General features: G+C 46.0%; 33 protein-coding genes and 3 tRNA genes. 23 read left to right on the top strand and 13 right to left on the bottom strand.

What is annotated here, in order from left to right:
- Positions 1 to 164, bottom strand: a 164-nt coding sequence (locus ENI34_02820) for an FAD-binding protein (GenBank protein HEC78057.1), incomplete at its 3' end; no start/stop codon positions are given.
- A 174-nt stretch (positions 165 to 338) separates the two neighbouring features.
- Here ENI34_02820 and ENI34_02815 point away from each other — a divergent pair.
- The 3 genes from ENI34_02815 to ENI34_02805 all read left to right on the top strand — a co-directional run bounded on the left by ENI34_02815 (position 339) and on the right by ENI34_02805 (position 10,136).
- A complete protein-coding gene (locus ENI34_02815; GenBank protein HEC78056.1) occupies positions 339 to 3,443 on the top strand; it encodes a tetratricopeptide repeat protein in 3,105 nt (1,034 codons plus the stop codon).
- A complete protein-coding gene (locus ENI34_02810; protein ID HEC78055.1) occupies positions 3,416 to 6,730 on the top strand; it encodes a tetratricopeptide repeat protein in 3,315 nt (1,104 codons plus the stop codon). Before ENI34_02815 ends, ENI34_02810 begins: the two co-directional genes overlap by 28 nt.
- A gap of 94 nt (positions 6,731 to 6,824) precedes the next feature.
- Complete coding sequence (locus ENI34_02805; GenBank protein HEC78054.1) at positions 6,825 to 10,136, top strand: tetratricopeptide repeat protein; 3,312 nt, start codon at positions 6,825 to 6,827, stop codon at positions 10,134 to 10,136.
- Position 10,137: 1 nt separating this feature from the next.
- Here ENI34_02805 and ENI34_02800 read toward each other — a convergent pair whose 3' ends face one another.
- Together ENI34_02800 and ENI34_02795 are read right to left on the bottom strand one after the other, a co-directional pair.
- Positions 10,138 to 10,473 (bottom strand): metallopeptidase family protein, encoded by a 336-nt coding sequence (locus ENI34_02800; protein HEC78053.1) that lies wholly within the window; start codon positions 10,471 to 10,473, stop codon positions 10,138 to 10,140.
- Positions 10,470 to 11,561, bottom strand: coding sequence for a hypothetical protein (locus tag ENI34_02795; GenBank protein ID HEC78052.1), 1,092 nt, complete (start codon positions 11,559 to 11,561; stop codon positions 10,470 to 10,472). Before ENI34_02795 ends, ENI34_02800 begins: the two co-directional genes overlap by 4 nt.
- Positions 11,562 to 11,629: 68 nt before the next feature.
- Between ENI34_02795 and ENI34_02790 the strand changes: the two genes are divergently transcribed.
- A complete protein-coding gene (locus tag ENI34_02790) occupies positions 11,630 to 12,019 on the top strand; it encodes a hypothetical protein (protein HEC78051.1) in 390 nt (129 codons plus the stop codon).
- Positions 12,020 to 12,031: 12 nt separating this feature from the next.
- Positions 12,032 to 12,433, top strand: coding sequence for an Rrf2 family transcriptional regulator (locus ENI34_02785; GenBank protein ID HEC78050.1), 402 nt, complete (start codon positions 12,032 to 12,034; stop codon positions 12,431 to 12,433).
- 175 nt (positions 12,434 to 12,608) lie between these two features.
- Here ENI34_02785 and ENI34_02780 read toward each other — a convergent pair whose 3' ends face one another.
- Positions 12,609 to 13,676 carry an AIR synthase gene (locus ENI34_02780; protein HEC78049.1) on the bottom strand — a complete coding sequence of 356 codons (1,068 nt, stop codon included), beginning with the start codon at positions 13,674 to 13,676 and terminating at the stop codon, positions 12,609 to 12,611.
- 452 nt (positions 13,677 to 14,128) lie between these two features.
- Between ENI34_02780 and ENI34_02775 the strand changes: the two genes are divergently transcribed.
- The 15 genes from ENI34_02775 (at position 14,129) to selB (ending at position 29,596) form a co-directional block, all read left to right on the top strand.
- Positions 14,129 to 14,428, top strand: coding sequence for a ferredoxin:thioredoxin reductase (locus ENI34_02775; protein HEC78048.1), 300 nt, complete (start codon positions 14,129 to 14,131; stop codon positions 14,426 to 14,428).
- Between the two features lie 13 nt (positions 14,429 to 14,441).
- Positions 14,442 to 15,560, top strand: a complete 1,119-nt coding sequence (locus ENI34_02770) for an ABC transporter substrate-binding protein (protein ID HEC78047.1) — start codon at positions 14,442 to 14,444, stop codon at positions 15,558 to 15,560.
- The gene (locus ENI34_02765) at positions 15,556 to 16,383 is read left to right on the top strand and encodes an ABC transporter permease (GenBank protein ID HEC78046.1); all 828 of its coding nucleotides are present in this window, start codon (positions 15,556 to 15,558) and stop codon (positions 16,381 to 16,383) included. Before ENI34_02770 ends, ENI34_02765 begins: the two co-directional genes overlap by 5 nt.
- Entirely contained in the window at positions 16,383 to 17,159 is a 777-nt protein-coding gene (locus ENI34_02760; protein ID HEC78045.1) for an ABC transporter ATP-binding protein, read from the top strand. Before ENI34_02765 ends, ENI34_02760 begins: the two co-directional genes overlap by 1 nt.
- Before the next feature lie 96 nt (positions 17,160 to 17,255).
- Entirely contained in the window at positions 17,256 to 18,095 is an 840-nt protein-coding gene (locus ENI34_02755; protein ID HEC78044.1) for a hypothetical protein, read from the top strand.
- Positions 18,096 to 18,213: 118 nt separating this feature from the next.
- Entirely contained in the window at positions 18,214 to 19,008 is a 795-nt protein-coding gene (locus ENI34_02750) for a methyltransferase domain-containing protein (GenBank protein ID HEC78043.1), read from the top strand.
- A 142-nt stretch (positions 19,009 to 19,150) separates the two neighbouring features.
- Positions 19,151 to 19,783, top strand: coding sequence for a cobalamin-binding protein (locus ENI34_02745; protein ID HEC78042.1), 633 nt, complete (start codon positions 19,151 to 19,153; stop codon positions 19,781 to 19,783).
- On the top strand, positions 19,764 to 20,693 hold the full coding sequence (locus ENI34_02740; protein HEC78041.1) for a hypothetical protein: 930 nt from the start codon (positions 19,764 to 19,766) through the stop codon (positions 20,691 to 20,693). The genes ENI34_02745 and ENI34_02740 overlap by 20 nt, the downstream gene beginning before the upstream one ends.
- Positions 20,674 to 22,095 (top strand): DUF4445 domain-containing protein, encoded by a 1,422-nt coding sequence (locus ENI34_02735; GenBank protein HEC78040.1) that lies wholly within the window; start codon positions 20,674 to 20,676, stop codon positions 22,093 to 22,095. The genes ENI34_02740 and ENI34_02735 overlap by 20 nt, the downstream gene beginning before the upstream one ends.
- Positions 21,984 to 23,060, top strand: coding sequence for a 2-hydroxyacyl-CoA dehydratase (locus ENI34_02730; protein ID HEC78039.1), 1,077 nt, complete (start codon positions 21,984 to 21,986; stop codon positions 23,058 to 23,060). Before ENI34_02735 ends, ENI34_02730 begins: the two co-directional genes overlap by 112 nt.
- Positions 23,057 to 24,460, top strand: a complete 1,404-nt coding sequence (locus ENI34_02725; GenBank protein HEC78038.1) for a 2-hydroxyacyl-CoA dehydratase — start codon at positions 23,057 to 23,059, stop codon at positions 24,458 to 24,460. The genes ENI34_02730 and ENI34_02725 overlap by 4 nt, the downstream gene beginning before the upstream one ends.
- The gene (locus tag ENI34_02720; GenBank protein HEC78037.1) at positions 24,457 to 25,488 is read left to right on the top strand and encodes a hypothetical protein; all 1,032 of its coding nucleotides are present in this window, start codon (positions 24,457 to 24,459) and stop codon (positions 25,486 to 25,488) included. Before ENI34_02725 ends, ENI34_02720 begins: the two co-directional genes overlap by 4 nt.
- Positions 25,473 to 26,195, top strand: a complete 723-nt coding sequence (locus ENI34_02715) for a 2-hydroxyglutaryl-CoA dehydratase (protein HEC78036.1) — start codon at positions 25,473 to 25,475, stop codon at positions 26,193 to 26,195. Before ENI34_02720 ends, ENI34_02715 begins: the two co-directional genes overlap by 16 nt.
- Before the next feature lie 47 nt (positions 26,196 to 26,242).
- Entirely contained in the window at positions 26,243 to 27,640 is a 1,398-nt protein-coding gene (locus ENI34_02710) for an L-seryl-tRNA(Sec) selenium transferase (GenBank protein HEC78035.1), read from the top strand.
- 42 nt (positions 27,641 to 27,682) lie between these two features.
- Positions 27,683 to 29,596, top strand: a complete 1,914-nt coding sequence (gene selB / locus ENI34_02705; protein ID HEC78034.1) for a selenocysteine-specific translation elongation factor — start codon at positions 27,683 to 27,685, stop codon at positions 29,594 to 29,596.
- Between the two features lie 24 nt (positions 29,597 to 29,620).
- Here the strand turns inward: selB and ENI34_02700 are convergent.
- Positions 29,621 to 29,714 (bottom strand) — tRNA-Sec (locus ENI34_02700).
- Between the two features lie 123 nt (positions 29,715 to 29,837).
- Here ENI34_02700 and ENI34_02695 point away from each other — a divergent pair.
- From ENI34_02695 to ENI34_02685, 3 genes are all read left to right on the top strand, one after another.
- Complete coding sequence (locus tag ENI34_02695; GenBank protein HEC78033.1) at positions 29,838 to 31,682, top strand: hypothetical protein; 1,845 nt, start codon at positions 29,838 to 29,840, stop codon at positions 31,680 to 31,682.
- A 72-nt stretch (positions 31,683 to 31,754) separates the two neighbouring features.
- Positions 31,755 to 33,620: a T9SS type A sorting domain-containing protein gene (locus ENI34_02690; GenBank protein HEC78032.1), complete on the top strand. Its 1,866-nt coding sequence runs from the start codon at positions 31,755 to 31,757 to the stop codon at positions 33,618 to 33,620.
- A gap of 413 nt (positions 33,621 to 34,033) precedes the next feature.
- Positions 34,034 to 36,100 (top strand): S9 family peptidase, encoded by a 2,067-nt coding sequence (locus tag ENI34_02685; protein ID HEC78031.1) that lies wholly within the window; start codon positions 34,034 to 34,036, stop codon positions 36,098 to 36,100.
- Positions 36,101 to 36,196: 96 nt separating this feature from the next.
- Here ENI34_02685 and ENI34_02680 read toward each other — a convergent pair whose 3' ends face one another.
- The 8 genes from ENI34_02680 to murA form a co-directional block, all read right to left on the bottom strand.
- Positions 36,197 to 36,565 carry a signal peptidase I gene (locus ENI34_02680; GenBank protein ID HEC78030.1) on the bottom strand — a complete coding sequence of 123 codons (369 nt, stop codon included), beginning with the start codon at positions 36,563 to 36,565 and terminating at the stop codon, positions 36,197 to 36,199.
- Between the two features lie 124 nt (positions 36,566 to 36,689).
- Positions 36,690 to 36,761 (bottom strand) — tRNA-Cys (locus ENI34_02675).
- A 55-nt stretch (positions 36,762 to 36,816) separates the two neighbouring features.
- A tRNA-Gly gene (locus ENI34_02670) sits at positions 36,817 to 36,888 on the bottom strand.
- Positions 36,889 to 36,989: 101 nt separating this feature from the next.
- Positions 36,990 to 37,973: a site-specific tyrosine recombinase XerD gene (gene xerD / locus ENI34_02665; GenBank protein HEC78029.1), complete on the bottom strand. Its 984-nt coding sequence runs from the start codon at positions 37,971 to 37,973 to the stop codon at positions 36,990 to 36,992.
- Positions 37,877 to 39,097 carry an aminopeptidase P family protein gene (locus tag ENI34_02660; GenBank protein ID HEC78028.1) on the bottom strand — a complete coding sequence of 407 codons (1,221 nt, stop codon included), beginning with the start codon at positions 39,095 to 39,097 and terminating at the stop codon, positions 37,877 to 37,879. Before ENI34_02660 ends, xerD begins: the two co-directional genes overlap by 97 nt.
- A gap of 46 nt (positions 39,098 to 39,143) precedes the next feature.
- On the bottom strand, positions 39,144 to 39,749 hold the full coding sequence (locus ENI34_02655; protein ID HEC78027.1) for a hypothetical protein: 606 nt from the start codon (positions 39,747 to 39,749) through the stop codon (positions 39,144 to 39,146).
- Complete coding sequence (locus ENI34_02650; GenBank protein HEC78026.1) at positions 39,727 to 40,785, bottom strand: flavodoxin-dependent (E)-4-hydroxy-3-methylbut-2-enyl-diphosphate synthase; 1,059 nt, start codon at positions 40,783 to 40,785, stop codon at positions 39,727 to 39,729. The genes ENI34_02655 and ENI34_02650 overlap by 23 nt, the downstream gene beginning before the upstream one ends.
- On the bottom strand, positions 40,782 to 41,754 hold a 973-nt coding region (gene murA, locus ENI34_02645), incomplete at its 5' end, for a UDP-N-acetylglucosamine 1-carboxyvinyltransferase (GenBank protein ID HEC78025.1). The genes ENI34_02650 and murA, both read right to left, overlap by 4 nt.

Below are 41,754 nucleotides of genomic sequence, written 5' to 3'. Positions count from 1 at the left end.
GGAAACCCCGGATAATTCTCCACACATCGAGCGTTATTGAGCAGACCACCCGGCTTTTCTCCTTCAAAGAGCAAAGGGGTTATGCCTGAACGCTTTAACTGGACCGCCGCGGCAATACCTGCGGGCCCGGCACCGATGATCGCGACTTTTTTCTTCCTGTACACAGTGCCATTATATCTGAGATGGGAAAAGAGTCAAGGCGGAGGGGAAAGGGAGAATGGGAGAAACGGAGAATGGGGGAAAGGGGGAAACGGAGAAACGGAGAAAGGGAGAAAGGGGGAAATGGAAATAGGGAAGCAAAGATTGACTAATATTCTTTTTTTGTTATAATTATAGTTGTGAGAGAGAATCGCCTTGCAACAATCCTCTACGCTGATCTTACAGGATTCACAAAACTGACAGCCACGCTCGGCCCGGAAAAAATCACCGAACTCGTCAATGAATGTTTCAAGATCATCGATAAAATCATCCATGTCCACGACGGAACAATACTACGCCATGAAGGCGACCGCGTTATGGCTGTCTTTGGTTTCCCGAAATCACAAGGATATGATGCATATTCGGCGATCCTCAGTGCATTGAGAATCAAAGAAGCGGTGAGAGGACTTTCCTATCCCATTGAAGTTCATATCGGCGTCGCCAGCGGTGAAATAATCTGTGATGAAGACAAGATATACGGATATGTCACGGAAGCGGCTTCTTATCTGGAAGAGACGGCGCCGGCAGGAGAGATTTATATCGACCTGAATTGTTATGAGTTGACCAAAACATTCTTTGATTTCGAAAGGCTCTCAAAGAATGAAAAGGTCTTTTTCCGGGTGCTCGCCGAGAAAAAACAGCAGGCATTATACACCAATAAATTTTTCAACAGAAAAGAAGAGATCGAATCGCTCAGCAATTATATCCTTAAGAAAAAGAAGGTGATCATCGTAACGGGAAACCAGGGGATCGGCAAGACCAGATTCATCCACGAGACATTCAACCGATTGAACAGAGAAGAAAAAAAGTTCAACCTTTTTCAAACCTCTTTTTTGACCGCCCGTTCCCTGCAGTTTTACGAATCAATCTTAAAAATCATCATGGAATTGAAACCGGATTTTGGAATCAAAGAAAAGATAGCGCTGGTAACCGAGGAATCATACAAAACCAATCTCTTTAATCAGTTCTGTGAAATTATATTCGCCGCAGGTAAAATAAAACCGCTTGTCCTACTCTTTCAGTATTTTGAACGCATCGATAAGAACTCTTTCGACTTCATCAAATTTTTAATAAACAATATCAATGAATATGATGTCTACACGATATTTGAAATGCATAATCTGCACAATAAACTGGTCGATGAATTAAAATCAGCGACAGGTGTCACACCGATGGTGCTCGAACTGACACCCCTTGATAAAGAGACCCAGTTCAAAATCGTCAAAGACCTCTGTGACGATGTCAAACTTGAAAAGGAACTGCTGGACGAGATCTGCCGCCACGCCGGCGGCAATCCTCTGTTCACGACAGAGATATGCCGCTATGTAAAGAACCAGCAGGACAGCGTGAAACTGCGGGAGAGGATAAAAATCCCCTATCGGGTCAAAGAAGTCTTCAACCACCTCATCGACCACATTCCAGTAGGCATCTTCAATACCCTGTCGCTCGGTGCGGTCTACGGCTATACCATTGAAAAAGAATTCCTGAAGACCGCCGCTCCCAATTATGAAGAGACCGTGGATTACGGGGTGAGAAACGACCTGTTGAATTCGAATGACGGTGAACTCTCTTTTAAAAATCCGTTTCTCAGAGAAGAGATCTGCAGCCGGCTGCCCAAGAGCGTGCGAAAGACGCTGCATCGCAAAATCGCTTCGATACTGCGTGAGAGGTTTTCCACCTATGACAACGACAAAAAACTGGCTTATCATTTCAAGGAAAGCGGCGACTACGAATTAGCCCTCCATTATGTCTTGAAGTGGGCGCGCCGACTGAAAGACATACACGCCAATGAGATGGCGCTCGAGGCGTACAATGAAGCCCTGCAGCTCTGCCGACAGACCAATATCAAAGCCGAATATCGTATTCTCAAAGAGCAGGTGGACCTTCTTGACCTACTCGGGATGTGCGAAGAAGAACGCAGCGCCATTGAACGGCTTGAAAGTTTAATGGCGAAAGATGCAAACGACACGGAAAAACTCGAACTCGCTCTTTTAAAAGGTCGGTACTTGATGAAAACCTCACAATACAAAAAAGCGATAAAGCTTTATGAAGAGCTCCGTAAGAAGAGCGATGATATACGCGTCATCCAGAATCTCGGTGTTGCATACTACAACCAATCCAATTTCAAGGCGGCGCTGAATTCCCTGCAGCAAGCCCTTAAATCGGCTCAAAAGAGCAAGGACATCAGAAAAGAAGCAGAGATAAGGGGGAATTTCAGTCTGGTCTATACAAAGATGGGTGAAAAGGAAAAATCACTGGAATACTGCAACCAGGCGTTGAAACTTTATGATAAACTCGGTGACACGGTCGCCAGGGCACGCATCATCGCTAATATGGGAAGCGCTTATTACTATCTCAATCGATTCAACGACTCACTCGCCGCTTATCAGGAAGCGCTCAAGGTCGCCGAGGACATCGGTGATATAATGTTCCAGGCAAAGGTGCTTACGAACATCGGCAGTCTCTATCAACTTCTCGGTGATTATGACAAATCGATCAAGAACTGCGAGAAGGCGCTTAAAATCGTAAAGAGTGTAATGAACAAAAAATGGGAATCGATAATCCTGAACAACATCGGCAATAACTTCGCCACTGTCGGTAAGTTTGAACAAGCCCTCTCCTTTTTTGAACAGGCGCTCGAAATCAGCAAAGAGGTCGGTGACAAGACCGGTATTGTAATCCGATACGGCAATATCGGCGACAGCTACGCCCATCTCGGAAAACCGCAGAAGGCGCTGGAATACATCCAAAAATCCCATGGCCTGAGTATAGAACTCAATATCATAGACTGGATATCTTTTTACAAAAACGAACTCGCCAACGCAATGGTACTCAACAACCGTCTGGAAGAAGCACTCCAGCTCGCCAAGGACGCCGTCGCCATCGCGCGCAAAGCCAAGAATATAAGTTATGAAATCAACGCCTTATCAACCCAGGCATTTATCTATTTCAAAACGGGTGAATTGAAAAAAGCATTCAAACTGTCGCGCAACGCGGTGAACGCCCTGGAAAAGAAGAAAATAATCGAAGGTGTCGTCAGCATCATCTATTACAACCATTATAAAATATTAAAATCCCTTAATAAAGATAAAGAGGCATATCTGTATCTTGAAAAGGCGTATAACGATATAAAGGAAAGAGGAGATCGAATAAGCAATGAAAATTTGCGTAAGAGCTTTTTCATGAATAGAAAAGAAAATAGAGAGATAAAAGAAGAATGGGAAGCATTGAGAAATCAGAGATAAAACCTTCGGTCATCCAGTTCGTGGAGATAAGAGGGATAAACAGAGAAGGCGAAGAGCTGGAGCCTGAAGAGTACGCCAATCGGATAAAGGAGATAACATCACTCTATGACGAAACAGTCCGGTTGTATGAGGGCCATATCGACAAACACGAGGGAAAGATATTTATGGCGACCTTCGGGGTGCCTGTATCACATGAAGAGGACCCGGAAAGGGCGATAAAATCAGCCCTTCTTTTTAAAAAAAGGATTGCAGAATACAATGAAAAAAACGACACCGCCCTGACCATAAAAGCGGGGATAAACGTCGGTAAGGTTTATGCGGGAAGCGTCGGTTCAGAGATCAAAAAGGAATATACGGTGATGGGTGATGCGGTCAATATCGCGGCACGCATCATGGAATATGCGGACGACGGTCAGATCCTGGTGAGCGAAGAGATCCACCGGATTACAAAACCCGTGTTCCAGTTCGCGGAGATGATGGAATTCCAGCCCCGTGGTTATGACAAAAAAATCAATCTCTTTCCAGTACTCAATCAGCAGGCGGGCTTTGTCAGACGGCGCGGCATCGAAGGGCTGAAGTCTCCGCTTGTAGGCCGAACCGAGATCTTCAATGTATTGAAGGAGTTCCTGGATAAACTTCTCAAGGGTTCAAAGAGCACAGTGGTCATCACCGGTGAAGCCGGTGTGGGTAAATCAAGACTCATCGAAGAACTCTTTACACATTCCCTGTCGATCTCACTGGAGCGGGCAAAGGTGATAAACTGGTGCAGCGGGTGCTGCTCGCCCTATAAAGAGGCGATCTATCTTCCTTTCATTGAAATAATAAAACAGATCTGCGGAATCGACAGCAAGAACAGTGAAAAGAGTATAACCGAAAAACTGCTCAAAACAATCGATAATCTCGCCGGTGAACGGGCAGATGAAATATATCCCTATATCGCCAATATCTTCAATATCAGATTGGACTCGCGTTATGAAACGAAAATCAAATATCTGGAACCTCAGGTGCTCCAGTTGCAGACCCATCTCGCCGTCGCCACCCTGTTGCAGAACTTCGCACTGAAGGCTCCCTGTGTTTATGTTATAGACGATCTCTATCTCGCCGATATGGCGACCCTGGAAGCGATCAAATTCTTTCTTGAAACCAATAAAGATATCCCGATGCTCGTCTTTTTGATAACGAGGACCGATAAGAGCAAACCATTCTGGAAAATCCTTGAAGAACTCCGCGACAGTCAGACCATCCACGAAATCAATGTCCAACGCCTCAGCCGTAATGACACGAGAAAAATATCCGAAAATCTGCTTCGAACTCCGGGGTTACCGGCTTCTTTGTTGAATGAGGTGATAAAAAAAGCGGACGGAAATCCTTTTTTCTTAGAAGAAATCATCAAGCTCCTGATCGCCGAAGGGATTTTGTTCAAGAAAGAAGGAAAGTGGTGCGCCGCCGAGTCGAACGTCGATTTCCACATTCCCTATACAATCGAGGCGGTGATTCGAAATCGATTCGACACCCTGAGCGGCGAACTGAAGACGGTGCTGGAAGAGATGTCGGTGGTCGGCAGAAATTTTTCCAAAAAAATCCTGAGTGCATTCAGCGTCCACTGGGAAACTATCGACGAATTAATCAAAGAAACAAAAGAACTCGATTTCGTCTCGACCAGCAACGACGAAGATTTCTTCTTCAATCATGCACTGGTCAGGGAGATCATCTACGGCGGTATTCCGGAGAAGAGAAAGAGAAATCTTCATCTTAAAATCGCCGAGACGATCGAGACCCTGTATAAAGACCGCCTCCCTGAATTTTTCGAGATACTATTCGAACACTACAGCCAGGCAGGAGACTACGAAAAGACGATCGAATACGGCACAAAAGCAGCGGAGAACGCCCGCAAACGCTATGCCAACCATGAAGCAATCCTCTTTTATCTGGCGGTGCTTAAAGAGTTGAATAATTTCCGGGACAACGAAGACCAAAAAAGGGAGATCCTGAAGAACCTGGGCGAAATACACGCCCTCATCGGACAGAATGAAGACGCCTTTGAGTTCTTCAACCAGGCGCTGAAATACTGTGATAACCCGAAAAACGAAGCAAAGATCCATACGTCGATCGCGGATGTCTATGAAAATATCAGTGAATACGATAAAGCAATCGAGTCATATAACAAGGCGATGAATCTGCTCGACGATGATTCAATAACCGAAAGGGCTGCCATTGAAACAGGCATCGCACGAATCCACTATGAAAGAGGCGACTACATGAAATGCTGCAGATTGCTCGAAAAGGCATTGACGCTGCTCGGTGACTCGGCGACCGTGGAGATCCGAAAGATCCAGGCGCGGATTTACAACCGTTTCGGGTCGGCATACTATGCACTGGGTGAAAAACAGAAATCTTTTGAACATTATAAGAAGGCGCTGAAATTATATGAAATCATCGAAGACAGGCACGGCCAGGGTGCGATCTACAACAACCTGTGCGACTACTACACAAGTCTCGGTGATTATCAGAGCGCCCTTGAATATCTCCGCAAATCCTTAGAGATCGACATCGCAACCGGTAACCTTCTCGGTCAGGTGATCGTCTATTACAACACCGGAGACACCTACTACCAGATCGGTGATTTCGAAATGGCGGAGCAGAATTACTTCCAGAGTATGGAGATAGCGAAGAAGATCAACAACAACCTCGGCGTCGGATATAATTCCTGGGGTCTGGGACTGCTCGCCATGGAAAAGGACGACCTGAAAAAAGCGGAACAGTATTACAACACCGCCCTCTCCCTCTTCAATAAAATAGGTAGCAAGATGTGGCAGATCGCCGTAATGACGAGTATCGCTGAGCTGTACCTTTATCAGAAAGAATTTGAAAAAGCCTGGCAGTTGTCTGAAAATACGATGTTGATCGCCAAGAAGATAAAGGATTATGATATGATGAACGAAGTCAAAATCACCCAGGTGAAGATCAGACTCGCTCAAGCCGCCGGGAACAAAAAACTGGCTGTCACATATCTGCAGGATGCAAAGACGCTTCTGAATGAATTGAATGATACAATCGATAAATACGGAGCGAGTCTGGAAACAAAATTCCAGGTCTATTTCCATCTGTGCCGTATCCATTATCAACTGGGCCTGCCCGCGGAAACGATGAAATTTCATAAAGACGCCGTCGGAGTCAAAGAAAAAATGATGGAATTCATGGAAGGTGATGAGGCGAAGAGAAAACTCCTCAACCGCAGATTGTACCGGGAGTTTGAAAATTTCTGTAAAGAGATAAAAGTCAGCTGAGAAATCATCACCTTTTAAATTTCAGGATGCTTGACTCCGCACTTCTTTTGGATAAAATATTGTTCATCTGAAATTTCATCAGAGGAAGAATATCATGAACGGTTCGATAAAATCAGAAATAAAGTACTGTGTCATTCAGTTTATAAAGATTCATGGCATCGAACGAGAAGGTGAACCCCTGGAGCCTGAAGAGTACGCCAATATCATCAAAGACCTCGCCGGACTCCACGAAGAGACGATCAAGTTGTATGAGGGCCATATCGATAAACACGAAGGAAAGATATTTATGGCGACCTTCGGGGTACCTGTAGCCCATGAAGAGGACCCGGAAAGGGCGATAAAATCAGCCCTTCTCTTTAAAAAGAAACTTGCGGCATACAATGAAAAGAATAAATCTTCGCTGCGGATGAGTGCCGGAATGAATCTCGGAAGGGTGTATGCTGGTGACGTCGGTTCAGAGATCAAAAAGGAATATACGGTGATGGGTGATGCGGTCAATATCGCGGCACGTATCATGGAAAGAGCAGAGCCTGATCAGATCCTGGTGAGTGAAGAAATCCATCAAATTACAAAACCCGTCTTTATCTTTTCCGAGGGTTTTGAAATCCAGGCACAGGGATTGACCGAACCGCTCAGAGTATTCGAGGTGACGGGTCAGAAGAGCGGGTTTGTCCGACGGCGCGGCATCGAAGGGCTGAAGTCGCCCCTGGTCGGCAGGGATGAGGAACTGAAGATTCTCAAAAAATATCTTGAGGATGTAATGAACAATATCGGCAATACCGTAATCATTATAGGAGAAGCCGGTGTCGGTAAATCAAGACTCATTGAAGAGTTGTTCACCTATTCCCTGTCGATCTCACTGGAACGGGCAAAGGTGATAAACTGGTGCAGCGGTTATTGCTCGCCCTATAAAGAAGCGATCTATCTTCCTTTCATTGAAATAATAAAACAGATCTGCGGTATTGAAAGTTCTGACAGCGAAAAGAAGATCACAGAGAAACTGCTCAAACAGATAAATCTCCTCGCTCCAGAGGACGCCGATGAACTGTATGCGAGTATTGCGAACCTCTTTAACATCAGACTGGGAGAAAAATATCAAGAGAAAATAGAATACCTTAAACCTGAAGAACTCAAGCTGCGGACCCAGGTCGCCGTCACCACACTTTTAAAAAACTACGCCCGAAAAGCATCCTGTGTCTATGTCATTGATGACCTCTACCTCGCCGATTCGCCGACGCTCGAGGCACTGGAATTCTTCCTAGAAACGGCTGCAGATATGAACGCCCTGCTGATTCTTCTCTCGAGGCCGGATAAGGAAAAACCGTTCTGGCGGATTAAAGAAAAGATCAAAAAACAGCGCAAGATCCATGAAATGAATTTGATGCGCCTGAGTAAAGAAAAGACAAAGCAGATATCCGAAAATCTGCTGAAGATCCCCAAACTTCCCGGAACTTTACTGAACGACATAGTCGAGAAAGCGGACGGAAATCCATTCTTCCTTGAAGAGATAATCAAGCTGCTGATCGCGAAGAAAAAACTGCTGAGGCGGGGAAGAGAATGGATCGCCTCAGAACAGGAGATAGACTTCGCCATCCCCTATAATATCGATGCAATCATAAGGAGCCGCTGCGACACCCTGAATCCGCAGTTGAAGAATATTCTTGAGGAGATCGCGGTCGCCGGACGGAACTTTTCAAAGAAAGTGGTGAACTTCTTCACTGAAGAGTGGGAAACATTCGATGAACTGATAGAAGAAATCACCGAACTTGGGTTCATCACGACCGACAACGGCGAAGACTATTCGTTCAACCACTCGCTGGTGCGTGAGGTGCTCTACACCGGTATTCCGGAAAAGAGAAGAAAATCACTCCATCGAAAAGTCGCCGAGACGATCGAGTCTCTTTATAAAGACCGCCTGTCTGAATTCTGCGAGGTGCTCTTTGAGCACTACAGCCAGGCGGGAGACTACGAAAAGACGATCGAATACGGTATAAAAGCAGCGGAGAACGCCCGCAAACGCTATGCCAATCAGGAGGCGATCCTCTTTTATCAGGCGGTGCTTGAAGAACTGAACAAGTTCCGGGACAACGAAGACCGAAAAAGGGAGGTCCTGAATAACCTGGGTAAGATACACGCCCTCATCGGCCGGAATGAAGAGGCGTTTGAGTTCTTCAATCAGGCGTTGAAATATTGTACTGTGCGAAAACAGGAGGCGGACATCAACGCCGCCATCGCGGACAGTTACCAGAAAATCAGTGATTACCCCAGAGCAATCGAATACTACAACCGCGCCCTTGAAAAGATATCCGATGAATCGAAGATCGACAGGGCGCAGATTCAAATAGGCATCGCATGGGTATACTATCTCCAGGGTGATTATCAGAAGGCGCTCTCCCTGCTTGATGAACTGCTCACCGAAATCAAAGATGCAGTGGATATGAAGGCACGCAAGATCACCGCCAGGGCGTACAACATACTCGCAGCGATATACAGCCACACAGGTGAACGTGAGGAATCCTTTAAATACTATAGCAAGGCGCTGAAACTATATGAAATAATCGACGATATCATGGGTCAGAGTGTCATATACAACAACATCTGCGGATATTATTCCGACAAAGGGGACCACTTCGCCGCCCTCGATTACCTCGAGAAATCACTTCAGGTTGCGGTGAAGACCGGAAACCTGCTTTCCCAGGCGATCTCGATTTACAATATCGGCGACACCTATTTTCAGCTCGGTGATTATCAAAAGGCAGAGGAATATTTTGAAAGATATATGGCGATCAATAAACAGATCAACAACCGCCTGGGTAATGGCTATGGAACCTGGGGACTCGGGATGTTGAAACTTGTGAAAGAAGATTTCACCGCGGCGAAAGAATATTTCGACAGGGCGGTTACAATCTTCAAGGAACTCGGCAGCAGGATAATGGAGTTGAATGTCGAACTGAGCCGCGCCCGACTCTTCCACCACCAGAGAGAATATGAAAAAGCCTATACGATGTGTGAAGAGATCATCAATCGAATAAAAGGAAGTGAATTTCACGGGTTGCAGATCGACGCCGCCCTTTTAAAGGCGGAGATAAGAATCGCACAGGCGCTTACCAATAAAAAACTTTTGATAACGTACCTGAACGATGCAAAAGAGATCCTGATGAAGATCAAGGAACGGGTTGAAAAATTAAGGGGCGCCAAAGAGACAAAGTTTCAGCTCTATTTTTACCTAAGCAGAATCAATTATTATCTGGGAGTGCCTGACGAAACAAGAAATTTCTTTACAAAGGCGATGCAGCTCCGTGAAGAAATTCTGCAGTATTTGAAAGAAGAAGACGACCGCAGACGGTTCCTCGACCGTCGGTTGTATCGGGAATTTGCAGAATTTAAAAAAGAGACAAAGATGTAGACTAATACCCGGCTTTTCTCAATTCTTCCTCACCGAAACCGAAATAATGACCGATCTCGTGTATCACGACCCTGCGAATCCACTCCTTCAATTCATCTTCATTACGGCTCAGACGCTCGATATTGTTCTTGAACAAAATGATCTTGTCCGGAAGCACGTTTCCATACCACGCACCCCTCTTCTTGAGAGGAACCCCCTGGTACAGACCGAGGAGGGACTTCTTTTCGATATACTCGTCTTCAATCACGATCTCCAGGTTCTCCAGTTTTTCACGCAGAAACCGAGGCAGGGAATCTATAACGTCTATGACGACCTTTTCGAATATCTCCCGATTCATTTTATACTGTCGAGGATCACCCTCGCGATATTCGCAGCCGAGTCTTTTTTCCGTAATTTTTTAATCGCACGCCTCATTCCCGCCATCTTTTCAGGGTCTTTTAACAGACCGCCGACCGTTGCCTTTGCATTTTCACGGGTGAGGCGCAGAGCCGCTCCGTGTTTGATCAGAAAGTCCTCGTTCTTGTCCTCAAGCCCGACGATTGAATTGGCAAAGAGCAAACAGGGACCCGCCTTGATCGCCTCGGTCGTTGTAATGCCGCCGGCTTTGGTGATGAGGATGTCGGTCACTGCAATCAACTCATGGATGTCTTTCACCATACCATAGGTGCTCAATCTCGCTCTCCCCTTCAACGCCTTTATTCTCTCCATAACCTCCTGATTCTCTCCGCACAGGACGAGAAGGTCGTAATCAAAGTCGACGATCTCCTTTACAATCTCAAACCATTCTCCGCCGAAAACCCTGCTTCCCATCACGGTGGCGGATATTCGGCTCTTCGACAGCCCGAATCTCTTACGCGCCGCATCCTTGTCGATCTCTCCTTCGAGTTCCAGGGCGACGGGAATACCGAACGGAAAAATATTCTCTCTCTGAGCTCCGTAGGAAACAACCTGTTCAATCAAAAATTCATGGGGGATGAAATAATGGTCGATCTCCTTATTGCTCCAGTGAGGATGCACATAATAGTCGGTCACCACGATACCTATCTTATAAAGATATTCTTTCTTATACAGGGCGGCGAAATATCCCGGCGAGAAATGGGTGCAGAGTACATAATCAGGAGAATATTCTTTCAACAGTGTCCTGATTTTGTGGGCGAGAACTTTATGTATTCGATAGAGGAATTCCGAAGAACCGCTCTTTATGCCCACGCCCCGATACAGAAATTTCAACAGCGCCCTCCCCTTTTTCTGGGCGTAGTCGTATATCTTCCTGTAAGCAGTGCCGTATAAAGGATAAACCCAGTCAAAACAATCTTCAAACCGCACCTCGATTTCCGGTGCCAGAGCCACGAGCGCCTGTTTGAGTGCCTTCGCCGCTTTGATATGGCCTGCACCGATCGGCACGGGCATTATCAATACCTTCATAATTTAAATTATAGTCATAAGAGTTGACATTTCAAGGATAATCTATATAATAAATATGGAGAAAAAAAATGAAAAAAATCACGCTTTTGTGTATTATGTTTTCTCTTCTGGTTCTGCAGTGCGCGGAAACAGCAGAACCCCTTGTCTGCCATGTGTACGGCTGGGTAAGAAAAGAGAGTGACTCAACCGGTGTGGACGGAATAATACTCCGCCTCAGAGATATCGATCCATACAACACCGAACAGTCACGAGAAAGACTCATCACAACGGCGACGATCGATTCAATGCCGGGGTCTTTTGAGGTGGACAGTGTCTGTTACGGCACATCAAAGATGCAGGGCACCGGTTATGTCACGATCTTCCTCGACAGCACCAGTAATCCCGGATGGCCGAATCAATACTGGCATCCGGATATCTACGGAGCGGTTGATACGGTTATTCTGTATATAACACAATAGGAGGCTGAAAGTATGAAAGTATCTTCCCGGTTCCGCTATGGTCTGAGACTGCTCGTGGACCTGGCGGCGAACTATCAAAAAGGACCCATTCTTCTTAAGGATATTGCGAGCTGTGAGAAAATTTCAAAAAAATATCTGGAACAGATTGTAATCACCCTCAGAACCGCCGGGCTGATCGGCGCGACCCGCGGCGCTCGGGGCGGTTATTTTTTGATCAAACCACCTGATGAAATAAAACTTACTGATATTTATAAAATCCTGGAAGGACCCTATGCACCTGTGGACTGTCTCAAAAACCCTGATATCTGCACAATGATAGAAACCTGTCCTACGCGAAAACTCTGGATCGAACTTGAAAAATCAATCAAAAGAATCTTTGAAGAAAAGACCCTCGCCGAGCTGGTGCGAAAATAATATTTAAAAACCAACTCACCCTTTAACAAGGGATATTTTTTATATATAATTAGTTGATTATGAAAATAGACGCGGGCAAATGTCGCAATCAAAGAAAAACCGGAGGCAAGCTGTGAAGAATAACGACATTAAAAGAATCGAAAAACTGATTCTTCTGGAATAGCGAAAAAGAACATTATTTTTTAAATTCTTTATGCCTTTCCAGGGCATCGTAAAACGCCTTCCAGAAGGGGTCGACACGCGGATGTTCTATCTTTCTTTCTCTCTTTCCCTCGACGACATTTATGCCGAACTTCTTTTCAATAAGTTCACCGACGACAGAAGACTTTATTCCCTTTTTGTTGAGAGCGTCGACCACGGCGTCGGCTTTATGTTCCCGACAGGTGATAATCAATGTTCCCTCGCTGATCGACTTATAGGGGTCGATTTTGAACAATTCACATATCTCCCGGACACACTCTTCAACCACGATCGCTTCTTTATTGATTCTGGCGCCGACACCGGCGGCTTCGGCGATTTCAAAGACACCGCCCCAGATGCCGCATTCGGTCGCGTCATGCATCGATGAAACTCCGTTGTCACGAATACCCGCGCTTACGGCGGTCAATGCGTCTTCAACGACCGACATCTTGAAGAATATCTCCTGAGACTTCTTTGCAAAATCTTCTCCGTACTCTTCAGCGATATACTCAGGAAACATCGTCGCAAAAATACCCGCCGCTTCGATTGCCGGACCTTTGGTGATTATTATCCTGTCGCCGACCCGCGCAAAAACGGGTGAAACATACTGATCGATATCCCCAAGCGCAAGGATCGTGGCACCGCCGACCATCGGGTAATGACAATTGTCATAACGTGCGGTATGTCCGCAGACAATCGCCATACCCATCTTTTTGCACTCCCGGTCGATCGTCTTCCATACTACGGTCAACTGTTCTTCAGATATTGAAAGCGGCAGATTCAGGTCAATCGTCAGATAAGTCGGAGGCAAACCAGAGGTGACGACATCTGAAGCGAGGATGTGGACGGCGAACCAGGCGGCGCGTTCAAATCCGTATTCAGGCACGATAAAGACCGGATCGCTGGTCATCGCAATAACTTTATCGCCGATCTTTACGATACCGACGTCAACCCCGTGGCGGGGACCGACCAGAATTTCCGGACGTTCTGCACCGAGGTGTGGAAAGATAAGTTCGTTGAACACCTCAGCTGAAATCTTACCTATCTCAGGCAGTTTAATCATCACTTACCTCCATATTTCTCACCCTCCATTGTATGGGAAAATCAGAATTTTGTCAATAAGCGTAAAAATTTATTGACATTTCAAGAATTATGTATATAATCTACTAATGAGTTTCAAAGGATATTTCCTGGTGGGAGGCAAAAGGTGAAGAATAATCTCCGCGGGCCGGGCCGCGTCCGCATCCACCGTCCTCTTGCTATCTCCGAATCACAATCCAGAAATATAAATTCCTTGTTCCTTACCTTGCAACACTTTAATCAAACAATTAAAATACTTGAGGAGGGGAAAAAGTGAGATATTATCCATACGGGCTCGGTCGAGCCCGAAAGAGAAACATCACACTCACTCCCCCACCCATTTTCCGATCTTATTCATTATATTATTTAAATAACACCATTATCTTCTTTTCAGAAGAACAGATAATCCGACCATCAACGAAAGGAGGAATATAAATGGCTAATCCATGGGATGGTGTCGTCGGAACCGCTCCATATAATGAAAATCTTGAAAGAATAAAAAATATCGCGGAAGAGAAAGGTTTCATTTTAAACCCTGATGAAGAACGGGTGAAAAAAGTAGTGGGACTGATGACGATGAATTTCAAAGAATACAATAAATATTACTGCCCCTGCAAGCAGAGTCATCCGCTTGATCCGACAAAGGATGTCGTATGTCCTTGTTCGACCCTTGAACAAGAGGTGAATAAAGACGGCCACTGTTACTGCCGTCTTTTCTATAAAAAAGAAACATAGATAAGGAGGTAAGATGAAAAAACTGATTGCACTATCTTTTGTCCTGGCATTGTTCATCTCCTGCGCTCAGCAGGAAGTACCGGTGCTAAAAGTGGGCTATGTGGGTCATGACCACCAGTCGGCCCTCTATGTCGCCGCTCTTGAACATGCAAGAACAAAGAAAGATTGTGGAGTATATCTGAAAGAAGTCGAGGCGAAAAAACACTATGAACTGATTAAAAACAACAAGAAGATCGCTGATATCGAACTCTATCTTTCAGGCGGCGGTTCGAAAATGCCCACGTTGATGTCACAGGGACATTTTGAAGTCGGCTTCGGCGGCGTCGCGGCTGTCGCCTTCTTCACGGATAAAGGCTCACCTATGAAGATCATCGCTCCGCTTCACACAAAAGGTGATATGCTCGTGCTTCAACCGGACAATCCTGTGAAATCATGGGAAGAGTTCGTTAAGTGGGCGAAAAAGTCGAAGAAACCGATCAGAATCGGCTTTAAGAATCCCGTCGCAGTCGCCAAGTTGATATTCGAACGTGCTCTCGAAGAAGAAGGATTGACCTATACCAGTGACGAATCAGACAGAACAAAAGATGTCCTTATGATTCTGTTGAAGGGCGAAAAGAATCTCGTGCCCGGTCTTCAAAATAAGATCATCGACGGCTATATCTCAAATAATCCCTGGTGTGCGATCGCCGAAAGCAAGGGCATCGGCAAGTGCGTGGCTGACCTCAATGAACTGCCGCCCGGTATTTGGAAAGACCATCCCTGTTGTTGTATCGCCGCAACCGATGAGGCAATGGCCAACAAAAAAGAGATCATCAAAGAATTCCTGAAGTTGATCATCCTTGCTACACAATACGCTAACGAAGACCCTGAAATGCATGCGCAAGACGCTTCAAAATGGATCGGCACATCATTAGAGGTGGAAAAAATGTCTCTGCCGACATCAGGATTCACAACGAATCCCGACGAAGACTGGCTCAAGAGTATGCAGGTCTGGATCGACGAGATGAATCGTCTGGGTAAACTGAAGGGAGCTCTCAAAGGTAAAAAAGGTGCTGAAGTCGAATCCATCCTTTACGACTTCAGTGCACTGAAACAGGCAGCCAAAGAACTGAATCTGGAGAAGTGGTATTAAAGTAGCGAAATCGGCCATTCTGGGATTTGTTATACCACTCATCATCATCGGGGTGTGGGAATTTTTCGCAATTAAAGCGGATAATCCCGCACTCCTGCCACGGGTCGAGGATGTGGTCAACCGCCTCATCCACCCGTTCAGTGATCTGCTTGATACCGGCAGTTATGTACGCCATATTATAGTAAGCGCCTCGAGGGTCGTTCTCGGGTTTATTCTGGCGGCAATAGTAGGCATACCAATGGGGCTTTTAGTAGGTCGATACCTCCTTTTCCACAGGCTCTTCAGCCCGGTTATTGAAATACTAAGGCCCCTATGCCCCATCGCCTGGATTCCGTTCGCCATGGCGGTCTTCAAGACCTACAATGTCGCCAATCTATTCGGAGTCCGTTATACCAGCACCATCTTCAGCCACATCCAGCTCGGCATGCTCTTCGTCATTTTTTACGGTGGTTTCTTTCCGATCTTTTTGAATACGGTCCACGGCGTTAAATCCGTGAAGAATATCTTCATTGAATCGGCACTCCTGCTTGGTGCGGATCAGAAAAAACTCTTCAAGAAAGTGATTCTGCCCGCTTCTCTACCCGCTATCCTCACCGGGTTGCGGGTTGGTCTCGGTATATCCTGGATGGTGATCATCGCCGCTGAAATGCTGCCGGGCAGTGATGCTGGTATCGGTTATCTGATTATGTTTTCCTATGAGCTCGCTGAAATGGATATCTTGATCGCAAGTATGATTCTAATCGGTACCGTGGGTGCACTGCTGAGCTACGGCGTCAAATTCATAGCCGACCGCAATTCAGTATGGCAGGCAAAGGAGCGATAGTGTCTTTTCTTCGGGTGAACGGTGTTAAAAAAGTCTATTACGGTAAACGCAGAGAAGAAGTCGTCGCTCTGCACAATATAACATTCGAATGTCGGGACGGAGAATTTCTGTGCATCGTAGGACCGACCGGATGCGGAAAAACAACCCTTTTGAGACTGATAGCCGGCCTGGAACATACCGACGCCGGGGAGATTGCGATCGACAACAAAAAGGTCGAAGGGATAAACCTGAACACGACACTTGTCTTTCAACAGTACTCCCTCTTTCCCTGGCGCAATGTACGGGACAACATCGCCTTCAGTCTTGAAATGAAGTCCATTCCGAAAAAGGCACGCTACGAAGCAGCCCAAAAGTTCATCAATCTTGTCAGGCTCACGGGTTTTGAAAAGGCATATCCTTATGAACTTTCAGGAGGAATGCAGCAGAGGGTGGCGATCGCCCGTGCGCTTGCATACAATCCAAAACTCCTTTTACTCGATGAACCCTTTGGAGCGCTTGATGAACGTACCAGACATCAGCTTCAAGAAGAGCTTCTGATGATCTGGCAGCAGGAGAAGAAAACAATTCTCTTTGTCACCCATAACATCGACGAGGCGATATTCCTCGCCGACCGGATTCTGATTATGAGAGATCGACCGGGAAGTATCGAAAAGGAATTCAAGATAGCCCTTCCCCGTCCTCGTAATCGACGCTCAGAAAAATTTATTGAGTTCCACATAAGAATCCGCGAAATACTCGAGAACATTCTGACGGATAATAAAACAGGAGGTACATAATGACCGACATGATTCGCCGTCAAGATGCATTCAAAAAAGGTTTTCTTCCACCTGCTTTTCAAAATACCGGATTAAAATATAAAAAGAGGAGGTAAAATGAAGAAAATATACTGCACAATTCTGGCTATCCTTTTGATAGCAGGTATGAGTCAAGCCAGCCCGTTGCTGTGGCGTGGAGCCAGAACCATGTCGAGCGGCAAATTCATCGGGATGCTTGGTCTGAGTTACACGACCATCTGCAAAGGATACAACTGGACCGATGAAGAATGGACTGATCTGCCTGATGCAAGCAAGACCGATGTCATCGGTGCCCACTTTATGCTGGGATACGCACCGATGGATAAATGGGAAGTTATGGCTCATATTCCTGTAATGAGCAAGAGTAAAGATACACTCAGTTCATTCGGTCTTCAGGATGCCTGGATAAAAACACGCTACGGGTTGATGGGCGGCAAAGACCAGCCGTATCTCACCGGTGTTCTCGGTTTTCGTTTCCCCACTTCGAGTAAAGACGCAAGCCCGGCTCTGGACGACCGCACGATCGACATCGCCGGCGGTCTTCTCTTTATGTATAAGATGGCACCGATGGTATTACATCTTAAGGCGGGTTACTGGTATAATATGAAGAACGACGCCGAGATCGACGTCGGAGATATATTCGAAGGAATCTTCAAAATCGACTATATCTTTACAAAACAATTCAAGGCGTTCCTCAACTTCAATCTTATGCAGACGCTTGCGGCAAAGGACAGCACCGGCGCTACTATCGAGCACACTGACAAAACCCGTCTCAACATCATTCCCGGTGTTATCTTTAAACCGATGCCCGGTTTGAACCTCAGGCCGAAATTCATCTACCCCCTCGAAATGGTAAACAAAGGCGGCAGCAACTTCGCCTGGAAAGTCGGATTCGACGTCTGGTTCGTACCGAAATAAAAGTAGAATAAAGGATATCTATCTCTTCGGAGATAGATATCCTTTTTCTATATTGTACTAATTCAATATATATAATAGGTAGTGGCTGTTCTTAAATCTGGATTAAAAAGGAGGAATTATGGAAAGATATAAGAAACCATATGCAGAAAAAGAAGTACAGGAAGTTTATGACGGACCGGGTGGTCTGCTCTGGGAGGCTGTAATGGGCGAGCAAATCCACTCCGGCGGTCCGGAAGCCACTGACGCGCTTGCTGAAGCACTGGGTCTGAAAAAAGGTATGGTCGTTGTAGATCTCTGCAGCGCTCTGGGAGCACCGGCGCGCCACATAGCACAAAAATACGGCGTTACAGTAAAAGGCGTTGATATGACAAAAACCATGCTGGAAAAGGCACGGGAAAGAACCAAAAAAGCCGGACTGGAAAATATGATCGAATACTATGAGGCGAATGTCATGGATCTGCCGTTTGACGACGAGATGTTCGATATCGTCTGGGGACAGGAAGCATGGTGCTACGTAACTGATAAAGAAAAACTTCTGAAAGAAGCATACCGTGTTCTGAAGCCGGGTGGTAAGATTGGATTCACCGACTGGATTATCACGGGAGAAATAACCAAAGAAGAACTCGATCCCCTCTATGACACAATGCAGTTCCCTTATATGGAGACATTCGAAGGATATCAGGAATTGCTTAAAAACACCGGTTTCAAAATAATCAAGGCGCTGGACCAGACCGATGAGTTTGCAAAGTGCTTTGATCAATACTACGATAAAGTGCACGTTGAATTAAAACCGACAATCCTGGAGAACTTCGGTCAGGAACTCTTCGACTTCGCCTCCAATCTGGTTACGATCTGGCGTAAGGCGGCGAAAGAACATAAAGTCGGTCGCGGTTTCTTTATCGCAGAGAAATAACAAACACTCCGGGCGTCTTCATCCGTACGGCGGGTGAAGACGCCCGAAAATCTGCATCATAATCCCGACCACTTGACTTGACGCCGACAGTCACTATAATCAACCACCAGGTCTAAACCGGATTACGCCAAGGGAGGAAGAATTGAAACTTGAAAAAATAAAAAAAGCCGTCATTGAAATGGACGACGGCGGTATCAAAGAACTCATAGAAAGCGCCCTGAAAAAAGGGATAAAGCCGTATGACATCCTGAACAAAGGACTGATCCCCGGAATGAAAGAAGTCGGTGAGCTCTTTTCACGAAAAGAATATTTTGTTCCGGAAGTACTGCTGGCGTCTGAAGCGTTTTACGCCGGATTTAATATAGTAAGCCCCCTCATAAGTTCAACGGTGCGACGGGCAGAAGCAAAGATCGTAATAGGAGTCGTGGAAGGCGATATCCACGATATCGGAAAGAATATCGTCAAGGTGTTGATAGAATCATCCGGGTATCAAATCATCGATCTCGGCAAAGACGTACCGACCGAAAGATTCATCGACGCCGTATTAAAGGAGAAACCGGCCGTCCTCGCCCTGTCCAGTCTGATGACAACCACAATGACGAAAATGGAAGAGATCATAAAAGAGCTTAAAAAGAAAGATCTCCGGGATAGAGTGAAGGTCATCATCGGCGGCGCGCCGGTCAACCGGGAATTCGCGGCAAGGATCAAAGCAGATGCTTATGGTGAAGACGCCGCAGATGCGGTGAAACTTATCGATGAACTCATCCATGGATAGAATACGGGAAGTCGTTGAAAAGAAAAGAAGATATGCGGTCTTTCCCATGGTTTGTGCCGACCATTGCGCCTCTCTTCTCGGTCTCAAATTTCAGGAAGTCGCCGTCGACGGCGAAAAACTCGCCGCAGTCCTTGAATACGGACTAAAAAAATATAATTATGATATGCTGCTCGTTTTTTCAGACCCCTATATTGAAGCACAGGCACTCGGTTGTCCGGTGAAACTCGATCCGTTCCCGACCCTCACGGGTTCAAGAACCGATCACACCATCGACCGAACTCCGGAAATCATCAAGGCACTCAAAATACTCAAAGAAAAAGTAGATGTACCGATCTTTGTTTCGGTAAAAGGCCCGTTTTCACTGGCGGCGTTCCTTGCCGGAATCAAGGAATTCCTCAAAATGACTTTGAAGAATAAATCAGAGACACGTAAACTCATTGAAGAAGCACTCGACTTTCAAAAGCGATATCTGAATAAACTCCTCTGTTTGGAGGCGAACATCTTCATCGGAGACCCCGTGGCTTCGGGAAGTGTCATATCACCTGAGATATTTTCAGAATTCGCTTATGGACCACTCAAGGAGCTTGTCAAAGAAATAAAGAATAAAAGGCTGCTCGCCGCCCTTCATATCTGTGGTGACACAAAACCGATAATCGAACAACTCGACACACTGGGTCTCGATATACTGAGTCTTGAAGACATCACCATAAAAACAAAGACACTGAAAATGGGCGGAGTCGCGACCAACACGATTCTCTACGGTCTTCCCGCCGATATCCATCAGGAGATAACAGAGGCATTACAGGAACCATATCTGATTCTTTCAACCGCCTGCGATGTACCGGTTGAAACAGCCCCTGAGCAGATAGAGACGATGATAAATTACAGCCATGAATTATGTAACAATTAACGGCTTCGGCAGATACCGCGTAAGAAAAGGTAAAATATTACTCGACCTGCTTATTGAAAAGAGTGTTCCGATCACAGCCTCCTGCGGAGGTCGGGGACGCTGCGGTCTCTGCAGGGTGAAAATCATCGGAAAGATAAAACCACCCGACATCATCGAGTCGTCTTTGATTCCACAAAAACTTCTTGAACAGGGCTATCGCCTCGCCTGCCGCCATAAGATAGAACAGAATATCACGGTGACCGCTCCGATGAAAAAAAGAAAAAAATCCATAATGTCCACCCCTTCAGGCCTCGCCCTGGATATAGGAACGACGGTCATAAAAGGAGCCGCTTTAAATTTTGAAACAGAGAGAATAAAGAAAACAAAAATTTTCAATCTACAGAACAATATGGGTGGGGATATAATCACAAGAATCAGCGAAGCCATCAACGGAAAGTACACACGATTACGACGATTGCTCCAGAAAAGTATTGAAGAGCTGAAAAGAGAACTGGGTGTGAAAAATCCATTGTTCACCACGGTGGTCGGTAACCCGGTAATGTTATCTTTCTATTTAAATAAATCAGTAAAAGGGTTAGCCCGTTTTCCCTTTGAGAGTGCGATAGACAAGGGCGTTTTTTTGAAAAACCCCGCCCGATTTGTTTTTCCCGTCATCGGAGGATTTGTCGGCGGTGACACAATAGCCGGTATCCTGGCAAGCGGTGTTTATAAAAAAAAGAAGACCAGCCTATATATCGACCTGGGAACAAACGGTGAAGTGGTTCTCATCTCGAATAGAAAAATAACAGCCACTTCGACCGCCGCCGGTCCGGCATTCGAGGGTGTCGGTCTAAGCTGCGGCTGCCTTGCTGTACCCGGCGCAATCGAGCGGATAAAGTTTCGGAACGGTGAATTTATCGTCCAGACCATAAAAAACCAGCCGCCGATAGGATTGTGTGCGTCAGGGCTGATCGACCTTCTTTCTCTTTTATTGACCAGAAAAGCACTTCAAACGAACGGACGTCTACCAAAAACCATAAGATTAAAAGGTCTCACCATAACCCAGGCGGACATCAGAAAATTACAGCTTGCTGTTGCGGCGGTACATACCGGCATTCAGAGTCTTTTATCGGAATTTTCGATTGAAGCGGGCGAACTTGAAGAAGCCGTCATAACCGGTGAGTTCGGGACGAAAGTAAATATCACCGCGCTTCAACGAATCGGACTTCTACCGACCGGTATCAAAAAAGTCCGCTTTGAAAAGGACCTCCCGCTTAAAGGAGCAATCTCCGCACTGAAAGATGATGGAGTATTGGCTCAAGCCGAAGAAATACGCAGGATGAGTACTCATATCGATCTGGCGACACTGCCGAATTTCCAAAAAGTCTTTGTCAACGCACTGAAACTCGAGCCGTGGAATTAATCGGATATACATCCCCTTATATCCCTGTTGAGATATTATCTCTGACTGGTTTGAAACCATATCGCCTGCTGCACGGTGATATTGAATTGTCGCAATCAGGTGAAGAATACGTACGGATCGATGCATGTCCCTTAGTGAAATCCAACATAGCATTTGTAATTCAAAATCAAAAGAGATTCGGCGCCGTCGTCGGTGCGACGGAATGTGATATGTTGAGAAGGATGTTCGAAATCCTCGAAGATAAAACATCAATTCCGATTTATGTCATTAATAACCCCAGAACCCGACAACCGGGGATATTTTATGATGAAATCGACTGGTTAACCAACGAACTTAAACACCTCAGTGGAAGGAGATGGGACGAAACAGTGATTCACGAGGAAATCGAAAAATGGGAAACGCTCCGACGAAATTTCCGCATGCTGGATAAAAAAAGAAAGGCAACCCCTTCCCTGCTCTCCACTACCAGTTTTCATAATGCGGCGGAAGGGTATTATAAGGGCGGTATCGAGGAAAAACCGACCGTGCCTGAAGATCATTCAAACAAACCAAGGGTCTTTTTGCTGGGCAGTGAGATAACTTATGAATCCAACTGGTTGCTCGAACTGATAGAAAAAGAAGTCCGTATCATCGGGGATTTTGTCTGTGGTATTTCAAGATTCTTGAACATCACGGTCGAAAACAAGAATTTAGAAGGCTTGAAAACGGCGTATTATCATCAAACTCCCGGTCTTTTCAAAAGACCGAATGCAGAATTCTATGATTATATCAATACTCAACTGAAGGAACGCGCTTGCAACGGAGTGATCGTCTGGACCCTCGATTATTGTGATACATATGAATTTGAAATAAAAAGGATGAGGGAAATTTTCAAGCTGCCGCTTCTTCACATAAAGAGTGATCTGTCACATCAAAATATCAGTCAACTGAAGATCAGACTCGCTGCCTTCAGGGAGATTTTATGATACCAGTGGATTTCGGACCACCGAAAAAAATCACCCTCAACGAATGGAGTGAACAGTTCCGCAGGATCGATGATGGCATCATTAAACAATACACCTATTATGATAATGAAGAATGGGGTGGATATCTTCAGCCGCCGGCGACTTTTATGGTTTACGGCGCCCGTGAATTAAAACGGCTCAAACTCGACAATTCATTCGCAGCCCTCAGACTCTGGGGATTCGTCTTCAATGAATCAGAAAGGTTGTTCAGGGCACACCAGTGCGGCAAAAAAGTCATCGCGACGATGGGCGATCTCGGCACGGTCCCGGTGATTGTTCAATCATTCCCTGATTGTATACCATTCTATCCGGAATGTATCTGGTGGACTCCCTTCTTCAATGAATCCACCGTTCTACTGGACAGAGCCGGTCAATTAGGGATTCCTGAAGCAACCTGTTTTTCAAAAACGGTACTCGCTGCGTTCCAAAAGAAAGCGTATTTTCCGGAACCGGATTTGATATTCGCATCCACCGGCGCCGCCTGTGATGACTACTCCTGTATCATGAATCTTGTGGAAGGTATCGGTTACCCGGTAACCTGGCTTGAAATTCCTTATCGAAAAAGAACCAAAAAATATTACACCGCGGAGAAATACGGTGAAACATCAGATGGGTTCAAATATCCTCTGCGCCTGGAAAGTTATCTCATCGAAGAATATAAAAAAGTCTGGCGGATAATGTCTGACCTCACCGGGATCAACGACCTCAGAATGTTGGAAGAAAGCATCAAAAAGGTAAACAGAATGAGGAAACTGGTCGAAAAAATAAAAGAATTGACTTACACCGTCGTTCCGACACCGTTACCGGCGCTCGAGTTGATGACGATAGAATTCGGCAATCTCTACGGCTATGCTGATATCGATGAATGGCTCGGTATTCTGGAAATGCTCCTTGAGACGGTCGAAGAACGAAGTCGGAAAAAAGTCGGTGTTCTCCCAACAGATGCGATACCGATCGCCTGGATAACCCCCTCTGCAGACCCCTATCTTTTAAACCTTATTGAAGAAATGGGACTGCGGGTTGCAGCCACTGAATACGTAATCAGACAGGCGCTTGTCGAAATCGAAGAAAACATTGAACCGTTCAGAGCCCTCGCCCGGTCGTTTCTAAACGGTTCTCTCATAGGTTCCACTGAGGAACGGATAGAGAGAATAAAGTCTGCTATCGACAAAGGAGTAATCCACGGCGTATTCATTACAAATATGCTCGGGGCATCACACTGCGCCATGGAAACGAAGTTGATTGCGGAAAAACTCGACAGAGTGCCGGTGCTCGCCGTTGACGTACCGCCGCCGTTCGGTATAACAAAACAATTAAAAACAAGAATTGCGGCTTTCGCCGAAATGTTGAGGCAGAAATGAAAGAGATACTGACATCCAGGGAAAGATTCGGACTTCTGGTAATAGACGAAAGACCTGACCGATGCAATATCATCCCCCTCATAACATCGCATGCCGCCACCGTCAACAGGACGAAACTACGGGACTACTACACCGACGGCAAAAAAATGGCGGAGGCGCAGATCGCCGCAATCGAAGAGTATAACCATGATGCACTGTCATTCTTTTCCGAAGTGGGCATCATCGCTGAGGCAATGGGTTCAGAGTTTCTTTACCCGGATGAAGACCTGCCCGTGCTCAAAACACCGGCGCTGGTAAAACACGATATCTCGGATTTGAAAATCCCTGATCCATGCTCGGACAAAAGGTTGCCGGTGTATCTGGAGGCAATAGAATACGCCTACCACTCCATCGGTGACAGGATTCCGCTCCTTGCTTATGTACCGGCGCCTTTTACCACCGGGATGATGCTTTCAGACCCCAATAGATTCCTGATTCAGACAATACGTGAAAAAGACAGGGTCGTGGAAATACTGGAAAAAGCACTGTCTGCCGCGATGGAATTCTGTTATCATATCATCGACGCCGGAGGCTTGCCGGTTGTCGTCGACCCGCTTGCTTCCTCCAGTGTCATCAGCCCCGCCGCATATAAAGAATTTGCATTCCCTTATGAACAGAGACTGATCGGTTTCCTGCATCGTTATGACCTTGATATCATCCTCCATATCTGCGGAGAGACCGAACCGATTCTGGAATTCCTGCCGGAAACCGGTGCTGACCTTGTAAGTATAGACCGGGTGGATTTAAGCACGGTCCTGAAAAAACTGTCAAAAAAAGTCCGCATCATAGGGAACTTCGATACATCAAAAATCGCTTTCTCTTCACCGTCAGACATCGATAAAGAAGTAAAAGATATGGTTGCAAACAGCGTCAATGCACCCAAGGGATATATCGCTTCAACCGGCTGTGAAGTTCCCATAAGAGCGCCCATGGAAAACGTGAAGGCATTTATTAAAGCAGCCAAGGAGGTCGGATGGTATTGGGATTAGATATCGGCTCATGTTATGCCAAAGGTGTTCTATTTGACAACGGCATAAAAGAAAAATATGTCGTCAAAACATCCTTTAAACCAAAAGAAGCCATTGAAGAAATAAAAAAACAACTTACAGGTTATCGAAAAATTGTTGCCACAGGTTACGGACGGAAAATGGTTGTCGACGCCGTAAAGACCATTACGGAAATAAGCGCTTTTGCCCGCGGCGCTTGGTATGTCGATAAAAGAGTGCGCACGGTGATTGATATCGGCGGGCAGGACAGTAAAATAATACGAATCAAAGACGGCAAGGTTGAAAATTTCATAATGAATGATCGCTGTGCTGCGGGCACAGGTAACTTCATCGAAAAGATCGCCCAGGCACTTGATCTGACGATTAAAGAATTCGGCAATCTGGCGACAAAATCTCATGCGCCGGAAACGATTGATTCACTGTGTGTGGTAATGGCGGAAAGTGAAATTCTAAGTTTGATAGGAGAAGGCAAAAATATTGAGGATATCGTCGCAGGTGTCTGTAATTCGTTGATCCGACGTATTATAAGTATCGGTGCTCAGATCGGAATAGAAGAACCCCTTCTTTTCTGCGGAGGCGGAGCACTGAATCCCGGTCTTGTTAAAGCAATAAAACAGATCGACAATGAGGTGGTGATCCCGGAAGAACCACAACTCATCGGCGCCATCGGAGCGGCGCTCTCCCAATAACTTTCAACCGACCTTGACATTTCCTGCCTTTTAACTATAATTTTTCAATGAAAGCGAAAGATTCCACTAAAGATGTTCTACGCAAAATACCGTCGATCGATAAAATACTCCAGTGGAAAGAACTGCAGGGTTTTCTCTCTTCAATCGAGCAGCAATATGCGGCGGCGATAGTGCGAAAGATCGTGGATGACTTCAGAAAAAGAGTACTCGCCGGTGAAAAACTTAACCTCACGTTCTTAAAGAACAGCATTATCAAAGAATTCAAGGATCTGCTGACCCCTTATTTCCGACACGCCGTCAACGCCCTCGGTATTGTGCTCCACACCGGCCTGGGAAGAGCACCATACAGCAACAGCATCCCGGAAATACTGAAAGATGCAACCGTTGGATATTCCCAGCTCCAGATCGACGAAGAAGGCAGGAGAGCCGACCGTTACAGAAAATTAAGCAAGATATTGAGCATACTCACCGGTGCCGAAGCAGGGGTAATCGTAAATAACAATGCAGGTGCCACACTCCTGATTCTCAACACCATGGCGAAAGGAAGAGAAGTAATCGTATCAAGAGGACAACTTATTGAAATCGGCGGTGCATTTCGCATCCCGGAAATAATGGAGCAGAGCGGCGCGATAATGCATGAAATCGGTACAACAAACCGCACCCACCTAAGAAATTATGAAGAAGCGATCAATGAAAACACCGCCGCCCTTTTGCGCGTCCATCAATCAAATTATAAAATCATCGGGTTCACCAAAGATGTACCGCTCAATGAACTCGTCGCCCTCGGCAAAAAGTACAACCTTCCGGTCATCGATGACCTGGGAAGCGGCGCACTCATCGATTTTTCAAAATATGGGCTTCCCAAAGAGCCGACAGTGCAGGAAAGCATTAAAACAGGTGCGGATATCGTATGTTTTAGCGGCGACAAATTGATCGGCGGACCGCAATGCGGTATCATAGTCGGTAAGAAGAAGCTCATCGAGAAGATAAAGAAAAATCCCCTCACCCGTGCCTTGCGATGTGATAAAATGACCAATATCGTGCTTGAATCAACGCTGAAGTTATTTCTCTCGAATGAGCAGTTTATCCTGGAAAACCATGGGGTTATGCGTCTCCTCTTAAAACCGCTCAAGACGATAAGGCTCCAGGCGAACAAGTGCGCGCGTTTATTGAAAAAGGAGTTCTCCAAAGATCTGGAAATCGCGGTGGCAAGAGACCATTCAGAAATCGGCGGCGGTTCTTTGAGTACTGAGCAACTGCCCACCTTCGTGGTTGTGATAAAACCTAAAAATATTCCGGTACAGGATCTGGCGCGGAAATTAAGGATGTGCACCACGCCGATATACGGCAGGGTATCTGAAAATACACTGCTCCTTGATTTCCGCACCGTGTTGAAAAATGAAGAAAAACTTATTGTCCAGGCCTTCTCCGAGGTACTCCAATGACAGAATCCCCACATAAAGACCGCATCACCAGAGGTATATAAGATGGGCAAACGGCATATCGTCATCGGCACAGCCGGACATATCGACCACGGAAAGAGCGCCCTGATAAAAGCACTCACCGGTGTCGATCCCGACCGATTGAAAGAAGAGAAAGAACGCGGTATGACGACCGACCTGGGTTTTGTCTTCTATGGGAGTGACGTAACGATAATCGATGTTCCGGGCCATGAAAAATTCGTCCGACATATGGTCGCAGGTGCAAGCACCATCGACCTGGTCATCTTCGTCGTCGCTGCCGACGACGGTGTCATGCCCCAAACAATCGAACACCTCGACATTCTGAAGCTCCTGGCAATCAAACAAGGACTCATTGCAGTGACAAAAAAAGATCTGGTACCGGAAGAGCAATTGCAGACAGTCATAAACGACGTGCGGAATCTCGTAGCAGGAACCTTTCTCGATGGAATGCCGATTATTCCGGTCTCCAATATTACAGGAGAGGGTATCAAAGAGTTACAGGAGACGCTTGACAAGATAATCGCCGGGACCGAAACGAAAAAAGACCGTGGTATCTTCAGACTGCCCATTGACCGTTGTTTCACAATAAAAGGGTTCGGAACGGTCATTGCCGGAACAGTACTCTCCGGCAGTGTAAAGATCGGTGACACCCTGGAACTCATGCCGGCGAGAAAAAAGGTGAAGGTACGCGGTATCCAGGTTCACAACCAGAAGGTGGATAAAGTGGGCACTGGATTCCGAACTGCGATAAACCTCGCCGGTGTTGAAAAAGAAGAGATAAAACGCGGCGACACCCTGAGTCAGGTCGGCTATTTTGAACCATCGAACTATATGAACGTCTCGCTCTATCTGCTGAAATCGGCACCGGGCCCTTTGAAAAACCTGACAAGACTGAGAATACACCTGGGGACAAAAGAGATTTTCGGTAGAGTGGCATTGCTCGACAAAAAAATCTTGAACCCCGGTGAAAAAGCGATGGCGCAATTCCGTCTCGAAACACCTGCAGTGAGTGATGTCGGAGACCGCTATGTCATACGGACCTATTCGCCCCAAATGACCATCGGCGGCGGTGTTATCATTGAACCTAAAGCACAGAAAACAAAGGGCTTCGATGAAAAGCTTCTCAAACATCTCCAGAAGGTTGAAACCGGGGACCCGATGGTTATGATTGAAGAGAATCTCCTCAGTAATTTTGAACTGCCGAGAAAGATATTTGAAATCGGCCACGACCTCAATCTGCCGGCGGATCAGGTGGAGGAATTTATTAAACGCCTGATTCAGGAAGAGAAAGTATTGTGTATCGACGAAAAAAGAAATCTCTATTACTCGTCGAACAACCTGGAAAAACTTAAAAAGAAAATCAGAGAAATTTTAGGAGATTATCATAAGAAGAACCCGACAAAAATCGGAATGCCCCAGCTTGAGCTCTATAAGGCGATAAGCACCGGCCTTGACAAGAGTCTTCTCAACTACACCCTGGAAAGAATGGTTCAAGAAAAGAGTATTAAAATCCAGGGTGATAACAGAATAAGCCTCTATGATTTTGATGTGGTTCTTGATGAAAATCTGGAACGGATCAGCAGAAAGATCGAAAAATTGTTTCTTGAAGCGGGTTATAAACCACCTGATTACCAAACACTGCTCAATAAAAATCTCGGACCTGCAGAACTCGTCAAAAAGGCATACCGCTATATGATTGAGAAAGGAACTCTCATAAATGTAGGAGAGTCCATTATCCTGCACCGGGAATTGGTCAAAGAGGCTGAAAAGAAGCTGGTCGATTTTTTAAAGAAAAACAAAGAAATCAAAGTATTTCAGTTCAGGGATATGCTCAAGGCGAGCCGCAGATATGTCCTGCCTCTGTTGATCTATTTCGACACCAACAACATCACGATAAAACGTGGTGAAGTGAGGGTGCTCGGTCAGAAATACCAATAAGTTTCCTTCGGTTACAAAAAAATATGGCGGAGGCGTGTAGGAATCGAACCTACCGTCCCCCTTTCGAAGGACATCTGGATTTGAAGTCCAGCAGGCACACCAGCACCCATCCGCCTCCTTCAAAATGACTCTTCCCCTCTCTTCAAGAATAATTGTACCTAAATTTTTAAAAAAGTCAAAGGGTAATTTGTCCATAAGTCTATTGCATTCAATAAAACCTTCTGTATAATATACATCAGATATGATAAACCGGAATCATCTCTCCAGAAAGATAATCTTCCTGCTCATCTCCATAATTCTGATCATTTTCTGCTCAGGATGTCCTAAACAACACCCGGTAAGCGGACAAATCTATCCAGAGAGAGCCGAACATCAACCACCACGGCACCGCGGACTCTGGATAAGGGCGGTCTCGATCGCCAGTCCTGATTCAATCAACCGTATTATGAAAATCGTAAGAAAACTCAATATCACCGATATCTATGTCCAGGTTGTTGTCGCCGGATATGCTTATTATAACTCTGAAATCCTACCGCGCAGTCAGTATCTCTCGAAAACTTCAGGAACCGAATACGACCCCCTCAACAGTCTGCTTAAGATATGTAAAAAAGGAAAAATCCGTGTCCATACGTGGGTCAATGCCCTGCTTGTCTGGTCATTGAAAGAACCGCCTGACTCCACACGCCACATCTTCTATACCGCTCCCGAGTGGTTTATAAAAGATATCAACGGCAGAAGTATGGTGACCTATTCATATCAAGACCGGTGTGATGCAGGGCTCGAGGGTCTCTATCTTGATCCGGCTCTGCCCGAAGTACGTAACCACCTCACGAAAGTCTGTGCAGAGCTGTGCAGTAATTATCCGATCGACGGCATCCATCTCGATTTCATAAGGTACCCGGGAACCCTGTGGGGCCTTCCGGAAAACGACACCGCGGCGATATTCGCCGGTCCTGGCGGAAGAGAACTCCAGTGGATGAACCTCTCGCGTTATCCCCGACTTTCTCTTGTTATGCGCTGGATGGTCTGGCATCTGTGGAAATATAACCGGGAGCGTGAAAAGAATATCTTCCGAATAGTAGAACAGATCAATAAAACGATTAAGAACAGCGCGCTCAAGAAAACCTGCATTCTCACCGCTGCGGTGTTCCCCAATCCCTCACTTGCCCGATACCGTTTTTGTCAGAACTGGCAGAAGTGGAAGAAGACAATAGAATACCCGATAGTGATGACATACCTTAACAATATCACAGACTTCACACGCCTGTTCGATTTTGTAATATCAAACTGTGAAAAGGCGATATTCGGCATCGGTTTTCTCTGGCGCGGGTTTGAACCGATCGCATTCAGACAGGTTCAAGAAGTGAATAAGAATGATGCAGCAGGGGTATGTTTCTTCGACTTCACGGCGCTGGACACGATGGTCGATTTCGATAGGTTTAACGACATTCCATTTAATGATTCGAGCGAATATCGGACAACCGATACCGCCGTTATAAAAAACGTGTTTACTGATTCCCTGATTGTAGAAAGGATACTAGCTCAAATTACTGATAAAGATATTCCTCCAGAGGATTCAATCAGAGGGTTCAATGATTATCTCTTTTCTCTATCTACAGCGCCTGAAAACGACCTCAAAAAACTGGGGTTGAATAGCAGAAATTTCTATGAACATATCAAGAAAGATGTTATACTCTTCAAAATCCTCGATTCGATCGTTTTCCCCCTGGGTGATACACTTGTCGAACCACCGACAAAAGAACTGTGCTACGCCTTTTACGATGATGCTTCAATGGATACCGCTATGACCGATGAAGAACTCATAAAAAAAGCAGAAATGACTGAGAAGATCACTGTGTATCCCGGTGCCCTGGAACCCCTGGCATACGCCGCATTTCAGAACCCGACCAAGGACAGGCGGGTACTCAAGGTCCTCGGCGGCGTCTATGTTTATAAATTGATTAAAGAGTATGAAGGCAGCGGAAAAGTACCGCTCGATGAGGTCGCTCCTGAACTGCGGCCTCTTTATAAAAGTTATACCGCTCTGAGAAAAGCCCGCACCTATCTGGACCGCATTGTTCGGTAAAATCACCATTGACATAAGATATAATATATATACAATTAAAGAGGTTTCAAATCAACGAAAAAGGAGGTTGATATGAAAAGATATGCGTCAAAGGCCGTAATACTATTACTGGCCATTGCAGTAACAGTCGGCTGGAGCAATGCAATCGCATTCAGAAATGGTTTTCAACGCTATAACAACGGAACCGATGTTAAACTCAACTACACGACACAAATTTCAAATCATTATATCACCATGCGTGCCGAATTCGTGGACAGTTTTGAGCGAACCACTCTCGATCCCTGGACCAGTTCAGGACAGACAAACTGGGGCATAAGGGACACAACAAATACCTATGGTCCCCAGGCACCTGCAGTATCAGGATATCAATATCCCGGACATCCGGCTACTGATACGTCATCATATCCCTGCAGCGGCTCCAACCCCGGTCTCATCACTTACCTGACCTCACCAACGATCGACCTCACCGGCTGGGATTCACTCTTTATCTCTTTCAACTACTGGGGTGATTTTGAGGGAGAAGCGACAAATTTCGACGGAGGCATCGTGGAAATTTCAACCGACGACGGCTCGACCTGGACACAGATAGACCCTAATGCCCAGGGACATCTGAATCCCACCTATGATTCACAACTGGCTGGAACCGGTCAGCTGGGCAATGCCTGGGCTTATTGTTACGACACTGATCCTGATTGGGTTGCGGTAAGTTCGCAGAACCTTATGGCGCTCGGTTATGCGGCGAATGGAGATCAATTGCGCATCCGCTTCACCTTTGCTTCTGATGCACTTTCCGGTGGTCAGGGCTGGTTTATAGATGATATCCGTATCGCCGATACTCCGCCACCTGATCTTCAACCGCCGGTCATCACCCACACCCCGCTGAACGACACCCCGGATACGCTCAATGCATATGTCATCTCCGCGACGGTCGTGGACGACGGAAGCGGTGTTGATTATGATTCAGTCTATCTCCATTATCAGATCGAATCCGGTTCAGTAGTCGACGTAAAGATGGATACAGTCGGAACCGGCAACCCTGATGTCTACGAAGCCACAATACCCGCGCAGAATTATCATACCGATATCTATTACCAGATCACCGCGGCCGACCTCGCCGGCAATGAGGCAGCCACTCCGGTTTACAATTTTGAAGTCACCAACGCCCTGACGATTCAGTATGACGACGGACAACCATACTGGATTCCCGGCGATCTTCAACCGGGCAGCGGTCTCTTTGTCCAGTTCCACTTCAATGATGTCGGAATCGACAGCGGCTTACTGCATAAAGCAATGCTCTATTTCGACGGTCCCGGTCCTTTCGACCTTCACATCTATCAAGCCGGCGCAACGCAACCCGGAAGCTTAATCGATTCACTTCAGGGGCTTATATCCAATGGTTATGAAATAGCTACTGTAGAAATAACCACTCTGGATATTCAAACAAGAGACGACGTCGTTGTGGGATTCATCTCCCAGGCGAGCGGCGGCGACACAACCCGTGTTTTGATGGATCCGGTCCAGGAGTATCCCACCCATATGTGGGGCTGGCTCAACGGTGCATGGACCCAACCCGGCTATGACGGTGGAGACTTCATGATCAGACTGAAGGTAATTCCCATCACATATACCGGTGTCGAAGAGAGAGGCTCTGAACTTTCAGCAAAAACAACACTCTACCAGATAACACCCAACCCGCTCAGGAATAATGCACTGATTCGTTATCAAATCCCATCCCGTCAGCAGGTAAAACTCAATATCTATGATGTTTCAGGACAACTTGTTAAGACACTCGTCAATGAAATCCAGAATCCCGGAAGCCATGAAGTAGTGTGGAACGCCAGAGACGCACAGGGAGCTCAAGTTGCAAGCGGTGTCTACTTCTTAAAACTCACGACCGGAGATACCACAGAAACTCAGAAGATACTCTTGATAAAGTAGAAAAATCACGAACTGATTAATAAAAAAGGAGCGGCTTATGCCGCTCCTTTTTTTACTTCTGACTCCTCTCCACTTTTTTCGTTTTTATTTGAAGACCCTTCTTCTCCGTCATTCCTTCGTTACACTCAGGACAACGTCTGAGTTTGCCTTCTTTCTCTGTCATTCTGAGTGAAACGAAGAATCTTTATCAGTCATTAGTCATTGAGATTCTTCAGCCGTCTGCTTAAAGCAGACTCCTTCAGAATGACAAAAGAGCGGGCAGAGGGATGATAAAAAAGTGGAAAGGAGTCAGTTTTTACTCTGCTTGACAAACCATCCGTCTCGATTAGAATAGGTTTATGAACTGCAGAAAATTCAATCATTACATCATTAAATTTTTATCAGTAATTATAGTCTATACTTTAGCCGATCGGATGTCGGGTCAGGTTTTCATTCCCGACAGCATAGTACCGCCGATAGCTGAAAAGATACCCAGAATAGACACCATCCACAATGTGGTACGTGTCGATGAGTATTACTGGTTGCGCAATAAAAACAGACCTGAAGTGCTCGAATATCTCAATGCCGAAAATGAATACACCGAAAAAGTAATGAAACCGACAGAAGGGCTCCAGGATACCCTGTACCGGGAAATGCTCAGCCGGATCAAAGAAACCGACCTCTCAGTACCGGAAAAAATCGGAGATTATTTCTATTATTCCCGTACTGAAGAAGGTAAACAATATCCCATCTACTGCAGGAAAAAAGGAAATATGAATGCTGAAGAAGAGGTATTACTCGATCAGAACATACTGGCTCAAGGCCATAACTACTTCGACCTCGGGGTATTTGAAGTCAGCCCGAATCATAAACTTCTTGTGTATTCCATTGATACCACAGGTGCTGAAAAGTTCACGCTCTATATCAAGAATCTGGAAACCGATAAGATTTATAAAGAGACGATAACCAATACAGGTTATTCGGTCGCCTGGGCGAATGACAACAAAACATTTTTTTACACCACCCTGGATGAAGCAAAAAGGCCTTATAAAATCCTGCGCCATCAGGTGGGCACCGGGGTAAGCGATGATAAACTTGTTTATTTTGAGAAAGACAACACCTTCTGGCTGGATATCTACAGAACAAAAAGCGGCGGTTACCTGATCATTGACATCGGCAGTCATACCACATCTGAAGCATATTATCTTAACGCCGATACCCCGACCGACACATTCAGATTGATCCGCAGACGTCAATCACAGATAGAGTATTATGTCGCTCACCACGGCGACAGTTTTTTCATTCTCACCAACGACGGCGCGAAAAATTTCAAATTAGTGAAAACGCCGGTAAGTGCTCCGACGACGGAGAACTGGAAAGTGGTAATCCCGCACAGTGATTCAGTAAAGCTTGAAGGATTTGAAGTCTTTAAAAACCACCTCGTGGTCTATGAAAGACAGAACGGTTTAAAGAAGATACGCATCATCAATCTGAAAACCCGGGAAACCCATTATGTCGATTTTCCGGAACCGACCTATACATTCTGGCGCCACAGAAACCGGGAGTTCAATACCAATAAACTGCGTTTTACCTATACTTCATTAATAACACCCCGCTCTGTCTTCGATTATGATATGGATAAAAAAATAAAAGAGCTGAAAAAAGAGTATGAAGTACTCGGAGGATACGACCCGTCGATGTATATTTCAGAAAGGATCTTCGCCGTGGCAGCGGACAGTACAAAAATACCGATTTCAATAGTCTATAAAAAGGGAACCTTAAAAAACGGAAACGCCCCTCTTTTACTGGCCGGTTATGGAGCCTACGGCAGCAGTTACGACCCTTATTTCTCTTCAAACCGCCTGAGTCTGCTGGACCGGGGGTTCATCTACGCCATTGCACATATCCGCGGCGGCGGCGAGATGGGCAGATACTGGTATGACCAGGGTAAACTGTTGAATAAAAAGAATACGTTCACTGATTTCATCGCCTGCGCCGAGCATCTTATCCGACAAAAATATACCTCTCCGGAACAACTCGTCATTTCCGGAGGCAGTGCCGGCGGCTTATTGATCGGTGCGGTCGTGAATATGCGGCCAGAACTCTTCAAGATTGCAATTGCAGATGTACCTTTTGTTGATCTGATCAATACCATGCTCGACTCAACACTTCCTTTGACCGTGCTCGAGTACGAAGAATGGGGCAACCCCTATGAAAAAGAGTACTATGACTATATGATTTCTTATTCGCCCTATGACAACGTCGCTGCGCAGGATTATCCCAATATGCTGATTACTGCGGGGTTGAATGATACAAGGGTTATGTACTGGGAAGCAGCGAAATGGACCGCAAAATTGCGTGCGCTTAAAACAGACAATAATCTATTGTTGCTGAAAACAAATATGGGTACAGGCCATCTTGGAGCGTCAGGCCGTTATGATTTTTTGAAAGAAATCGCCTTTGAATATGCATTCATCCTCTATGTGCTCGGTATGAGATAAGCAACCCCTCGACCGAAAAAAGTTCAGCTCCTGATATTTATATAGATATCAGGAGCTGAAACTTTTAAAACACTCAATCCGGAACTGCCGTTCTTTCTATTCTGAGAACGCCAGGTACCCGGGGATGATAATATTGGCAATCGGTATGATCATCAATATACCCAGCCAATTCGGTTTACCGCGTGCCTCAGCTATCGCCATCCATACAATGATACTGATGACTATATTGACGATCGGAATGAGAATAAGGATGAACCACCATAAAGGTTTTTTGGCAATCATCAGCATCAGGATAACATTGAGAATCGGAATCCAGGCGAACCAGCCATTATCTGTATTCGTCTTTTTGGCTATCGTCTGCAAACATATCGCCATATAAATATAGAATACAGCAATGATAATGAAATAGACTATCATAAATGCCGCAGTGACGCCCGGCTCTAACTGTTGATAACCACCTTCCATACTTTTCACCTCCTTTCTGACAATCTGGTATATGAATATATAATATAAAGATACCTGCAGCAGGTATCTTTATCTAAAGTATAGAGACAATTATTGAAATGTCAAGGCTTTTATGAATAAAAAAAGGCGGCAGCCGGATTTGCACCGGCGAATAGCGGTTTTGCAGACCGCCGCCTTGCTACTTGGCTATGCCGCCGCAGTTTAAAAAACAAAAATCGCTTCTTCTTTCTGTTTACGTCTGTTTATTGAAAAGCGGGAGACGAGATTTGAACTCGCGACCCTCACCTTGGCAAGGTGACGCTCTACCACTGAGCTACTCCCGCAGCCTAAACCACTGTATTATAGCCTGAAATTCAAAATTGTCAACACCTATTGTATTTACGACGCTTAAATTGAAGTTCAAAGAAGATTTGACCCCAGGGGCTTACGCTCGGGGATGGTGTTCTCTGTATATCTCTTTTAAATATTCACGGTCGATATGTGTGTAGATCTGGGTTGTTGAAATATCCGAGTGGCCGAGAAGCTCCTGGACAACACGTAAATCCGCGCCGGCTTCCAAAAGATGGGTGGCGAAACTGTGCCGGAACATATGGGGGGTCACCCGTTTCTTCACTCCTGACTTGATCCGATATTTCCGCAGTATCTTTAAAAATCCCATTCGTGAAAGCCTCTGACCGCGCATATTTAAGATGAGAAACGGAGAACTCCTTTTTTTGAGAATCTCTCCCCTGCCTTTTGCAAGATATTCATCAATCGCCCTGAGCGCCTTCTTACCGATAGGGACAATCCGCTGTTTATTCCCCTTCCCGATGATACTGAGCAGATCATTTTCCCTGTCTATATCTTTAATCTTTAATCCCAGAAGTTCTGAGATTCTCAAACCCGCTCCATACAATAATTCCAGACATGCACGGTCCCGCAGACCCGCAGGGCTCTTATCATCAGCAGCCTCGATGATCGCGGTGACCTCTTCGATCGACATAAAAGCAGGAAGTTTTCTGCCTGTCTTAAGCAGCTCCAGGTCAGACGCCGGGTCAAATCCTATTCTTTTCTGAAAAACGAGAAATCTGTAAAATGTCTTGATACTGGAAATCTTACGGTTGATGGATGCAGGTGATAACCGTAAATCAAAAAGGCCGTGGATGAAATCACGCAGATCTTCAGTGGAACCGTCGGTGAGACTCTTCTTCCTTTGTTGCAGGAATTGTTCCAGTTGTTTAAGGTCGTATAGATATGAACGGACTGTATTTAATTCATCGCCCTCTGAAATCAGAAAATTTTCGAACTCCTGCAGTTGCCGACTCAGTACGTTCACATTTCGATGACAAACCTCCTCGCCGTACGGGTCAGGTTCACCACCCTGCCTCTGCCGTCGATATAGATAACGTCTTCGAGTCTTATACCGAATCCTTCGTCAGGATAGTACAGACCCGGCTCAACAGTAAAAACATGACCACGACTGATCCTGTCTTTGTTGGTCGTGAACAACCCGAAAGTGGGGGTTTCGTGCACATTAAGTCCCAAACCATGCCCCAGGGAATGACAGTATCCGGACTGAATCTTCGGTGAAGTCAAAAAAGTAGGATGCCCGTTCTTCTCGAAAAATCTGCAGAGCGACCTTTCTATCTCCACGGTCCTCTTCCCCACCTTCAACATACTTACCACATAGTCCTGCGCATCCCTGACCGTCTTATATATCTTCTTCAACTTTTTGGAAGCATAGCCGAAACAAACAGTACGTGTAAAGTCGAAAAAATAACCGCCGCCGAGTTCCTGGGGAAAGATGTCAAAAACAATCGTCTTACCCGGTCTGACCACCTCACGGTCATTGCCGGCGTTGTGAGGAACACCCGCATCTCTTCCCTGAGCTACGATTATACCCGCTGAGTTTACATATCCTTTTTCAAATAATGTTCTCTGCAGCATGGCGCGGAGATCACCGATAAGCAATTTACTGGTTCGACTCTTCCAGATGGCGTTGTTTCTGATTTTCAAAGTCCGGACATAATCCAGGAGACTCTTGAATGATTGAGCCACAACCCGCCCCGCCTTTTTGATACGTGCAACCTCTTCTTTGTCTTTGGTCTCACGGGCGAGGGTGATCAAGTCTTTTTCTGGTTCGTAATGCGGCTTGATTTTTTTGTTGAGCCTGCGGAGTTCCCGAAGATAATTATAAGCAGTACCCAGCTGCATACTGCCGTAGAAAACGACATTCCCCTTTATTTTTAAATCGTTGAAAATTTCATTCGTCAAAGCCGCCTTTGCTCTGTTCAAATCTTTGTAGCGATCAAATATCCGCTTCAGATTGTATCTGTTCATATTAATCAAACGATAACCGGTCTTCTCCGCGACTTCACGTTCAATCGTCGAATGGATAAGATAGGGTTTCCGCCCCTGTTTTTTTATATAACGGCAGAAGACCTTTACTCCGTTAAGGAGATAATATAAGTTTGCATCCTTACTTGGACCGCCTTCGGCGTAAATAACATCTATCTTCTTTTTCTTCATTAATTTATCAATATCTTTCTTCATTACACTCCTTTTCAGCAAACATACAAAAACTCTACAATCTCCGTCATTATTTTATATACCAGGTTGCCAATTTGAAGAAGTTCTCCAGAATAACAATCCCGGCCGGATGTTTGTCATCGAAACGCTCTGGATGAAACTGCACACCGTATTTCGGTAAGATGCGGTGCTTTATCACTTCGACAGGACAATTCGGTGACTCGGCGAGTTTTACAAAATCATAGGGCGCCGACTGGATATATTCTTCATGAGATTCCATAACCAGAAACTTCTCACCCAGCCCCTCAAAAATTTCGTCATCGACGAGACGTCTCACCATATAATATCCTTCCAGCATCTTTCCGGATGACTTGACCGGCTCACCGAACGCCATACCAAGGAGTTGATGACCGAAACAAATCCCGAGCAGGGGTTTCTCCGTCGCCTTGATAATCTCGGCTTCCACAGCATAAGCCTCAAAAACCCCCGGCTCGGCAAGTTTCCGCTGTGAGCCGGAAAGGATGATGATATCGAAATTCTTGAACTCCTCGCTGCGGCTGAGTGTACTGTAATCTATCACCTCAACAGTATGGACCGTTACATCCTTTATTACATTATAAAGGTGTTCTATTTGGGGAGAATTGGGTGCATAGTTATCGATTATCAATGTTCTCATCGATCACCTCGAACAAAGCCTCCACAAGTCCATTCTCATGGGAGCGCTTCACTTCTTTTCCTTTGACAAATACCACGCCGCGGCCTTTACCGCAGGCGATTCCGAAATCGGCCTCACGTGCCTCACCCGGGCCGTTCACAACACAACCCATAACCGCAACCTTCATAAAGTTGCTGTATCTTTTCAATCTATTTTCAACACTGCGTGCAATCTTATCAAGGTCGACCTCACACCTACCGCAGGTGGGGCAGCTTATCAACACCGGCCCGTGGCGTCGGAGTCCCAAGGCATTCAGTATTTCATAGGCGGCAGCCACCTCCACAGTGGGATCCGCGGTCAAAGAGATACGAATCGTATCACCGATACCTTCATTGAGCAAAATACCCAACCCGACGGCGCTCTTTATACCACCGCGGAACGGCAAACCCGCCTCGGTGATTCCGATGTGCAACGGATAGTCGAATTCTTCACTCAATCTCTGATAGACGGCTATCGTATCTCTCACGTCCGCGGCTTTTGCTGAAAGAACAATATCATCAAAATCCTTTTTGCGGAAAAGATCGACCATTTTCCGGACCGCTTCAATAACGGCCCGCGGTTCAGGATGACCGTATTTTTTGAGAATCGGTTGTGGTATGGATCCGGAATTCACCCCGATTCTGATGGGAATACCGCTGTCCTTTGCGCTTTTGATTATCTCGTATACTTTCCATGATTCACCTATATTGCCCGGATTTATCCGAACCTTGTCCACTCCGGCGGCGATCGCCGCCAATGCGAGGCGATAATCAAAATGTATATCGGCTATAAGAGGAATGGATACCGCCTGCTTCACCACCTTGAGGCCGGCGGCGTCGTCTCGATTTACAACCGCCAACCGCACCATTTCACAACCGGCTTTTTCAAGCCTCCTGATCTGTCTGATCGTCGCTTTTGTATCACGTGTTTTCGTCTTGGTCATCGATTGTACGACGATCGGAGAATCACCTCCGATCTTCAAATCACCAACTTTTACAACCTTTTTCGTCCTTCTCATTCATTCTGTCTCTTGATTCTTGCGCCTAAACGACGCAACTTATGCTCAAATTTTTCATAACCGCGGTCAAGATGATAGATCCGTCGGACGATTGTCTTACCTGAAGCGATAAGGCCTGCCAACACCAGAGCCGCGGAAGCACGCAAATCCGACGCCATAAGTGTGGCTCCGGACAATTTTTTTACACCCTTAATGACCGCAGTATCCCCTTCAATGGTAATCTTTGCTCCCATCCTCATCAACTCCACCGCCTGCATAAAGCGATTTTCAAATATCGTCTCTTTGATTGTACTGGTGCCCGGCACGATCGAAAAAAGCGCCATAAATTGCGATTGCATATCAGTAGGAAAACCGGGATAAGGAGCTACAAATATATCAGCGGCGTGCATCTTTTGAACTCCGTCGACGACAACATACTTCTCGCCTGTTTCAATACCAACACCGATCTCGCTGAGTTTGTCGAGCACGCTTGTCAGATGGCCGGGCTCGCAGTCTTTGATGGTTATCTTACCCCGGGTGATTGCACCGGCAACGGCAAAAGTACCGGCTTCAATACGATCCGGGATAATACGATAACGCACCCCTGCTGAAGAATCTCCACCTTTGACCGTAATGGTATGTGTTCCCTGCCCTGAAATATCATATCCCAGGGCTTTTAGAAAATTGGCGACATCCACGACCTCAGGCTCACAGGCGGCGGGTGTTATTCTGGTCTCCCCTTTTGCACCGGCGGCGGCAATCATAACATTTATCGTAGCACCGACCGAGGTACCTTTGGGACCAGGAATATTGACCTCATTTCCGGTCAAACTCCGCACCCGTGCATTGATATACCCATCTTCGATCTCAATCCTGGCGCCGAGTGTCTCAAAACCCTTGATATGAAGATCGATCGGTCTCGGACCGATGGCACAGCCGCCCGGGAAACTGACCCGTGCCCGTTTCTCACGCGCAATGAGTGCACCCAGC

The organism is candidate division WOR-3 bacterium (assembly GCA_011052815.1).
GTDB lineage: Bacteria > Hydrothermota > Tepidihabitantia > SM23-42 > SM23-42 > DRIG01.
The sequence above is the reverse complement of the archived record's forward strand: the minus strand, read 5'-3'. Positions and strand labels throughout refer to the sequence as shown.

Excerpts from the sequence above, each read along its gene's own strand:
- ENI34_02810 (HEC78055.1), top strand. The coding sequence starts at position 3,416 with ATGGGAAGCATTGAGAAATCAGAGATAAAACCTTCGGTCATCCAGTTC.
- ENI34_02805 (HEC78054.1), top strand. The coding sequence starts at position 6,825 with ATGAACGGTTCGATAAAATCAGAAATAAAGTACTGTGTCATTCAGTTT.
- ENI34_02800 (HEC78053.1), bottom strand. The coding sequence starts at position 10,473 with ATGAATCGGGAGATATTCGAAAAGGTCGTCATAGACGTTATAGATTCC.
- ENI34_02795 (HEC78052.1), bottom strand. The coding sequence starts at position 11,561 with ATGAAGGTATTGATAATGCCCGTGCCGATCGGTGCAGGCCATATCAAA.
- ENI34_02790 (HEC78051.1), top strand. The coding sequence starts at position 11,630 with ATGAAAAAAATCACGCTTTTGTGTATTATGTTTTCTCTTCTGGTTCTG.
- ENI34_02785 (HEC78050.1), top strand. The coding sequence starts at position 12,032 with ATGAAAGTATCTTCCCGGTTCCGCTATGGTCTGAGACTGCTCGTGGAC.
- ENI34_02780 (HEC78049.1), bottom strand. The coding sequence starts at position 13,676 with ATGATTAAACTGCCTGAGATAGGTAAGATTTCAGCTGAGGTGTTCAAC.
- ENI34_02775 (HEC78048.1), top strand. The coding sequence starts at position 14,129 with ATGGCTAATCCATGGGATGGTGTCGTCGGAACCGCTCCATATAATGAA.
- ENI34_02770 (HEC78047.1), top strand. The coding sequence starts at position 14,442 with ATGAAAAAACTGATTGCACTATCTTTTGTCCTGGCATTGTTCATCTCC.
- ENI34_02755 (HEC78044.1), top strand. The coding sequence starts at position 17,256 with ATGAAGAAAATATACTGCACAATTCTGGCTATCCTTTTGATAGCAGGT.
- ENI34_02750 (HEC78043.1), top strand. The coding sequence starts at position 18,214 with ATGGAAAGATATAAGAAACCATATGCAGAAAAAGAAGTACAGGAAGTT.
- ENI34_02740 (HEC78041.1), top strand. The coding sequence starts at position 19,764 with ATGAACTCATCCATGGATAGAATACGGGAAGTCGTTGAAAAGAAAAGA.
- ENI34_02735 (HEC78040.1), top strand. The coding sequence starts at position 20,674 with ATGAATTATGTAACAATTAACGGCTTCGGCAGATACCGCGTAAGAAAA.
- ENI34_02725 (HEC78038.1), top strand. The coding sequence starts at position 23,057 with ATGATACCAGTGGATTTCGGACCACCGAAAAAAATCACCCTCAACGAA.
- ENI34_02720 (HEC78037.1), top strand. The coding sequence starts at position 24,457 with ATGAAAGAGATACTGACATCCAGGGAAAGATTCGGACTTCTGGTAATA.
- ENI34_02715 (HEC78036.1), top strand. The coding sequence starts at position 25,473 with ATGGTATTGGGATTAGATATCGGCTCATGTTATGCCAAAGGTGTTCTA.
- ENI34_02710 (HEC78035.1), top strand. The coding sequence starts at position 26,243 with ATGAAAGCGAAAGATTCCACTAAAGATGTTCTACGCAAAATACCGTCG.
- selB (HEC78034.1), top strand. The coding sequence starts at position 27,683 with ATGGGCAAACGGCATATCGTCATCGGCACAGCCGGACATATCGACCAC.
- ENI34_02695 (HEC78033.1), top strand. The coding sequence starts at position 29,838 with ATGATAAACCGGAATCATCTCTCCAGAAAGATAATCTTCCTGCTCATC.
- ENI34_02690 (HEC78032.1), top strand. The coding sequence starts at position 31,755 with ATGAAAAGATATGCGTCAAAGGCCGTAATACTATTACTGGCCATTGCA.
- ENI34_02685 (HEC78031.1), top strand. The coding sequence starts at position 34,034 with ATGTCGGGTCAGGTTTTCATTCCCGACAGCATAGTACCGCCGATAGCT.
- ENI34_02680 (HEC78030.1), bottom strand. The coding sequence starts at position 36,565 with ATGGAAGGTGGTTATCAACAGTTAGAGCCGGGCGTCACTGCGGCATTT.
- ENI34_02660 (HEC78028.1), bottom strand. The coding sequence starts at position 39,097 with ATGAAGAAAGATATTGATAAATTAATGAAGAAAAAGAAGATAGATGTT.
- ENI34_02655 (HEC78027.1), bottom strand. The coding sequence starts at position 39,749 with ATGAGAACATTGATAATCGATAACTATGCACCCAATTCTCCCCAAATA.
- ENI34_02650 (HEC78026.1), bottom strand. The coding sequence starts at position 40,785 with ATGAGAAGGACGAAAAAGGTTGTAAAAGTTGGTGATTTGAAGATCGGA.